At 66.9% G+C, this 56,433-nt stretch carries 55 protein-coding genes and 2 pseudogenes (1 of these 57 only partly in view); 27 read left to right on the forward strand and 30 right to left on the reverse strand.

The window, feature by feature from the left end:
• The 4 genes and pseudogenes from KME78_RS50165 to KME78_RS50180 all read left to right on the forward strand — a co-directional run.
• Window positions 1-257: transposase family protein (locus KME78_RS50165; protein WP_219537099.1), on the forward strand; the 257-nt coding region annotated here is incomplete at its 5' end.
• A gap of 42 nt (window positions 258-299) precedes the next feature.
• Entirely contained in the window at window positions 300-656 is a 357-nt protein-coding gene (locus tag KME78_RS50170) for a hypothetical protein (RefSeq protein WP_219537100.1), read from the forward strand.
• A gap of 543 nt (window positions 657-1,199) precedes the next feature.
• Entirely contained in the window at window positions 1,200-1,889 is a 690-nt protein-coding gene (locus tag KME78_RS50175) for a hypothetical protein (protein ID WP_219537101.1), read from the forward strand.
• A gap of 437 nt (window positions 1,890-2,326) precedes the next feature.
• Window positions 2,327-2,662: pseudogene (locus KME78_RS50180) on the forward strand (GNAT family N-acetyltransferase); the annotation flags it as partial.
• Here KME78_RS50180 and KME78_RS65405 read toward each other — a convergent pair.
• The 3 genes from KME78_RS65405 to KME78_RS50195 form a co-directional block, all read right to left on the reverse strand.
• Window positions 2,659-3,345, reverse strand: a complete 687-nt coding sequence (locus KME78_RS65405) for a phosphotransferase family protein (RefSeq protein WP_219537214.1) — start codon at window positions 3,343-3,345, stop codon at window positions 2,659-2,661. The pseudogene KME78_RS50180 and the gene KME78_RS65405 overlap by 4 nt on opposite strands.
• A 220-nt stretch (window positions 3,346-3,565) precedes the next feature.
• Complete coding sequence (locus KME78_RS50190) at window positions 3,566-4,255, reverse strand: GntR family transcriptional regulator (protein ID WP_246653910.1); 690 nt, start codon at window positions 4,253-4,255, stop codon at window positions 3,566-3,568.
• A 536-nt stretch (window positions 4,256-4,791) separates the two neighbouring features.
• Window positions 4,792-5,061, reverse strand: a complete 270-nt coding sequence (locus KME78_RS50195; protein WP_219537104.1) for a hypothetical protein — start codon at window positions 5,059-5,061, stop codon at window positions 4,792-4,794.
• A gap of 138 nt (window positions 5,062-5,199) precedes the next feature.
• Between KME78_RS50195 and KME78_RS50200 the strand changes: the two genes are divergently transcribed.
• Complete coding sequence (locus tag KME78_RS50200) at window positions 5,200-5,655, forward strand: winged helix-turn-helix domain-containing protein (RefSeq protein ID WP_219537105.1); 456 nt, start codon at window positions 5,200-5,202, stop codon at window positions 5,653-5,655.
• A 593-nt stretch (window positions 5,656-6,248) separates the two neighbouring features.
• Here the strand turns inward: KME78_RS50200 and KME78_RS50205 are convergent.
• The 5 genes from KME78_RS50205 to KME78_RS50225 form a co-directional block, all read right to left on the reverse strand.
• Window positions 6,249-10,184 carry a wHTH domain-containing protein gene (locus KME78_RS50205; RefSeq protein ID WP_219537106.1) on the reverse strand — a complete coding sequence of 1,312 codons (3,936 nt, stop codon included), beginning with the start codon at window positions 10,182-10,184 and terminating at the stop codon, window positions 6,249-6,251.
• Between the two features lie 1,289 nt (window positions 10,185-11,473).
• The gene (locus KME78_RS50210) at window positions 11,474-12,802 is read right to left on the reverse strand and encodes a sensor histidine kinase (RefSeq protein ID WP_219537107.1); all 1,329 of its coding nucleotides are present in this window, start codon (window positions 12,800-12,802) and stop codon (window positions 11,474-11,476) included.
• On the reverse strand, window positions 12,799-13,470 hold the full coding sequence (locus KME78_RS50215; protein WP_219537108.1) for a response regulator transcription factor: 672 nt from the start codon (window positions 13,468-13,470) through the stop codon (window positions 12,799-12,801). Before KME78_RS50215 ends, KME78_RS50210 begins: the two co-directional genes overlap by 4 nt.
• Before the next feature lie 48 nt (window positions 13,471-13,518).
• On the reverse strand, window positions 13,519-14,076 hold the full coding sequence (locus KME78_RS50220) for a hypothetical protein (protein ID WP_219537109.1): 558 nt from the start codon (window positions 14,074-14,076) through the stop codon (window positions 13,519-13,521).
• 1,535 nt (window positions 14,077-15,611) lie between these two features.
• A complete protein-coding gene (locus KME78_RS50225; protein ID WP_219537110.1) occupies window positions 15,612-16,013 on the reverse strand; it encodes a hypothetical protein in 402 nt (133 codons plus the stop codon).
• A 72-nt stretch (window positions 16,014-16,085) separates the two neighbouring features.
• Between KME78_RS50225 and KME78_RS50230 the strand changes: the two genes are divergently transcribed.
• The 6 genes from KME78_RS50230 to KME78_RS50255 all read left to right on the forward strand — a co-directional run bounded on the left by KME78_RS50230 (window position 16,086) and on the right by KME78_RS50255 (window position 21,855).
• Window positions 16,086-16,895: a GntR family transcriptional regulator gene (locus KME78_RS50230; RefSeq protein ID WP_308127431.1), complete on the forward strand. Its 810-nt coding sequence runs from the start codon at window positions 16,086-16,088 to the stop codon at window positions 16,893-16,895.
• 137 nt (window positions 16,896-17,032) lie between these two features.
• Window positions 17,033-17,224: an ATP-binding protein gene (locus KME78_RS50235; protein WP_281429105.1), complete on the forward strand. Its 192-nt coding sequence runs from the start codon at window positions 17,033-17,035 to the stop codon at window positions 17,222-17,224.
• A 284-nt stretch (window positions 17,225-17,508) separates the two neighbouring features.
• Entirely contained in the window at window positions 17,509-18,180 is a 672-nt protein-coding gene (locus tag KME78_RS50240) for a Crp/Fnr family transcriptional regulator (RefSeq protein ID WP_219537216.1), read from the forward strand.
• A gap of 57 nt (window positions 18,181-18,237) precedes the next feature.
• Complete coding sequence (locus KME78_RS50245; RefSeq protein WP_219537112.1) at window positions 18,238-18,996, forward strand: hypothetical protein; 759 nt, start codon at window positions 18,238-18,240, stop codon at window positions 18,994-18,996.
• The gene (locus KME78_RS50250; protein ID WP_219537113.1) at window positions 18,993-21,080 is read left to right on the forward strand and encodes a hypothetical protein; all 2,088 of its coding nucleotides are present in this window, start codon (window positions 18,993-18,995) and stop codon (window positions 21,078-21,080) included. Before KME78_RS50245 ends, KME78_RS50250 begins: the two co-directional genes overlap by 4 nt.
• A 4-nt stretch (window positions 21,081-21,084) precedes the next feature.
• A complete protein-coding gene (locus KME78_RS50255) occupies window positions 21,085-21,855 on the forward strand; it encodes a hypothetical protein (RefSeq protein ID WP_219537114.1) in 771 nt (256 codons plus the stop codon).
• A 38-nt stretch (window positions 21,856-21,893) separates the two neighbouring features.
• Here KME78_RS50255 and KME78_RS50260 read toward each other — a convergent pair whose 3' ends face one another.
• Window positions 21,894-22,466: a Pycsar system effector family protein gene (locus KME78_RS50260; RefSeq protein WP_219537115.1), complete on the reverse strand. Its 573-nt coding sequence runs from the start codon at window positions 22,464-22,466 to the stop codon at window positions 21,894-21,896.
• A 175-nt stretch (window positions 22,467-22,641) separates the two neighbouring features.
• Between KME78_RS50260 and KME78_RS50265 the strand changes: the two are divergent.
• Window positions 22,642-22,724 (forward strand): annotated as a pseudogene (locus KME78_RS50265).
• A gap of 152 nt (window positions 22,725-22,876) precedes the next feature.
• Here KME78_RS50265 and KME78_RS50270 read toward each other — a convergent pair.
• Window positions 22,877-23,380: a DUF6326 family protein gene (locus KME78_RS50270; protein WP_219537116.1), complete on the reverse strand. Its 504-nt coding sequence runs from the start codon at window positions 23,378-23,380 to the stop codon at window positions 22,877-22,879.
• Between the two features lie 132 nt (window positions 23,381-23,512).
• Here KME78_RS50270 and KME78_RS50275 point away from each other — a divergent pair, with 132 nt between their 5' ends.
• Together KME78_RS50275 and KME78_RS50280 are read left to right on the forward strand one after the other, a co-directional pair.
• Window positions 23,513-24,733: a sensor histidine kinase gene (locus tag KME78_RS50275; RefSeq protein ID WP_308127432.1), complete on the forward strand. Its 1,221-nt coding sequence runs from the start codon at window positions 23,513-23,515 to the stop codon at window positions 24,731-24,733.
• Window positions 24,712-25,392 carry a response regulator gene (locus KME78_RS50280; protein WP_219537118.1) on the forward strand — a complete coding sequence of 227 codons (681 nt, stop codon included), beginning with the start codon at window positions 24,712-24,714 and terminating at the stop codon, window positions 25,390-25,392. The genes KME78_RS50275 and KME78_RS50280 overlap by 22 nt, the downstream gene beginning before the upstream one ends.
• Window positions 25,393-25,410: 18 nt before the next feature.
• On the opposite strand, the gene KME78_RS50285 is transcribed toward KME78_RS50280, so the two are convergent.
• The 3 genes from KME78_RS50285 to KME78_RS50295 all read right to left on the reverse strand — a co-directional run bounded on the left by KME78_RS50285 (window position 25,411) and on the right by KME78_RS50295 (window position 27,392).
• Window positions 25,411-25,644 (reverse strand): helix-turn-helix transcriptional regulator, encoded by a 234-nt coding sequence (locus tag KME78_RS50285; protein ID WP_219537119.1) that lies wholly within the window; start codon window positions 25,642-25,644, stop codon window positions 25,411-25,413.
• A complete protein-coding gene (locus tag KME78_RS50290) occupies window positions 25,638-26,069 on the reverse strand; it encodes a hypothetical protein (protein ID WP_219537120.1) in 432 nt (143 codons plus the stop codon). Before KME78_RS50290 ends, KME78_RS50285 begins: the two co-directional genes overlap by 7 nt.
• A gap of 288 nt (window positions 26,070-26,357) precedes the next feature.
• Complete coding sequence (locus KME78_RS50295; RefSeq protein WP_219537121.1) at window positions 26,358-27,392, reverse strand: hypothetical protein; 1,035 nt, start codon at window positions 27,390-27,392, stop codon at window positions 26,358-26,360.
• A 29-nt stretch (window positions 27,393-27,421) separates the two neighbouring features.
• On the opposite strand from KME78_RS50295, the gene KME78_RS50300 reads away from it, so the two are divergent.
• The 5 genes from KME78_RS50300 (at window position 27,422) to KME78_RS50320 (ending at window position 31,299) form a co-directional block, all read left to right on the forward strand.
• Window positions 27,422-27,673, forward strand: a complete 252-nt coding sequence (locus KME78_RS50300; protein ID WP_219537122.1) for a hypothetical protein — start codon at window positions 27,422-27,424, stop codon at window positions 27,671-27,673.
• A gap of 440 nt (window positions 27,674-28,113) precedes the next feature.
• Window positions 28,114-28,515, forward strand: coding sequence for a hypothetical protein (locus tag KME78_RS50305; RefSeq protein WP_219537123.1), 402 nt, complete (start codon window positions 28,114-28,116; stop codon window positions 28,513-28,515).
• Between the two features lie 100 nt (window positions 28,516-28,615).
• Window positions 28,616-29,857, forward strand: coding sequence for a sensor histidine kinase (locus tag KME78_RS50310; protein WP_219537124.1), 1,242 nt, complete (start codon window positions 28,616-28,618; stop codon window positions 29,855-29,857).
• On the forward strand, window positions 29,854-30,528 hold the full coding sequence (locus KME78_RS50315) for a response regulator (RefSeq protein WP_219537125.1): 675 nt from the start codon (window positions 29,854-29,856) through the stop codon (window positions 30,526-30,528). The genes KME78_RS50310 and KME78_RS50315 overlap by 4 nt, the downstream gene beginning before the upstream one ends.
• A 114-nt stretch (window positions 30,529-30,642) precedes the next feature.
• The gene (locus KME78_RS50320; protein WP_219537126.1) at window positions 30,643-31,299 is read left to right on the forward strand and encodes a DUF2306 domain-containing protein; all 657 of its coding nucleotides are present in this window, start codon (window positions 30,643-30,645) and stop codon (window positions 31,297-31,299) included.
• Between the two features lie 126 nt (window positions 31,300-31,425).
• Here the strand turns inward: KME78_RS50320 and KME78_RS50325 are convergent, their stop codons facing one another.
• Together KME78_RS50325 and KME78_RS50330 are read right to left on the reverse strand one after the other, a co-directional pair.
• A complete protein-coding gene (locus KME78_RS50325; RefSeq protein ID WP_281429106.1) occupies window positions 31,426-32,916 on the reverse strand; it encodes a DUF4246 domain-containing protein in 1,491 nt (496 codons plus the stop codon).
• 25 nt (window positions 32,917-32,941) lie between these two features.
• Complete coding sequence (locus tag KME78_RS50330) at window positions 32,942-33,217, reverse strand: hypothetical protein (protein WP_219537128.1); 276 nt, start codon at window positions 33,215-33,217, stop codon at window positions 32,942-32,944.
• A 170-nt stretch (window positions 33,218-33,387) separates the two neighbouring features.
• Here KME78_RS50330 and KME78_RS50335 point away from each other — a divergent pair, with 170 nt between their 5' ends.
• Window positions 33,388-34,098, forward strand: a complete 711-nt coding sequence (locus KME78_RS50335; protein WP_219537129.1) for a helix-turn-helix domain-containing protein — start codon at window positions 33,388-33,390, stop codon at window positions 34,096-34,098.
• Here the strand turns inward: KME78_RS50335 and KME78_RS50340 are convergent.
• The gene (locus KME78_RS50340) at window positions 34,080-34,658 is read right to left on the reverse strand and encodes a dihydrofolate reductase family protein (RefSeq protein WP_219537130.1); all 579 of its coding nucleotides are present in this window, start codon (window positions 34,656-34,658) and stop codon (window positions 34,080-34,082) included. The two genes, KME78_RS50335 and KME78_RS50340, sit on opposite strands and share 19 nt — an antisense overlap.
• 156 nt (window positions 34,659-34,814) lie before the next feature.
• A complete protein-coding gene (locus KME78_RS50345) occupies window positions 34,815-38,411 on the reverse strand; it encodes an NACHT and WD repeat domain-containing protein (RefSeq protein ID WP_219537131.1) in 3,597 nt (1,198 codons plus the stop codon).
• 114 nt (window positions 38,412-38,525) lie between these two features.
• Between KME78_RS50345 and KME78_RS50350 the strand changes: the two genes are divergently transcribed.
• On the forward strand, window positions 38,526-39,314 hold the full coding sequence (locus KME78_RS50350; protein ID WP_219537132.1) for a DUF2637 domain-containing protein: 789 nt from the start codon (window positions 38,526-38,528) through the stop codon (window positions 39,312-39,314).
• 18 nt (window positions 39,315-39,332) lie between these two features.
• On the opposite strand, the gene KME78_RS50355 is transcribed toward KME78_RS50350, so the two are convergent.
• Entirely contained in the window at window positions 39,333-40,277 is a 945-nt protein-coding gene (locus KME78_RS50355; protein ID WP_219537133.1) for a hypothetical protein, read from the reverse strand.
• A complete protein-coding gene (locus KME78_RS50360; protein WP_246653922.1) occupies window positions 40,274-40,606 on the reverse strand; it encodes a PadR family transcriptional regulator in 333 nt (110 codons plus the stop codon). The genes KME78_RS50355 and KME78_RS50360 overlap by 4 nt, the downstream gene beginning before the upstream one ends.
• Before the next feature lie 137 nt (window positions 40,607-40,743).
• Here KME78_RS50360 and KME78_RS50365 point away from each other — a divergent pair, with 137 nt between their 5' ends.
• Both KME78_RS50365 and KME78_RS50370 read left to right on the forward strand, forming a co-directional pair.
• Entirely contained in the window at window positions 40,744-41,274 is a 531-nt protein-coding gene (locus tag KME78_RS50365; RefSeq protein WP_219537134.1) for an RNA polymerase sigma factor, read from the forward strand.
• Window positions 41,271-42,434, forward strand: a complete 1,164-nt coding sequence (locus KME78_RS50370) for a CU044_5270 family protein (RefSeq protein WP_219537135.1) — start codon at window positions 41,271-41,273, stop codon at window positions 42,432-42,434. Before KME78_RS50365 ends, KME78_RS50370 begins: the two co-directional genes overlap by 4 nt.
• 54 nt (window positions 42,435-42,488) lie before the next feature.
• On the opposite strand, the gene KME78_RS50375 is transcribed toward KME78_RS50370, so the two are convergent.
• Complete coding sequence (locus tag KME78_RS50375; RefSeq protein ID WP_219537136.1) at window positions 42,489-42,644, reverse strand: hypothetical protein; 156 nt, start codon at window positions 42,642-42,644, stop codon at window positions 42,489-42,491.
• Window positions 42,645-42,774: 130 nt separating this feature from the next.
• Between KME78_RS50375 and KME78_RS50380 the strand changes: the two genes are divergently transcribed.
• The 4 genes from KME78_RS50380 to KME78_RS50395 all read left to right on the forward strand — a co-directional run bounded on the left by KME78_RS50380 (window position 42,775) and on the right by KME78_RS50395 (window position 47,301).
• The gene (locus KME78_RS50380) at window positions 42,775-44,037 is read left to right on the forward strand and encodes a hypothetical protein (RefSeq protein WP_219537137.1); all 1,263 of its coding nucleotides are present in this window, start codon (window positions 42,775-42,777) and stop codon (window positions 44,035-44,037) included.
• Between the two features lie 30 nt (window positions 44,038-44,067).
• Window positions 44,068-45,276 carry an AAA family ATPase gene (locus tag KME78_RS50385; protein ID WP_219537138.1) on the forward strand — a complete coding sequence of 403 codons (1,209 nt, stop codon included), beginning with the start codon at window positions 44,068-44,070 and terminating at the stop codon, window positions 45,274-45,276.
• Window positions 45,276-46,484: a vWA domain-containing protein gene (locus KME78_RS50390; protein WP_219537139.1), complete on the forward strand. Its 1,209-nt coding sequence runs from the start codon at window positions 45,276-45,278 to the stop codon at window positions 46,482-46,484. The genes KME78_RS50385 and KME78_RS50390 overlap by 1 nt, the downstream gene beginning before the upstream one ends.
• A 256-nt stretch (window positions 46,485-46,740) precedes the next feature.
• Window positions 46,741-47,301 carry a DUF1062 domain-containing protein gene (locus KME78_RS50395; RefSeq protein WP_219537140.1) on the forward strand — a complete coding sequence of 187 codons (561 nt, stop codon included), beginning with the start codon at window positions 46,741-46,743 and terminating at the stop codon, window positions 47,299-47,301.
• A gap of 8 nt (window positions 47,302-47,309) precedes the next feature.
• On the opposite strand, the gene KME78_RS50400 is transcribed toward KME78_RS50395, so the two are convergent.
• From KME78_RS50400 to KME78_RS65415, 10 genes are all read right to left on the reverse strand, one after another.
• Window positions 47,310-49,139 carry an ABC transporter ATP-binding protein gene (locus KME78_RS50400; protein WP_246653934.1) on the reverse strand — a complete coding sequence of 610 codons (1,830 nt, stop codon included), beginning with the start codon at window positions 49,137-49,139 and terminating at the stop codon, window positions 47,310-47,312.
• Between the two features lie 137 nt (window positions 49,140-49,276).
• Complete coding sequence (locus KME78_RS50405; protein WP_219537141.1) at window positions 49,277-50,233, reverse strand: RCC1 domain-containing protein; 957 nt, start codon at window positions 50,231-50,233, stop codon at window positions 49,277-49,279.
• A gap of 220 nt (window positions 50,234-50,453) precedes the next feature.
• Window positions 50,454-51,005, reverse strand: a complete 552-nt coding sequence (locus tag KME78_RS50410; protein WP_219537142.1) for an RICIN domain-containing protein — start codon at window positions 51,003-51,005, stop codon at window positions 50,454-50,456.
• Between the two features lie 79 nt (window positions 51,006-51,084).
• Window positions 51,085-51,624 (reverse strand): hypothetical protein, encoded by a 540-nt coding sequence (locus KME78_RS50415; RefSeq protein ID WP_219537143.1) that lies wholly within the window; start codon window positions 51,622-51,624, stop codon window positions 51,085-51,087.
• Window positions 51,625-51,652: 28 nt separating this feature from the next.
• Window positions 51,653-52,030: a nuclear transport factor 2 family protein gene (locus KME78_RS50420; protein WP_219537144.1), complete on the reverse strand. Its 378-nt coding sequence runs from the start codon at window positions 52,028-52,030 to the stop codon at window positions 51,653-51,655.
• Between the two features lie 113 nt (window positions 52,031-52,143).
• A complete protein-coding gene (locus KME78_RS65410) occupies window positions 52,144-53,562 on the reverse strand; it encodes an ATP-binding protein (protein WP_219537145.1) in 1,419 nt (472 codons plus the stop codon).
• The gene (locus KME78_RS50430) at window positions 53,559-54,242 is read right to left on the reverse strand and encodes a response regulator transcription factor (RefSeq protein WP_219537146.1); all 684 of its coding nucleotides are present in this window, start codon (window positions 54,240-54,242) and stop codon (window positions 53,559-53,561) included. Before KME78_RS50430 ends, KME78_RS65410 begins: the two co-directional genes overlap by 4 nt.
• Window positions 54,239-54,769, reverse strand: coding sequence for a GerMN domain-containing protein (locus KME78_RS50435; protein ID WP_219537147.1), 531 nt, complete (start codon window positions 54,767-54,769; stop codon window positions 54,239-54,241). Before KME78_RS50435 ends, KME78_RS50430 begins: the two co-directional genes overlap by 4 nt.
• Window positions 54,770-54,804: 35 nt before the next feature.
• A complete protein-coding gene (locus tag KME78_RS50440; RefSeq protein WP_246653939.1) occupies window positions 54,805-55,995 on the reverse strand; it encodes an acyltransferase family protein in 1,191 nt (396 codons plus the stop codon).
• Window positions 55,995-56,433, reverse strand: partial view of an SGNH hydrolase domain-containing protein gene (locus KME78_RS65415; protein ID WP_308127433.1) — the 3' portion only. Its footprint extends 302 nt past the window's final position; 439 of the gene's 741 nt are visible here — the last part of the coding sequence; its start codon lies beyond the right edge, outside the window; it ends in the stop codon at window positions 55,995-55,997. The genes KME78_RS50440 and KME78_RS65415 overlap by 1 nt, the downstream gene beginning before the upstream one ends.

Raw genomic sequence — 56,433 nt, forward strand, 5'->3', positions numbered from 1 at the left:
GGATCCTCACTCTCGCCGACAAGGCCTACCAGGGCGCAGAAGGCCCGGTCATCACGCCCTACAAGGGCAAGAACAAGCCCGAGTCGCAGAAACTGGCCAACCGCTCACACGCTCGACTTCGCGGCCCAGGCGAACGCGCGAATGCCCAGCTGAAGAGCTGGCGCATCCTCCGCAAGCTACGTAGCTGCCCTCACAAGGCCGGACATCTCTGCAAGGCCATCGCCGTCCTACAGAACTACGAGGTCGCGCGAGGATGAAAAGGGGTCATTGTAGATCCCGCCAAGTGGGACTTCTACGCCATGGATGCTTATCGGCTCGCAGGCGAAGACTCTCTTGCCGTCATGCATGCGAATGAAGTACTGGCAAGCTCAGTAGCACCAGACGGAACCATCCGCGCTCCAATGCGTATGGCTGAAGCCAAACTCACTCTAGGTGTAGCGGCTGCGCGAGACGGGAACCTCGAAGAAGCCATCTCGCTGGGGCGGGAAGCAACGGAGTCCGGCAGGAAATCCATTCCTTCTCTTCTCATGGTCGCCGGGGAACTAGATGCTGTACTTGAGCAGCGCTTCCCGGACGAACCTGAGACCGAAGAGTTTTGCGAACTGCTGCGATCCCTCCGCTCCGGCTGTCGCATCCGGCGATCCAATTCCCTGTGAGAACTTTCTTCTCATACTCAAGGCGGCCCGCACGCGGGCCGCACGCGCCGACGACTCGGGCGCCCGCCCTTCGCTCCCGCTGGCGCTCCCGCTCCGGGACGGGCTGGGTAGCCCGGTCGTCTGGCGCGGACAGCGAATAGGGGCCGCCAGGCGACAGCACACGGAGGAAAGTGTCGGGCTGATCTGGGCCAGGCGCCGCGCGGCCACACGTGGTGAACGCCTCCGGCGGGGGCACTCCGGCTCCGGGATGGACGCTGGCGAAACGCGCGGGCGGTGGGGTGGCTGGGCTTGTCCATCCCGTCTGCTGTCGACCCAGGCGAGCCCAGCAGACCGCCTCCTCCGCCGCAAGCCCGGCCGTGCAGGTCTGTGCACACGCTCGGCACGCGTCAAGCCGGGCTTGCACCTCCGTCACCGGCCCGCTCTATCTCGCGACGGGTCGACGGCAGACGGGATGACGTCTGAGATTAATTATGCCTATGTGTCTTCGTTTGAGCGTGTATACAGTAGTCCAACGACTACGATGTGTGCTCAACCGGAGGAAAAATGAGCATTGACACAATTTCGGCCCTGCTCAGTGCTGTCGGCACTGTCGCGGCGGTGGTAGTAGCACTTTTCCTCCCCGGATGGCAGCGGGCAAAGCTACGTCCGATAGTGACTCTTGAATTCGATCGAACGTCTGAGGACATCGCCGTTCACGAGAGCCCCCCTTGGGGTAGCGTCTGGATAAGACTCCGAGCTACTAACAGGCCAGGGCGAGAGACGGCAAGAAAAGTTCGTGTGATTGTCTCCAAAGTGGAGCCTGAGGAGGGATCCGTATTACCTGAGAACACACTTGCCCTTCGGGAACTCTCATGGTCGGAGGTCAGGACGGGAGAACTTGATCTTCCGGCTGGGATGCAGCGTCGAATAGACGTCGCTCATGTTGAAAAGAAGCGAGCGGCAAAGAGGAATTTGGTCACTCCTTGGCCGGATCTTGGCATGGGTTTGGCTGGGTGGCCTCAGCGTTATGATGGGCGCGATTATTTGGGGGAGGGGGCGTTTCGGATCGAGCTAACTGTCGCAGGCGAAAATTTGGATGCTTCTGAATGGGAGATACGCATCTCCTTCAAAAAGGTCGGCCTGTCCAACAAGTCATCGCTGGCGAGAATCCGGGACGCCATAGACGTGTCTGATCCTGTACTTGTATCCAAAGAGACTTCGCTACGCCGCCGCCGATGGCTTGCGGACGGCTAGATGTGGTCGAGATTGACACTTAATCCTCAGACTGAAGAGCAGGGCCTCTGACGCCTAATTGTCGATGGCGGAACTATCAGGGCACATCGGGGGCACATCAGCGCGAGAGCTGCTCAGAAGCGCTGAGAACTGGCGAGATCTCAGCAGCAGGTCAAGCGGTATGTCCAGTACATCAGCCCAGTTCAAAGCGGGGCAGGCACAAGACCCGGCCTACAGGTCGACTCGTCACGTGGGCGGGTTAGTCCTGTGCCAGGGCCGTGATTAGCCGAGTCCCCAAAGGGGAGCCAAAGCGGGAGCCATGCCAGGTGAACAGGCCTGAACAGATCTGGACTCGGGTGCCTGCGTCGACATCGCATCAGAGCCGACGTGAACTGATCCAAACGGCGGGAAGCTGGTTCGACACCTATCACCAGGACTGAGAACGAGAGAAGGGTGGCCACTGGGCGATCACCCGCGACGGCGGCGAGGTGCTTGGCCGGATCGCACTCCGCGGCCTGTACTTCGACGACGGCATAGCAGGAGTCGCATACTGGGTGCTCCCAGCCGCTCGCGGCACCGGCGTGGCCTCCCGCGCCCTCACGGCGCTCACCACCTGGGCCCTGGACGAGATTGGCTTCCACCGCCTGGAGTTGGACCACTCGACGCACAACATGGCCTCCTGCAGGGTTGCCACGAAGTGCGGCTACCTCCTGGAAGGCACCAAGCGGAACGCCGCCGTGCATGACGACGGCCGACACGACATGCACCTGCACGCCTGCATCCGAAGCGTTTAGAAGGCTCGCCACCGCCGAGGCGCGTCCGGGTTCTGGAGGCAGAAGAGACGGTTACGGAACTCGCGTGCGATGGCCTTGTCTTCGCTGACGTTCTGCATCAGCCAGGTCGTCATCTTCAACTCGTTGATGTCCCTGAGCACGGGATAGCCCTCCCACGTCAGGACGTCGAATCCGTACCGCTCAGCGAACTGATTGTATTCAGCACGGGTGCCCCATCCCAGGCTGTGTTCGATGGCTATGACGGCAAGATCGGTCTCGGGAGGGCCGAACGCGAAACGCTCAAGGTCGATCAGCACCACGGTGCCGTCGGTGGCCTTGATGAGGTTGTCGGAGTGAGCGTCATCGTGGACAGCACCGGCAGCGAGGGGAAGGCTCAGGGTTTCGTACGCTGCCCGCAACTCCTGCTCCTTCCTCGACAGGAACTGGCGTTCCTCATCCGAGAGGACATCGTCGAGGAGATACGCTCTGCCACGCGCCCAAGGATGTCGAGCTGCGGGAGGGCCAGATTTGCAGGAACGGACATCTGATGGAGAACGCGCAAGACCTCGGCTAGGTCGATCAAAGCCGGGGGACCGCCACCGTTCTCGATGAAGTCCCAGAAAGTTACGGGCCTGTCTCTGATGATGAGTGGCTGGGCGTGGTGAGTCGTCCGTGCCGCTGGCAGCCCCGCCTCGTGGAGCCAGGCCGACACGGCTACCTCCTTGCGGGCATCATCAAGAACGTCCACGCTCCGGGCGATTCGCACAACGACGTGTTCGGCGGCCAGAACGAACAGGGCGTTCTCCCCAAGGCGGATCAACCGCGCGTCGTCGCTCGCGAGGGCGGCGACCCGACAGGCATCACGAAGGGTCGTATGTGCTTCCTGAGATGTGAAGGGGACTGCGGCTGACCGGAACACGGTCACTAGGAGCCCTTTGGTTGCGTCTTGACCACGCGACCTCTTCCGGCGCGCTTCTCGACTATCCCCTCTGCTTCTAGCAGCGCGAATGCTCGCCTGACAGTGATACGACCAACGCCTCGCTCTTGGGCCAGTGCATTCTCTCCGGGGAGCACGGCACCTATGGCGAACTGACCGCCCGCTATGTCCTGTCGTAGGGAAGCAGCAACATCGTCAGCCCGCGTATGCGCATGATCGGGCCCGCCAACGAACCACCCCTTCCCATGGACAGAGGCGATCAGCTGCTCAGAGGCAAGCAACTGGAACGCCTGCCGGACAGTCCCCTTCGAGACGCCATACTCGTTCGCGGTGGCTGCCTCACCCGGTAGCTGTTGGCCGGCCGCGAGTTCGCCGCTCTCGATGCGCTTGCGCATCGCCTCGGCGATTGCTTCGTACTGGGTCGAGGCCGCACGGCGGCCGCCTGACGGCACTTCTCCCACCACGCGACGTCCGCGGCCTGCCTCGCCGGCTACCAGTCCCGTACGCTCCAGCTCGGCGACGGCCTGGCGTACGGTTCCTCGTGCCACGCCGTACGTGCGGGCAAGGATCGCCTCGGAGGGCAGCATGCCGCCAGCAGGTGGATCTCCCTCGCGAATGCGGCGATGGATATCCTCGGCTATCCGAACGTAGGTGGGGCCATCCTTCGCCTTGCTCATCGCGCTCCCTCGCCGAGGCATATCGTCTCTAGGGTAGGGCGGACAGGCCAGGACCTGCGGAGTATCGCGGCTCCACGCCTCCTCTAGAGTCTTCCCCTCGTTGGACCAAGGACGCGATATGGCGCCAGGTTGGTCAACATGTCTCAGTCGAGGTCTCTGAGCGCGGAGCATGAGGGACTGCGACGCTCTACGCATCCCCTGGAGCAGCGCCTACGGTAGATGTACGCGACCGTTTAGGCCTCGGACGCCTGGCGGGTTTTGTGTGGCCGCACCACCCGGCTTCGATGGCGACATCGTCCGGGTCTCTACATTCGTGCTCCCTCTCGAACTCGGCGATGAGCATCATCCAGACCTCGCGCGCATGCTCGTAGCGTCCCCTGCCAGCCTCCTCGTGGCCCTCCGGATACGCAGCACGGAGAACGAGGAACTGGCCACCCTGGCTCGCCCACTCGAACACTCCACAGCATGATGTCTCAGTGATCCGAATGTGGTCCGTCCGAGGACGCAGATAGGGTTCCCAGCGCAGCACGGGCACGTTAGGAGCCGACACGGCCGCTCGGCACTTCTGCGGCGTACTCCTGCAGGTAGCGGAAGACGTTGCGGCGGCACCGCTGCCATGCGCAGGCGAAGGCGAGCTCTAGGAGCGTGTCGGCTTCGAGCTGCGGCTTGATGCCATAGGCGATCTCGTCGGCGGCAAGTTTGGGCAGCGGCCTCGCTCGCCAGACGCCGTGCTGGTCGCGCCACACGTAGAAGCGTCTGAATGCGCCGCGCAGGTCGTGAGGCGAGACACCGAGTATGGAAGTCATGCGGGATTGATCTCCCCGTGTTGCGTTGGACAGGGAAGTCAGCCAAAAATCCTCGCTGACTGACGTTTGCCCACGTTAACTCTAGGGCCTCATGGCCACAAGGCTCATGGCAACATAGCCACGTGACACTTGTGTGCTGTGATCGACTACAGCTCTGGGGTGCCGGTGTATCGCCAGGTCGCCAACGCGATCCGCGACGACATCACCGCCGGCCGCTACCGCCCAGGAGCGTGGCTGCCCTCAGAGGCTCAACTGGCCCAGATGTACGAAGTAGGCCGCGACACCGTTCGCGAGGCCCTGGCTTACCTGCGAGCTGAGGGAAGGATCACCACTGTTCGCAAGCGGGGGTCAATGGTGGCCATTGAGCCGACACGAGAGCCGCACTACGTTCTGTACGGAACACGCGTGATCGCGCGCATGCCAACACCCGATGAACGGCGAGATCTTGCGACGGCAGGGGAGCTGCGTGAGTTTGGCGGGATGCCTGAGGGTGTGCCGGTCTTCGAGATCGCCCCCGGGCCGCGTAAGCATCGAAAGGTGCTACGCGGCGACCGCGTAGAACTAATCGTGAACGATACATCTCTCAAGGAATGATTCCTGCCTGGCAACCCAAACTGAACTGATCCACAAAGTCGAACTGCGCGTGGAGCACGATTGCAGTCTCTGGCAACTCGGCAGAACCGACCTTGGGCTTCACAAGACCGACGTCTTAGATGATGATGTCAGGGTGTGGAAACATAAGCTGAGATGGATCGGCGTGGCGACTACGACCGTGGCCACGCTTAGCTTGGCAGCGTATTTGGCATCGATAGGTCTCGAAAAAGCTGACAAAGTAGCCAGTACGATAGGCCTTTTCGTTGGCTTGGCGGGCCTGGCTGTCGCGTTTTATGGCGTAGCGAGCAGCAGGGGCATGGAGAACTCTCAACAGCCAGAAGCGACAGGCCAACCAAGCTCAGATGAAACGCCACCAGCACGCACTGTTAACCAGGTCAATCAAAGCATCATCCAGGGACAGATATTTCAAGGCAATAGTTTCTCCGGACGTATTAGCTTAGAAAGTCCATCGGCCGCGGGCGAGGCTGGGAGATCACAAGGGCCAGACGTTCCGTAAATCGCAAGTGATATTGCGACACAAGGACTCTGATCGCGGCCCCACGCATTCCTCGCCGACATGACCCAGAACCGTATCAATCGCTTTCCGGCAGAGGAGCAAGAGGAACGCGGGCTAGTGCAGCTCGTATGGTCTCTTCAACATCAGGCACCCGTACACCGAGCTCGCGCAACCAGATAGTTACCTGGGGAATCGTCGTACGCATTTTTCGAGAGAGCTCAAGTAGCTCCTGAATTGAAAACTTATCCCTATAATAGAGGAATGCTTCTTCGCCCGCTTCATTATCAATAAGAAGCTCGACGGAATCCCTGAACGATAGGTTCTCTGGAAGCTTATTGCATGACGTGTCGATTCCAAAAGACATCAATCGAGAGGCCAATTCTTCCGGGCTTCGGTGAAGTGATCGAGCGGCTATTACCAGACGAGCAAAAGGCATAATATCTGCGGTCGAGAGCGACCACCAGTCACAAGGACCATCTACGTCCAACAGTTCCTCATCAAGCGCGGTAAGCTCACTCGGAAAATGCGGCAGTATCTCAAAACCGTACTCCCTCAACCGATCAACAAACTCACATAGAGGCAAATTGAGATCAGCCGACTTTTTTAGTAGGTGCATGTAGCTAATCGGCCCGGGAGGCTGAAGAAACTCCTCATCTCCGTCCTGGAGAAGTGGAAGGTCGTCGAACCGCAACTCGGCAGGAAGAGCCGCAGGCGCAGAGAAGCCGAACATATGAAGTTCATCCAGAATCGCACCCGGCGTTAGCCCTAACTCCTGCGCCGCAGCCAGTATGAATCCTGGAGGAACCTGGTCCTCGGGACTCAGCCATGGCCAGCAACCGTCTAGTCCTCTGCTGAGCAGCTTTAAAGTTGCGTCAGACAATGAACTAGCTAAAGCTTGCTCAGAGGAAATACGCAACCCATAACGCACTAGCCTGCTGCATACTTCATCAACGGGAAGTCCCAGCTTTAGGGCACTCTGCGCGATATGCCCAGGTGGGACAACCTCGGTGGGATCCAGCCATGTCGAATGACCTTCTCCAAGGTTCCGCATTAGCAGCACATCATCCGCATTGATAGCAACGGTAACAATGCTCTCGGGTACATCGATTCCAAGGGATCGCCATCGAGGCACAATCTCTTGTATATCGAGGCTCGTCCGGGATTCTGCCAGCAGCAAGTCCTGCACGGTAGGTGATTCGCCTTCACCTACAAACCTGCCCCCGCTGCCTTGCAGGATCTCAAGGTCAGCACGAGATATAGTGCACGAATCAGAGAATCCTGTCGGATGGAACGGATGCAGGCCAAGTGCAGCTGCTCGTTCTGCCGAGCTCTGCAATGATACTTCCAATCGTTCCGCAACCTCGGCGAGCCCATCGGTTATTGATGAGGCCAAGCCTCTGTGCCAATGCCAATACTTCGAGTCTTCGCTTCTACTGGCAAGCAGCAATTGATCAGAGGGAATCGCGGCAAGTGTGCAACCGACATTGTTGATTGTTGGGCAAATCTCGGCCAGGACAGAAAGAGTCCTATTTGGTCGATGCGCTAGAAGTCTCCAGAGAAGAATATAATCAGGTACGTTGCCAATGATGGACGCCCATGAAGGTTGCCCTTTATTAGTTCGCCCTTTATTGTTGCTCGGTGGCACAATTGACGCATCCCCTGGCAGGCATCCCGCTATCCTTATATCGATCTCCCGATCTCTGAACTTTATACAGTGACCCTTCTTTATAGCTGCGTTCGTAATAATATCGGATAGTTGCACACTGCCTTCGGCTATCCGCGAAATCCATTCAAAGTCCAAAGGCGAGTCAACAAGTAGAGCTTGTGTTGCCTCTGCCAGTAGCCCACGTACTTGGCCTGAGATATCATTTAGTATCTGAGACCGGTCGGCCGAAAGCCTTTCAGGTGCATATGCGCAAGAAAGGTTAACCACAGCTCCCGTTAACCCTGACTGGGTCGACGACAACACGCCACGGCGAATCGCAGGCTGCACCACCAATCCGTCTACTAGGATTGCCCCACCTTCTTCGCACCAGATTACTTGTGTTCCCGGTGGGGCTCCCGTCCATACGGTTTGTCTACCATAAGTATTCAAACCGAACCGTTCTTTGGACGGCTGCTTTCGTAGATACAGCTGACCAGGTTCCCAGCTCTCTTGCCGGTCCCCATGTTGCACAATGGTGGAAAATTCTGCTATGCCAAGTAGCCTCTTAAGTACGTCCACACAAGACCAGTCGGTATCGTTGTCTGGTAGGTTCTTTAGATACAATCGCACCTTTGTTCCAGATTCGGATCCCTTCTCTGTCAATGTGCCGATTCTGAAAAGGTTTCCGGGGCCAAAGATGGATACCCGCAGTAGAGGGCCGAGCGTGCCGGCCGGACTCATTCGGCACGTAGTTACGCGTATCTCATCAGCAAGCATGAAATAGCTTAGAACTCCGATTCCGAACCGGCTGTTCGGAAATAGGGCTACGGGCGGTTCCAGTCGATTCCACCTGGAGACCTCAAGTTTGAAGTCTGGTTGCTCGGCAAAACGAGCACCCGCACTAGAGAAGACGCCGCGAAGCTCCGCGTCCCCCATACCGATCCCGTTATCGCAACACTCCAAAAAATGCCTACCGTCCTCATCTAATCCTTGCCTGAATACGATCTGGCCCGTATAGGCGTAAGAAGCGTCTTCCGTCCGGTCTAGGTATTCAGTTCTTGCGCGACGGTAACGACAGGCGTCAAGAGCATTCTGATACAACTCCCGAACTGCCATATCAGAGTCTTTATAGAGCTCCACCCCCATTAGGACATCACGAATCCGCCGCTCGTCTAGACGGAAGCTTGCCCATCCATCGAACACGCCTTCAGCGGGAACAACACCGTGAGATGAAAGGCGAGTCGGCAATGCTGGCATGGGCTGATTGATTCGTTCTCGCACCGTGCGGTGGACTGCATGGAGAAGCTCGTCCACCCGCACCGTGTACTCATTGAGTGCTTCTATAACGGCCTCGTGGTGACATTCGGCACGCAGCACGGGTAGGTCACGAGATCCACCCCAATTAGCCTGCTCTACAGTGTGACGAAGCTGCGCCAAGTCTACTGAATACGGGATGCCGAGGTGCTCCACCACCACCTCAGGCAAGGAGGCCATTTCAATAGTGGTGCCATACGCCAACGCGATTATCAGGGCAAGTCGTTGCTCTCGGATTCTTTGGTTTCCTCGAAGTCGCTCATCCGACTGAAGTGTGCTCAGATACTCTGGATTGCAAACGTCGGGACCGCGTCGCAGGCCATGAAGCAGTTTACTCAGAGTATCGGGCTTGACGATTTCTTTCAGTGCATTGCCAATTTGAAGCACGTCGTATAGCTCTTGAACCGAGGTCTGATAAGAGGATTCTTCGAGCCCTATAAGCCAGCGATGAAATAGCCACCAGCCGACTGTCTCTTCGACCTTTGGGCGCCGCAGCGCTCGTTGAACTAGTAGATCGTACCCTTCGACAAAAGTTTCGAAGTCTTGTCTTTCAATGCTTGCCTCGGGCATCCGATTGAGCTTGGATGGATCGATTTTAGAGTAGCGCGCCGCAAGTCGTAGAGATTGCACTCGATACAAACAAGGCAAGATAACTAGAAGCGCCGCTTCAGCTGGGTAGAAGTCTACCGATGAGCCTCGGTCGGGCTCATCTAGCAGCCATTCTATACGTTCGAGAAACCGCGGTACAATGCCAGGGTCCTGCCATTGGTCGGAGATTAGCTGACGCTCTGCTTTGTCACGCAAATGCACTAGGCTCGACACAATTTCAACTACTTGTTGTCTGTGATGGGTTGCGTCACGTCCGCTGCTGACATGCTGCCAGACATCCGACTCCAGTACCAGAGATATCCAACTGTCCCGTGTCTCTGCTCCAGAGTCGGGATTTGATCCGCTGAAATAGACCGAAAGTTGTGCTGCTGTTCCAACCTGAACGACCGATCCTTCTACGGTACAATTCTCAACCACATTGCGGTTGTCTTTCTCTTGCGCCACGCTTCCCCCCCTCGGCTAAGAGGTTGAATTGCTAGATAACCGCTCTTCTTAGCTGTCTATTTCCAATGAAAGGCTGCACTTATTGGATGGGGCTATCGTAAGTTGACTCTCACTATGAGCCTAGTCGATCCGTATGTGATACACAGGTTGAATCCGGAAGGTCAGTCATGTGTATGGCGGGGTGCCGAGGGCGAGTCTGGTCTGAGTCAGGAAGCCGGTGAGTAGGCGGGGCCGGTTTGGATCTTCTTCGCTTGCGCTTTGGATCCGGACGAGTCGGATCAGGTCGGTGACGGCGATGTTCGGCGCGATTCAGGTCGGGAGCATGGGCGGAAAGCTGGACGGTGCATATCCAGTCGGCGTGTTCGGCGGGCGAAGTTGGACAGCTGGCTGGCCAGACGCCCAATGGGTTTGTCCTACAACCACGCCAAGGGTGCGCCCATGTGGTGCGGGTAGCCGTGTTCAGGGCTCGGGTAGTCGTACCAGGACATGGCCTTGGGCTCGCCCCTGGGAGCCGCAGTCGATGACAGGCTGGCGGAACAGGTGCGAGCACTCTCCGACCCCGTAGCGGACAAAGGCCATGTTGACGTGCGCGGCACCTTTGTCACGCACCGCAGGCCGAGTTCCGTGCGGTGCCCAGGTATGTCCTTCAGTGGCCTCAGCCCCTTCGGCCCACCTTGTCTTCAAGGCCGAAGCAGGCGCCCGGCTTCACTGCTGTGGTTTATCACCGACCTCGGCTACCCTTCCAGGCGGCGGTCGTTTCCTCGTACCACTCGATGGCCGGCCGATCCGGGGATCGAGCGGGCGAGAAGTCCCTCATCTTCACCGTGGACCTGTTGTGGACCAGCAACGTCATCAGGAAGGTGTCCAGCAGCGTTTCTACAGGTCAGACGAGGCTTGGAAATGGGATGTGCAACCCTCTCCGGAGCCGGGTGCGTAAGTTCGAATCCTACAGGGGGCACACGATCTTGACCGGCGGTTTTGGCCGCTGAGCAGGGCAAACATCGCAGGTACGGGCGGGCCTCCACTCTCACGGAGTCCCGCCCGTTCTCGTTGACGGTCTCTGGTTGTGGACCATCTGTGGGACCTTGATCCAACTGGCGTACCGCCGCTCAGTTGTTCATGGCTCCGACCGTTGAGACTCCGCACCGACGATCAGCACACCAGGATCCGCCACGGCCCGTCAGCCCTCAGGTGCTGTGGCACACCATCGAGGCGACAGATTACGCGCCTCTGCGATCCTGACCGAGTCCGCTCCGGGCCTCCTGGAGAGTCGAAGTAGGCGGCAGGGCTCAGGTCGCGATAGGCAGTGACAAGACCAGTCGGACCCCTCGCTGGAGCGGCTCGGCCCGCACCGTGCCATCGTGCGCCTCGGCGATCTGCCGCACGATGGCCAGGCCGAGCCCCGAGCCGGGCAGCGACCGGGCCGCATCGGCACGGTAGAAACGGTCGAAGACGAAGGGCAGGTCCTCCGGCGCGATGCCGGGCCCCTGGTCGGCGACCGACAGCGTGCCGGCCGGATCCACCCGCACCAGCACCTCGCCACCCGGCGGGCTCCACTTGATCGCGTTGTCGACCAGGTTGGCGGCGGCGCGTTCGACGGCGTCCGGGTCCGCGGACACCAGGCACTCGTCGAGTTCGCCCAGCAGCCGCACGTTCCGCACCCGCGCTCGCGCCCTCTCCAGCACGCGCTCGGCCACCAGGTCCAGGCGGACGTCCTCGATGTGGATCTGGACGTCGCCGTACCTCGCCAGTTCAACCAGATCGTTAACCAATACCCGCAGCTCCCCGGTCTGCGCGCGGGCCTCCCGTACCAGGGCCGGCGCCTGCGGGTCGGCGGTGCCGCGCCCTTCGCCCAGCAATTCCAGATTGGTGATGAGGCTGGTCAGCGGGGTACGTAGCTCGTGCGACGCGTCGGCGACCAGGCGCCGCTGGGCCAGCAGCGACTCGTTCAGCGCGCCCGTCATCGTGGTGAAGGAGCGGGCCAGCCGGGCGACCTCGTCGCGCCCGCTGCCGTCCAGGCCGCCGGCGGTGAGCGTACGGGTGGCGGTGACGCGCTCGACCACGTCGGTCAGGCGGCCGATGGGGCGCAGTACCCGCCCCGCCAGCAGCCGCGCGCCTATCCCTGCGATCAGCGCGCCGCCCAGCGTCAGCGCCGCCAGCAGCAGCTTCAACCGGTTCAGGGTCGCGTCGTCCCGATCCAGCGGAAACGCGGTGCGTACCAGCGCCTGGTCGATCTCGTCCAGCGGAGCCGTGTAGAGGCGGTAGCGCACCCCAAGGTAGCTCGTGTCCTGGAAGTACGGGGAACTCCTGCCCGCCGCGACCTCGGCGTCCCTGACGGTGAGCGGGACGAAGCCACCCAACGCCCCCGGCTCCACCGGAGGCGGGACGAACTGCAGCAGCGTGTTGCCTGCGGTGACCGGGCTCGTGGGCAGCGGCGCGGACGTGACCTTCAACGTCTTCAGCAGTCGGGGCACCTGGACCGCGGCCAGTATCAGCTCTCCGTCGTGCTGGCCGGCCAGGCCGGCCGCCGTCGACGGATACAGCACCAGCGAGGCCGCCAGCAGCGCGGCCGCCACCACGGCCGCCCCCGCCAGTGCGACCCTGGTACGCAGCTTCACGGCTCCTCCCGCAGGACGTAACCGAGCCCGCGCACCGTCTGGATCAACCGCGGCTCGTCCCCGGCCTCCAGCTTGGCCCGCAGATAGCTGATGTAGACCCACAGCGCGTTGGAGGACTGGCCGAAGTCGTACCCCCAGACCGCGTCGAAGATCACCTCGCGGCTCAGCACCCGGTTCGGGTTGCGCAGGAACATCTTGAGCAGGGTGTACTCGGTCCTGGTCAGGTCGAGCACCCGCGCACCGCGGGAGGCCCGGCAGGCCTGGGTGTCCAGTTTCAGGTCGGCGAAGTGCAACACCTCGTCCACCGCGCCGCTGCGCCGCAGCAAGGCGCGCAACCGGGCCCGCAGTTCCTCCAGCGCGAATGGCTTGACCAGGTAGTCGTCGGCCCCGGCGTCCAGCCCGGCCACCCGGTCGGTGACCAGGTCGCGAGCTGTGAGCATCAGGATCGGCGTACGGTCGCCGCCCGCCCGGAGCCGGCGGCACACCTCCAGGCCGTCCAGTACGGGCATCATGATGTCCAGCACCACCGCGTCCTGCCGCCCGCCGCCGGCGACCTCCAGAGCGCGGAGGCCGTCGGCGGCGGTGGTCACGTGATATCCCTCGCGGGCGAGTGCCCGCGTGAGCGAGCGGCGCACCGCCTCGTCGTCATCGGCCACAAGGACGTGCATGATGACACTCTCCTAGATGAACCTCGCCGCCGCCCACCCGCCGGAGGATCAGGAGCCCGGCTTCGTGGCGGGGCTCGGCGTGAGGTCCTTCGGTGCGTGCCCCAGCTTGAACGCGGTCAGCGCCTCTTTCAGCCGATTCGTCGACACGCCGAGGCGCTCGGCCACCGCGGCGAACTCCGGCGAGTCCGGCCTTATCCCGCCCTGTTCGCCGAGCCGAATCAGCCCGTCCGCAGCGGTGGCCGCCCGATCGAGGCCGACTCCCAGCGCGTCAGCCAGCGCCTGGGTCAGCTTTTTCGAGTCGATGGGCGAGGGCTGCTTGTCGTCGGCCCGCTTCTGCGGATCGACGGACCCGGGCTCTCTCATGCCGGTCGTGCAATCGACCGCGTCCTTGCCGGGGTCGTCCGCCTTGGCCCGGTCCGACTTGATCGCGTCATCCTTGGCCGCCTGCTCCTTCAGCTTCGCCAGGTCGGCGGGTGAGCACGTCACGGTCTGGGCGCACGGTTCACCGGTGGGGCTCGGCTGGGGTGAGGCGGCCAGCGCCCCCGATCCGCCGAGCACCAGCACCGCGACCATCCCGGCGGCCAGCCCTGCCTTTCGTCGGTCCATGTCGCTCCTCCTCCCGAGCGGCCGGCGCCTCCGGCTGCTGCTGCCAGCCAACTCGGGCCACCTTCACCGATCCGTCGGCGAACCTTAGAAAAGCCCTATAGGCGAATAAGTCACGACCGGCGAGCCCAGGTGGCAGCCCTGCTCGCTCAGGATTCGAAAGTGACCGGGACCGCGCTCGCCCGAGCGCTCGGGCGAGCGCGGTCCACCAGGGCTCAGCTTGGGCGGGCCTTGAGCACCCATTGGCGAGCCGGACGCTGCCCCTCCTCCGCACCGATCCTGCCGAGCGGCGACGACAGGCCATTGCCGCCCGTCGGTCCCGCTCGCCGTCCCTCACCCGGTACCCTCGGCCGGGCGCAGCTCGCGGGCGGAGGCTACATCTTCACGAACCTCTGCGAAATCAGCTGCTCGACGAGGAATGCCTTAGTCGTTGCGGCATCTGCAGAGGGCACCTCGATTGTGATGGTGGCGTGGTCGTCGTGGTTTTCGCGCGAAGACGGTGTCGTCTTGATCTTTGTACCGGGGGCAGGTCGCCAAGATGGCGCGCACCACCTCCGTGGGACGGTATCCGGTACCGGTTCGGGTTGGGCGCGTCGTGCACCGTGCCGGACGCCTGACGCCTGCCCGCGGCACGCCGGGTGTCATGGATGCTCGTCTGGTCCTTCCAGCCGCGAAGCGCTTGACGCTCGCTGGCCTTGGGCCAGTTGTGGGCCACAGCCAGCTTCTCCATCCGGGCCTTTACGTTGAGATGCCAGTTGCACACCGCGTCTGGGTTGACGTTGACTGCGGCCAAACACGAGGCGTGGGTTGTTCCGCCACCCGCCGCGCCTTCAGGAGACGCGTAGCCGCGATAACGCTGTGGGCTCTTTGCGTGCTCTTCGGTTGCGGCGCCTGAATTTAGCGGCGGCACGGGTTTGGTCTATAAGGTGTTCCTTCTCGTGCTCGGCGAGGAGAGCTACCCAGATGGAACGCGCCTGCTGATAGAGCCCTCTTCCCATCTCCCCGTAGCCCTCCGGCCGCTTGGCCCGGAGGATCAGGAACTCGCCTCCCTGGCAGGCCCACTCGTACGCCCCACAGCATGAGGTCTCCGTGATCCGAATGCGGTCCCTTGGCCGAAGCAGGGACTCCCACCGTGGTGCAGGCAGATCAGGAAGCTGGACCACGACACGTCGCTTCGACGGCGTACGCCTGCAGGTAGCGGTAGACGCTCCGGCGACTCCGCTGCCACGTGCAGGCAAAGGCGAGTTCCAGGGACGTGTGGGCCACCAACTTCTGCTGAAGGCCACAGGCGATCTCCTCGGTGGCCAGTTTGGGCAGCGGCCTTGCACGCCAATCGCCGAGAGGGTCACGCCAGACGTAGAAGCGTCTGAACGCGTCCAGCAGGTCCGGGTCAGGCACAGCTGAGTGGGCCATCGTGGACATGTCGTCAGCGAGGTGTGTAGCCCTGTCGTGGGCGTTTCGTGGTTCTGCCAGGCCACGAATGGCGGTCGTCGCCTGTTCGTTCGCCCGCGAGCGCCTGTTCAAGCCGGCGTCTGTTCTTAGCTCCCGGCTTGCCTTGCCCCCGTGGTCATTGCCGGGGGGTCATGGCGCGCCTCACTACGCTTGCGCAGGATGACCCATGTCCGATGCCCGCTGTGGTCGCCGGACGCGCCGAAGGATATGGCGGCGCTGGATAGTTCGGCTGTCTCGAAGCCCCCGGTGTCGTCGAAACCGCCCGGATCGTGGACCTCGATGCGCAGGCTGTCGGGAGTCACGTCGATCTGTGTGTGGATGAGTTCGTTTCGCTTGGTGCGCCGGATGGCAGCAGACACCAGAGCGCGGGTGGCTTGCTCGGCGTCGCTTGCGAGATCCGGGTGTTCAGTCTGGGCGACAGCGCGTGCCCAGTGGCCGACACTCTCGATGCACGTGTCGGCGGGGGATAGAGACAGCCGGTACACCACGCAACCTTCTGTGTAGGTTCGGTATCTGTCCGTAAGCTTGAAGCTTGCTGGTAAGGCTGTCACGCTACCGGCGTGGATCGAGATGCTGATCGCCCCATGTATCTCCGCGTAGCAGACACGTTGCGCAGGAGGATCGCGTCAGGGGAATTTCAGGAAGGCGATCGCCTTCCGTCTGTGCCGAGCCTGGCGACCGATTTGGGCATCTCGCGCTCGACGGCTGCTGAGGCGCTGAAGGTGCTCATCTCCGAAGGCCTCGCCGTTGCTCGATCCGGCTCGGGCACTTATGTCCGTCTGCCCCGGGAGCCGCAACGGATGATCCGCGCGTGGCATCGTGCGACCCCGTACGGCTCGCCGTTCAGGCAGGACATGGAGCGGCAGGGCCGTGAGGCCGGCTGGACCTACAAGTCACAGACGATCCAGGCCCCACCAGAGATTCGCGACCGTCTGGGCCTTGATGAGCACGGGGGAGACGTGGAAGACGTGGTGCGAACTGACTATGTCTTCTTGGCCGATGGGGAGCCGGTCATGCTCTCGACCAGTTGGGAACCGCTCGGAGTTACCCGTGGGACGCCGATCGTGTTGCCGGAGGACGGGATGTTGGCCGGTCGCGGAGTGGCCGAGCGCATGCTGAGCATCGGCATGCCCATTGACGACTGGGTGGAAGAGGTCGCGGCACGGCTCGGGACGGCCGAGGAGTGCGAGCGTCTGCAGCACCCGCCCGGCTCGATCATGGTGACGATTCAACGTACGTACTACGCCGGGGAGACGCAGGTAGAGACGGCAGACATCGTGGTACCGGCCGACCGGTTCGCACTGGTCTACAGCGGCAAGATGGGTCGTGCCTCAGTCTCCGACAAGCTATCCGCCGGGGAGGGCGCCTGATCTCGGCTCGCGACCCGGTTCTCCGGAACCGGGCGGAGGGCTTCAACATCTCCGACCTGTTCCAGGCGGCGACGGAATGCTTCTGGTTGCGGGCTTTACGCGCATGAACTGACGCTCGCACCCGAGTCGTGTCGCACTTGCCCACAAGAATCGGGATCGGCTCACACTGGCCCTTCGACCAATGGGGACGCTTCCTGCCCGAGCACACCACCGCCGTCAGTCTGCTGGACCGACTCCTGCACCACAGCATCGTCGTGGTCACCGAGGGCGAGTCCTTCCGCATGAAACAGGGACGAACCAGGACACCAGCACGCCTCACCAAGAAGTAGTCAACTACGAAAGAGCGGGGACCTTAATCCGGCCACCAGCCGCGACACGCACCTGACCATTGACAGCGGTTCTAGTCGCCGACCAAGACGAACACCGTACAAAGGGGCGGGCCTTTCCCGGAGTCCCGCCTGTCGCTGACGCTCGCAGGTGGATTCCCGTGCAAAGGCTCCACCGATCCGCGAACGTATTACTCCCTTGCCGAGCCAACCCGGCTGGCATATGGGTGAGACATCGCCTGCTGGAGGAAACTTTGGCACCCAACCGATGGCCGACCGGCACCTTCATGCACCGTTTGACGGACGAGCTGCGCTCGGAGCTCCTGGGGCTCGGGACTTTGCGCTCGTTCCCACCCGGGCACGTGCTGATCAGCCAGGGAGATCGCAGCACCTCGGTTTGGATCCTGTTGGACGCGCTGGTCAAGGTGACCGGAGGCGTTGAGAACGGCGTGGAGGCGACCCTGGCGATTCGGGTGTCGGGTGACATCGTGGGTGATATGGCCGCTATGGATGGGTCGCCGCGGTCGGCGACTGTGACCACCTGCGGGCGCGCTGTTTGCCAACAGGTCAAAGGCCCGGTGTTCCGCTCTTTCGTGGCCCGGCGCCCGGCCGCGGCGCTGGCGCTGACGCAGGTCGTGGCCGAGCGGCTACGTTGGGCCAATCAACGGCGCCTCGACTTCGCCGGATATGAGACGAAGATCTGCCTGGCACGCGTGCTGATCGCGCTGATCTCGCGGCACGGCCGCACCACGGATGACGGCGTGAGCATCGGCATCCCGCTCACTAGAGCCGAATTGGGCATGCTGGTGGGCGCCAAGGAGATCACGACGCAGAAGGCGCTGCGCGAACTGGCCGCGGAGGGGGTCATCCGGCGAGGGCACCGCGACGTGGTAGTGAAGGACCTGGCAGGACTGACTGCGCTTGCCGACCTCCCGTTCCTCGCTAAGCCATATTTCTAAGGCTTCTCCCGCCGGATGGTGCCTCACGGTAGAGCCCACCCGTTCATTGGAGATGCCATGGTCATGCACGATTACCGCGTTCTGCTCACAGCCGACATCGAGAACTACGGCGACCGCACCGACGCCCAGCACCGCACCCTCCAGTCCGGTCTGATCGGCGCCATCGAGACGGCGGCGGACCGCGTTCATCTAAACCGGGAGTCATGGTCGCGCCAGGTGGGAGGTGATTCGCTGACCGCCGTACTTCCCGCCGAACCGGGCCCTCTCGTCACGATTCCCCTTCTCCTCGACCAGTTCCTGACCGAGCTAGACATGGCCATCGCAGCGCGCAACAGCCGGCGCGACGACCCCACCTGGGCGCGGATGCGCATTCGGCTGGCCATCCACGTTGGACCGCTGCAGCTGGACGGCGCGGCCGGGTGGCCCGGGCAACATGCCGTGCAGCCCGCGAGAATGCGTGATTCGGCACCGATACGGGCCGCGCTCGACACCTTCCGCGACGCCGACCTGGCGCTGATCATCTCGCGGGAGGTGTTCCGCGACTACGTGTCACAGGGACCGGGACGGCCGAGACCATCGGAGTTCCTGGAGGTCGCGGTAGCGGAGAAGAAACAGGAATATCCGGCCTACCTGTACGTGCCGCACTTCGATGTCCACGACATGGAAATTCCGGAGCCCCCGCCGTCCAGAAAGAACGATCTGTCACCATCTTCGCCGAGGAGCGGGTCGATCACGAACAAGGCCAAGAGAGGCGACATTCTCTTCGCGCAAGGGGACATCAACGTCACTCGTGACTCGAAGCGGAGGAAGAAATGAGCGACTCCCCGCCTGAGGAATCGGGCCCTGAAGTCCCGCAGCCGGAAGAACCGCTGGTCGAGGACGCCTCACCCGAGGAGGAGGACGAGACATTTCAGGAACCCGATAACCAACCAATCCGTTATGAAATGGCCACCTCCCGGCAGGAGTGGCAGGAACGCCGACAGAGCTTGGACGACCTGTACGCCGACGAACTGTCCAGCCCCGGCACCCGGGACCTGAGCGGCCGCGTGAGCAACCGCGTCAAGAAGGGAAATCTCTGGTTCGCCCAGGGCGACATCCACGTAGGCCAAGGGCGGCCACAACCGACAGCGACGATCAACGAACTGACGGAAACCGAGATCGCGGACCTACGGCGAACGCTGGTACCGACCCAGTCACAAACCGAAATACGCAGGCTGCTCGACAGCCGGCGCCTGATCCTGCTCGGTGGAGCGGCCGAGACGGGAAAGGCGACCACGGCCCTGGCGGCGCTGCTCGACTGGGGTGGCAGGGTGAGCTGGATCATGCCGCACGGAGCGAGCATGCCGAACCCCCGCGACTGGAAACTTGAATCGGGGCACGGCTATTTGCTGGACCTGGTCGATACGCCCAATGCCGTCGACAGGGTGACCACGAGTCTCAAGCGTGCCGGTGTCAACGCGGACTACAGGATGATCGTCCTGGTGCCGGAGCACATTCAGTCCTCCATCGCGCCCGTGATCGAACACGACCCACCGCCGAACCGCCGGATCTTCACCCAGCATCTGTCCGTTCAAGCATCGGGCGCACGGCTTGCCGCAGACGATCAGCAGATTCTGGACGAGGAGCTCCGCGCCCTCTCCGCGCCCTGGCAGGTGGTCGAACTGGTCAGGCAGGTGGCCGCCACGATGGAGTCCGGCAGCCCCATCGAGACCATGCTGAACCGGCGATTCCATCGAATGCGCGCGAAGGTGGGCGAGAACCTCGAAAAGCGCAGGCCAACTCTGGGCCGGTGCTTCATGACCAGCATCGCCGTACTTCACGGGCTGCCCGAGGCGGAAATCTCCGGCGCGGCCCTGGCCCTGGCCGAACGGCTCGACGAGAAGTGGCGTCGTGATCATTCGCCGAAATCGGTCCAGCTTTGGGAGAACCTGCCGGCCTGGCTGAAGTACGTGGATGCCGAGGCCACACCCACCGGGCCCGGCGGCGGGCGAAGCATCAGGCTGAGACGCCCCGAACTGGCGGCCGTCATGCTGCGCGTGATCTGGGAGGACCAGCCGACCATCCGCGACTCGCTGGTCGACTGGCTGATCTGGCTCGGCGGCGAGGGATCCTGGCATACGAGGATCAAGGTCGGGCACGCGGTCGGAAAGCTCGCGACCTTCGACTTCTCCCTCGTCAACGAACGGTTCCTGGAGGTGTGGAGCCGCTCCCGCCGATCCCGGGACCATCAACTCGCCGCCCTGGCACTGGAAGCCGCCGCCGAGAACCCATCGATGACCCGCCGCGTCCACCTCCATCTCGATTCGATGATCCATGGCAACGACGCGAAGAAGGCGATCGCGATCCGCGCCTACGCTTCGTCCGTCGGCCTCTCCGCACCTGACCAAGCCCTCGCCGCGTTCAGGACTCTGGTCCTGAGCAGGGGCGTCAAGTTTCACCACGACGTGGCCCAGTCCATCGCCTACCTCTATCGCAGGAACACCGCGCCCACCATCATGAACCATCTCGCTGACTGGGTCCGTGACGGAGGAGCGGTCGGTCGTCGCGGCGCCGCCCTCGCCTTCGGACGACTGGCCGCACTGCCCGTCTCAAGCCCCGAGCGGCCGCATCCCAGTGACCTCGATCCCCATCCCTCCCTGGTGATGCTCTGGCGCAACGCGCTCAGCTACGAGGAAGAGGGGCGCCTGGTCGTGCCCGAGTCCTGGGACCTGCTGCTGAACGAATGGCTGCGCCATTACGGCGAGCGGCCGACCGTACGGGAGATCACGGACCAGATCTTCAGCCTGACCGATGTGCGGAACGCCGAGCGAGCACTGCTCTACCTCCGGCTCTGGCGGCACCACGGCGAGATCTCCGCCGAACTTCACCATCACCTGCGTCAACTCATTCACAGGAGCTGATCTCATGCGCAAATGGCTGGCACCCATGCTCTACCGCATCCAGCAGAACCAGCCCGAGGCCGAACCGCCCATCGACATCGAGCCGTTCGTGCTGTCCTCGCCCGCCAAGGGCGACGCTTACGACTTCTCCGTCACCCTGTTCCGTACCGCGACCTCGGGCGGGAAACGGACCTCAGCTCTGTTCAGTGATGAAGTGCCCGAGGCGGAGGCGGTCCTCCAGCGCGCGTGTCAGGAGGTACGTTCGACCACCCGGCGATTCGAGATCACCGTGCCGGGTGCGGCGGAGCAGGCCACGAACGAGAGACTCCAGGCGATCTCAGGCTCAATGACAGGTGTCTACCGGTGGGCGGTCAGAGGCGAGGTCAACGTTCCCGAGGAGATACGCCAGCTCAACCGGGCTGCCCACAAAAGACAGCATGACATCAGAGCCGACGCCGACGCCGCGCTGCTCCGGATCAAGAGCACCGACGAGGTCCGGCGGGAGTGGCAGGACTTTCTCACCACCGTGGTGGGAAGCGCCCAGGTGGAGCACGCGATCAAATTGGCTGTCTCCCCGGAGCAACTACCGCAGATCATCGCGGAGCTCGTCGAGCAGCGGCAGCAGGGAGCGCAACAACTGCTCGGCACCGTCGACTCGATCATGCAACGCTACGAGACGGTGGACATGCTCAACTTCGTCGTCAGCAACGAAACTGTACTCCGCAGAACCCTGGAACTCCTCGGCCTGCCCATTCCGCCGCTGGAGGACGACACGCTGCTGGTAGGCCAAGCGTGAGGTGCTCGCCGGAGCAGCGCCATCCAGCGACCGCGCGGTCACGGCGAAGATCCGGTGAGCACGACGTTGATGAGCGCCGCGCTCACCGTGGCCGCCATTCCACCCAGGAGCAGCCAGAACCCCCAGCGGATAAGGCGATATTTCTGCCCGACGATGTGGCTGACCCGGTACAGCTGATCAGCGACCCGCTCCAGGTTCAGTGTCGAGGACCGCATGAGAGCGCCGGCGACGGTCGCCGGGGAGTCGAGGTGAAGGATGTCGGCGTAGTACATGGCGGCACCGTGAATTTTTCGCCGATCCAACCGCGGATAGACCGCGCTGGCGAGCACCACCGCAGACGCCAGAGCTGCCGCCGCCCCAACCCACCACAACCACTCGACGGCGTTCGATAACGCGAAAGGTGACCAGCTTCCCGCGAGGAGGCCGCCAGTGACGGCGCCAAGGCCGATGCCAACGATGCCGAGAAGGACCTGGGCCTTGGTGTCCGCCTTGTTGAGCTCCTCGCGGGCTTCTCTGAGCAACTGTGTTCCGTAGGCGCACGCATCGTCCTCGGCTGCCTGCCGTTGGTCTGGAGCGGCTTGGGTGAGGGCTCGCGCGATCTTGTGGAACACGAGGAACCTCCTGGCCGGGGGGCGATCACAACGCAGAGCATTCCACGACCGCCCTGGGTTGAAGCCCGTGATGCGCTTCGCGCCCGCTGTACACCACGTCAACAGGAGGCTCTCGGCATGATCGTGGGCCACGTGTGGGCCATCCATGACCTTGATCGCGTGACATTCGTGCTTCGCCCCTGGCCAAGGGCATGCCCACAAGCAAACCTGCAATGCTCTCCGGAGTCGGGTGCGTAGGTTCGAATCCTACAAGGGGCACACGATCTTGACCGGCGGGTTTGGCCGCTGAGCAGGGCGAATAGCGTACGAACGGGCGGGCCTCCAGTCTCACGGAGTCCCGCCCGTTCTCGCTGAAGCTCGCTGGTTGTGGACCAGTTGTGGACCATGATCGAGCTTTTATCGGCGACGCCTCATCCCGCAGGACGGCTCACGGCGGGTGAGGTGTTCATGCGCCAGGCCTGCCGCAGGATGACGGCCAGGCACACCACTTCCACGGCGGCCAGGACCAGGTAGTGGGGTTTCGCCGATCCGCCGCCGATGATGAACGCCGCGGTCAGCGGGACCGCCACCAAGGTGACCCGCCGGGTCACCGCCGGTTTCAACACACGCGACAACACCACCATCACGATCGGGATCTCGACCATGACCGCGGATCCCACCAGAAGCAGCGGGGTGACGGGAACGCCCTCGGCATGCCCCGCCATGAGCCCCCGCAGAAATTCGGCGTTCATGAAACTGAGGACATCCGCGTAGAGCATGGTGAACATCACGACGATCCACAGGGTGGAGAGTGTTGCTCGCACGTCACTCATTTCGGCCTCGGCGCCTTTCTGGGTCGTTGGACGGGGGCCAGGGGATTCCCGGCCGGTTCCGCGCGGTTGCCGGCGATGACGGAAGCTGCCCGTACCGGTCATGGGGACAGGCTGGCGCGACGGGCGGGCGCATCGCTACGGCCGCAGGTCGGCGCCCGGATGGCCGAAGGTTGGCGGTACGGGATCTACTTTGGTCGGATTCCGCTGGATCGGGGGCGGCCGTACGCTTTGGTCGTGACGACCCCGGCAGGCCTGGACCATCGGATCCTGCTCCCCGCCAACGCGCTCAGCGGCCCCGAGTCCGCCCCGGCGCGCCCGCCCGGACGCACCAGGCGCGACTGGGCGGCCGATGTGGCGTTGTTCCTGCTGGCCATCGGCCTTACGGCGCTCGGCGTGGTGGACGGCCTCGGCCAGCATCCCGCACCGGTGCCGTTCGCGGTGGACGCCGCCCTCGGCGGGCTGAGCTGCCTGGGGGTGTGGCTGCGTCGGCGCTGGCCGGTCGGCTTCGCGGCGGTCGCGGTGGCGTTCAGCGTCTATTCGATGTCGGCCGCGGGGGTGGCGCTGATCGCCCTGTGCACCGTCGCGGCGCACCGGCGCGTGGCGGTGGTCGGCCCGATCGTGGCCGGGTGCGTGCTGGTGCCGTTCCTGACGCCGCTGGTCCGGCCGGACGTCCCGGTGCCGCCCTGGTGGCAGGCCCTGCTGGGCTTCGCCTGCATCGCCGCGGTGCTCGCCTGGGGGATGTTCGTACGAGCCCGGCGGCAGTCCCTGCGTGAACGGGCCCGGCGGGTCGAATCCGAGCGGGAACTGCGCCTCGCCCGGGTCCGCCAGTCCGAACGCGACCGGATCGCCCGGGAGATGCACGATGTGCTCGCCCACCGCCTGTCCCTGCTCAGCCTGCACGCCGGGGCGCTGGAGCTTCGTCCCGACGCCGCGCCCGAGGAGGTCGCCCGGGCCGCCGGGGTGATCCGCGACAGCGCGCACCGGGCGCTGGAGGATCTGCGCGAGGTCATCGGCATGCTCCGCGCCGGCCTCGACCGTTCCGGGGAGGGGCCGGAGCGGCCCCAGCCCACCCTGGCCGATCTTCCCGACCTGGTCGATCAGTCACAGCGCGCGGGCATGCGGGTGCTGCTCGACTGCCGGGTGGGGGAACCGGCGGCCGCGCCCGCGGTGATCGGGCGCGGCGTGTACCGGATCGTGCAAGAAGGGCTGACCAATGCCCGCAAGCACGGCCGCGACGGCCAGGTGTCGGTGGCCGTCGGTGGGGCGGCGGGGGAGGGGCTGACGGTCGAGGTGCGCAACCCGGCCGGCGCCACCGCCGCCGCCGGGATCCCGGGCGGCGGCAGCGGCCTGATCGGCCTGGCCGAGCGGGCCGGCCTGGCCGGTGGACGGCTGGAGTACGGCCCGACCGCCGCGGGTGAGTTCCGGCTGTGGGCATGGCTGCCGTGGCCGAGGTGAACGCCGCGATCCGGGTTCTCATCGTGGATGACGACCCGCTGGTACGGGCTGGCCTGGCGATGATCATCGGCGGTTCGCCCGAGCTGAGCGTGGTGGGCGAGGCGGCCTGCGGAGCCGAGGTGCCCGCCGCGGTGGAGGCCTACGCCCCGGACGTGGTGCTGATGGACATCCGCATGCCCGTGCTGGACGGCCTGGCCGCCACCGAGCTGCTGCGTGCCCGGCCCGACCCGCCCGAGGTCGTCGTGCTGACGACCTTCGACGCCGACGAGTACGTGCTGCGCGCCCTGCGCGCCGGGGCCAGCGGCTTCCTGCTCAAGCACACGCCGCCTGCCGAGATCCTGCGCGCGATCGTACGGGTTTCGGCCGGGGAGCCCATCTTGTCGCCGACGGTGACCCGCCAGTTGATCGCCCACGTCGCCGACACCGGCGCCGCCGCCCGGCGGCAGCACGCCGTACGCGTGCTGAGCCTGCTCAGCGAACGGGAACGGGAGGTGGCCGTCGCCGTGGGCCGGGGCAGGTCCAACGCCGAGATCAGCGGCGAGTTGTTCATGAGCATCGCGACCGTGAAGGCCCACATCTCGCGCATTCTCGACAAGCTCGACCTCAACAACCGCACCCAGATCGCCCTGCTCGCCCACGACGCCGGCCTGACCGGCTGAACCTCACCCCGGCGGCCCTCATGAGGGGTCTCCTTCGGTGTCGGGGTACTGGAAGACGTCGTCGAGTCCGGACCGGAACACCCGGGCGATGCGGAATGCCATCTCCAGCGAGGGGGAGTAGCGACCCTGTTCGATCGCGATGATGGTCTGGCGGGTGACGCCGACTCGGTCGGCCAGCTCGGCCTGGGTCATCTCGTCGTGCGCGAACCGCAGGGCCCGGATCGTGTTGGTGACCTGCGTCGGCTTCACCACGTCTGGAAGCCGCCCTTGCGGTACGCCATGATCTTGGCAAACGAGCTGAGCACCGAGGACAGCACGAACGCCAGGTAGACGGCGTTGGCGATCCAGAAGTGGCGCAGCTCGGCGATGGCCATGACCAGTGCGGCGAGCGCGCCGATGATGACGATCGACTGCCCGATGCGCTCACTGACCTGGTTGATCTCACGGTCGCGCTCGTCAGTGCGGTCGCTGCCGTGGCCGCCCGCGATGGCCATCGCGATGTTGGCCACGATCGCGGCGACGATGGCGCCACCGATGGTCCACAGCAGAGTTCCCGCGTAGGCGACGTCGGTGAGCGGGCCGTCGCCGGCCCGGCTCAGGACGGTCGCCACGTAGATCGTGTACGCGGCGACGGAGACTAAGATCATCAACCAGGCGCGCTTTTCCTCGAAGGCCATGCCCGCTCCTCACGTAAACAAAGCTGACATCAACCAATGTAAAGCGCTCTGGACATCGTGTCAAAGTTTATTTACACGCATGGTCGGCGACGCCGTGGCGCCCGGCGCGGCGTTGCTACGAAACGTCCACAGTGTGCTGGACGCGCAGGTCGCACCGGCCCGCCCTCATCGGAAGAGCCCGCGGAATTTGGGCTGCTCCGGTTCGCGCCGCTGGGCGGCACCCTCGCCGCCGCCCGGTGGCAGACGCTACGAGCGCGGCTTGCAGGATGCGCACGCCGCGCGTATTGGTTACAAGAACGAGCCGGTGTACCGGCGGTCTTTCACACGATCGTAGATCTCACGTAACCACGGCTGACCAACCAGCGGCAGCCGCTCCAACGTCCTGAGGAACACCTTCCAATCAGGCCGGAAAAGACTGTTCGGCAGCAGCGGCGGCGAATCATCGCGGCGCACATCTGCGGGCATCCGGGCTGCCGCCTGCGCGAGCTGCCGATCGTCGTTGAAGGCCAGGTAGGTCCATACGTCGGCGGCCAGCGGGACTACCGCTTCTCCGCTGCACGGCCATACTTCGCCGGTCTGCGGATGTCGCGGCACCATGGCGATGTTGGTGATCTCGGCGGACAGGCCGGGCCCGGTCAAGGCAAGGCGCTGTTCGGGCGGTCCTGGAGGGAGCAAGGTATCGAGCGCCCGGCGAAGCACCTCGGCGACAAGCCCGTCAGGGACGATCACGCGCTTGCCGCCCGACACCGCCAGCAAGTGAGCCAGCGCCACCGCGATCGCGGCCATCCACTCCAGGCTCCACCATCCTGGCTGTTCAATGGGCGGTATGCCCGGATGGACCTCCCGCAGCTCCTCCCAGCCGACCACCCGACAAGCGGGGCCATCGACGGCGACCGGACGCACGGCGCCCGGGTCAAGCCACACCACCTGCCAGAACCCGCAGTCGTCAACGCGGGTCGCCACCGGACACTCGCACGCGGCGCACGCCAGGTTGGGGCCGTACCGGCCGTCCCAGCCACAGCAGCAGCCGCCGTACCGCTCCGGAATGAACATTGTCCTCCGGACATCGCCCGGCGCGACCCCGATCCTTCCCGGGGCCCCCGACAGGGTGTACATCTGCCGGAACACGCCACGGCCTTCCGCCTCAACCTCCCAAGGCTGCCACGGATGTCCGTCTCCGGGGTCCACCGCGTAGGTCCCGGGCTCCAGAAGCGCAGGCAGCAGGTCATGTCCGTACTTCTGGCCAGCATGGTCGGGAAGCGCGACCTGCGATACCCGGGCAGTCAATACAGCGCCGCACCCCGTACAGGCGAAAACGACCAAGCACCCTCCCCTGCCTTAACGATGCGATCATGCTGGCGCAAATCCTGGCTTTCGTGAACCGATCACCACCGAAACGCCGTCTCAAGCGAGATCTTGCCACCACTTTCGGCGTCGGCAAGGCGGTCGGCCAGTACGGAAGGACGGGGGCCAACAGCACCGTGACGACCGCCGAGCCGGCTGCACGGCGAGTGAGAGGCGTCGAGCGCCACAACAGAGGTCGGGTTGCCCGGGAAGCCGGCGTCGGCGACGGCGGGATCGGCGGCCCGTCCGGGGAGCCGTGAAGCTGGGCTGACCTTCCGCGAGCGCTGGGCGCATGTGCCCGCCCCTCGCGGTGGGCGACTTCAGACGGCTGCGAGCGACCAGAAGTGGTTGTCGTTGTTGCCTGCGGACAGACGCCGAGGGCCAGGTGCTGTTCAGGACAAGCGCGCGGTGTTTTCTCGATGTCCAAGTGGATGCGCTCTGACCTGCGGTTTCATTTGTCCAACGGGGCGAGCGCCACTTTGGACGACCTCTGGACAAAGATCCCTTGGCCGAGCGGAAAGCCGCGTGCCAGCATGACGACCGGGACGCCGTGGTGGACCTGGACGGTGGCGGCGACGAGTGACAGGCCGAGTCCCAGGCCGTCGCCGGTGGCCCTGCGCCGGCCGGACGACCCAGATGAGATGTATCCACAATGCATATGCCGCATCCCGGCGAAACTCATTACTCCGGAAGGAACCCGATGCGAGTCCTTGCTCTCCTGGTTGCGGGCACCGCTTTCTTCGCCGCCCCACTGACCGCGCAGGCCGCCACCGGCTCGGCCGCAGGCCTGACCCCGGTCGCGAGTTCGAGTGCCCAGCGCGTGACCGCCGCCTGGCCCTCCTGTGTGAAAGCCACCCGCACCAAGCTGAACAACAGCGGTTGGTCCGATCCCAAGTGGCAGGTCCGGGTGGCCAACAACTGCGCCAGCAGGACCAAGTACTCGATTGTGCGCGACCGGCAGTCCGACTTCGACTATGTGGCGGTCGCCCCCGGTAAGACCAGCTCTCGTAACATTGGCAAGTACTCCTTCGGGCACAGTGCCTCCGAGCCCGACGGCGTGAAGATCTACTACCGGGGCACCCGCTACACGAAGCGCTTCTGACGCAAGGGCGGGCGGCAGTGGACTTCTCTGCCGCCGCCCCCATTTCGATGTGTGCAAGGCGGCCCGAGGGGGCCCTCGCGGTGCGGTAGCGTCCGGCGGCATGGTCGCGGATGTCTGGAACCGATTACGCACGGCCGCCCCGCGCGGCGCCACGGCACTGATCGCCGACAGCGCTCTGGGCGCGCTCTTCCTGGCCCTGTACCTGGCCGAACGGCTCGTGGTGGCCCCCCTGCCGAGCGCGAGCCTCCCGGCCGCCCTGGCCTGCGGGCTCGGCATCGCGGCCGGCCTGGCTCTGCGGCGCCGTACACCCCTCCCGGCCTTCGTCCTCGGCGCGACGGCCCTCGTCGCCGGCGTAATCGTCGCCGCCCCCAGCGTGCTCGCGCCGTACGCGAACCAGATCGGCGTGTACTCCGTCGGGCTGCACGCGACGCGGCGATGGGCTCGCTGGGGGCTGGTCCTCACGATCATCTACATAGCCGCCTACTTCGTGGCCGTCCGGCCCACGCCCCGGCCCGCGTCCATCGGCGGTGTGGTGTTCGTGTGGCTGCTGACCTGGCTGGTCGGGTACGGCACGGCGCGGCGGCGCGAGGAGCAACTCGTCGCCCGGCGGCTGATGCGGCGCCAGGCCGTCACCGAGGAGCGGGCGCGCATCGCCCGCGAACTGCACGACCTGGTCGGACACACGGTCAGCCTCATGCTGGTGCAGGCCGGGGCAGGGCGGAGGGTGCTCGACCGCGACCCCGCCAAGGCCCGCGAACTCCTCCTCGGCCTCGAGCAGACCGGCCGCGCCGCACTCGCCGAACTCGACCGCGTCCTCGGTGTGCTGCGCCGCGACAGCCCGGGAGACGACGGCGAGACCGGCCAGCCCGGGCTCGCCGGCCTGCCCGAGTTGGCCGGGCGCATGACGGAGGCCGGGATCGAGGTCCGGGTCCAGATCGACCCAAAACCGCCGGAACTGCCCCATAGCCTGGACCTCTCGGCGTACCGGATCGTCCAGGAGGCCCTCACGAACGCGCTCAAGCACGGCGACGCGACCTCCGCGACCGTCACCGTCCGCCACGACGGCGGTTCGCTCGACATCGACGTGCGTGATGACGGACGCGGGTCGCCTCCCGGCTACCAGCCGGGACGCGGCCTGCTCGGCATCGGCGAGCGGGTCGCCCTGTTCGGCGGCACCCTGTGGCACGGCCCGGCCGGCGCGGGCGGCTTCCGGCTGCGCGCCGTGCTCCCGTTGCCCACGAGCTCCGCTCTTTCACCCGGGGGCGTCGCCGCCTCATCCGAGGGAGGCGGCCCGTCGTCCGGTGACGGCCCCTCCGCCGAGCGGGAAGGACCGGTGACATGACCGTCCGTGTGCTGCTCGCCGACGACGACGCGCTGCTCCGGGCGGGGGTGGCGGTCGTGCTCGCCACCGCCGACGGGATCGAGGTGGTCGGCGAGGCCGCCGACGGCCTGCGGGCCGTGGCCCTGTGCCGGTCCCTCGCGCCGGACGTCGTCGTGATGGACGTGCGGATGCCCGGCCTGGACGGCATCGAGGCGACCCGGCGCATCGTCGCGGCGGGGCTGCCGGCCCGCGTGCTCGTGCTCACCACGTTCCAGTACGACGAGTACGTATGGGGCGCGCTGCGCGCGGGTGCCAGCGGCTTCCTGCTCAAACGCGCCTCACCCGAGCGGCTGATCGACGCCGTGCGCACCCTGGCCGCGGGCGACGCGCTGCTGGACCCCGCGGTCACCCGTGACCTCATCGGCCGGTTCGTGGCGATATCGCCGGACGCGCCCGCCGCGCCGGCGCCCCACTGGTCACGGCTCGCCCAGCTCACCGAGCGCGAACGGCAGGTGCTGCGCCTCATCGCGGAGGGCTACTCCAACGAGGAGATCGCAGACCTGCTCGCGATCGCCGAGTCGACGGCCAAGACCCACGTGAAGCGCATTCTCGCCAAGATCGGCGCCCGTGATCGCGCGCAGGCGGTCGTCATCGCCTACCAGAGCGGTCACATGGGCGAGGGCCGTTCCTGAGCGCGGGCACGTGCCCCCGACGCGCGTCCGGGGTCGCGTACCCCCTCGGGGGTACGGGTGCTCACCCCGGCGGGGGGACGCTGCGCGGGCGGCCCGTCCGTAGCGTCAGCGGCCATGAAGGAATCCCTCAACGCTCCCGCCGGGTCGCCGGCCCGCCGCGCCGGTTGGGCGGCGATGACCGTCCTGGCCGCCGCCGTCGTCGTCCTGACGTCCCCGTATCTCACGCTCGATCCGGACGTCTTCCTGGAGCCGCAGAAGGCGGTGTACCTCGCCCGCCAAGGCTCCCTCTTCCTCCACGTGGCCGGCGGGGTGGTGGCGCTGGCGCTGGGGCCGGCGCAGTTCGTGAGCCGGCTGAGACGGCGTTTCCCCGCCGTGCACCGCTTCACCGGCCGCGTCTATCTCACGGGCGCGCTGGCGGCCGGGGTCGGCGGGCTGCTGCTGGCGCCGACCAGCTACACCGGGCCGGTGGCCGCCCTGGGGTTCGGCACGCTGGCGGTGCTCATGCTGCTGACAGCCGTGGCCGCCTTCGTCTCCATCCGGCGTCGCCAGGTGGACCGGCACCGGATCTGGATCACCAGGTCGTACGCGCTCATCTTCGCCGCGGTCACCTTCCGGCTCTGGCTCATCGTGCTGCGCATGTCCGGGGTCCCGTTCGACGACGCGTACGTGTGGGGCGCATGGCTGTCATGGATGATCAACCTGCTGGTGGCCGAGCTGGTGATCAGGACGACCTGGCCCGCTGGTGGACGGCCCGAACGAACGGCGGGATGACCCTAGGGAGCCTGCGTGCGATACGTGAGCGGTTCTGGGCCCGGCTCTTTGTCATGGGCGGAGCATCCGTGCTCGGCGCGATCGTGGCGGCCGGAGCTGGCGACAGGGAGGAGCGATGGCGATGGTTCAGTGCTCGCACAGGGAGAACTCTCGCTCGTAGAGCTGCTCGTTGTGTTCGTCGACGAAGAATTTGCGTTCCTGCATGAGTTGTTCGCGGTAGCTCTTGGCCTGCTCCAGCGTCATGGTCGATGTGGCGGACCATGGCTGTTGCGGCGGGACATCAGCTGTCGACACGATCGTTATCGAAGGGTCGACCAGGAAGAACGCCAGGATTTTGCGGTATCCCGGCCGGGTGGGGTCCGTGAGGCGAAACGAGCCGACGCGGTGTTGCAGGATGTTCGGGAACGCCAGGCAGCGGCCCGCTGGGGTCGATGCCGATCCCAGCACCTGATTCAGTGGGTCTTCGTTGTTCAGGCCATAGACCTCACTCACGCCGATGTCATCATTCTGTTCGTAGTCCGGGTCGTCGACCGCCGCGCGGAAACTCAGCCGACTTTCTGTGATGTTCTCGCTGTCCCAGTAGTAAATGCCGGTCGAGACGATCCGCTCGTTCATCATCCCCTCGACATGCCAGGAACCGCCGGGGTACTCGGGCTTGTCCGGGGTGAGGTGAATAGTGGCGAGCTTGACGATGACCTGGAGACGACGGCCGCGCAGGTCGACTCGAGCGGAGTCATCGGGCAACGCGGGCGAGATGAAGACCGGGGCGTCCGGGACGATCGGTCCGCCTGCATCGTAGGCGTCGTCGTCGGAGGGTTCGGCCGGCTCGTCCGGGGCCTGGTCGTACCACGTGTAAGGATCGGCCTCGATCCGCAGGGGCCGCGGATGGCGCAGATCGGTGAGCACGTTCTCCAGCAGCGGGCGCAGGCGCGCGAACAGGACCGGCAGGACGGAGGCGAGTTCGCGATGAGCCACGGGGTGGACATTGTTGACGTACGACCGGAAGACGACATCGCCGTCGTCGCCGACCTCGACATCCGTGGGCAGCCACTGGAATTTCTCCGAGAATTCGTACCGCGAACTGCCGGCTGCCGGGATCTGCCATACCCGCTCGGGTGCGCCGCTCACCTGACGTACCAGGCAGAACAGTGAGGGATGAACCAGATCCAGTACCTGTCCATCGGATCCCGGATGCCAATCCTGTTCCGCTTCGGGGACCTGTTCCAAGACCCGAACCGCCTCGCGCAGCCGGGACCTGAGCTCGTCGTCGACCAGTGTGTCCGACTGCCACACCCCATCGACGGCGGACACCTCGATGCCGGTTCGCTCGTCCCGCAGCTCGGCGTAGTACGCGAGTTCGGCAAGCACATAACGAATCTGCGCTTCGGTCAGGCCCTCTGCAGCCGCTTCTCGCGTCCACTTGGCGATGATTCCGGCGTCGTTCATCTTGACGAACCACGCTGGCTTCGCCCGAATGTGGGCGCTGCACTGCATCATCTGGAGTTCCCGCAATGTTCGGGGCTTCGCGAACGATATTGTGCGGGCGGCAAGAAAGGGCAGTGGGAAAGCAGACAGGTCAGTCAATTCTCTCGGTCCTCCCAGTTGATGCGTAAGCATTCATCAGCTCAGTGATGCTGGCTGGTCAGTCGGGCAGGGCGATCGGGGGCGTCCAGAGGTGGCCGGTGAAGGCTCGGCGGATCGCGTCCAGGGCGTTCAGGCCGCGCTCCAGCAGGTTGCGGCCCGGGGCACGTGGAATCACCTCGCGGGCCAGGTGCGCCTCGCACAACTGATGGCGGGCATCGGGGTAGCCGTCATACGGGGGCAGCGAGTCGGCCCGTAACGCAGCGATGACCCGCGTCTGCTCCACGACCAGGGCGGCAGGCTCGTCATACGACGGACACCCATCCCCAGCCTGCACCGAAAGATCATCCCACGAGCAGCGCGACGCTCAGGCCGGGCCCGATCTTGAGCCCTGATGAATGCTTACGCCTGAGCCATAGGCAAGGTGCGCGGGTGCCGTCTCGCCGTAGCGCAAAGCCGCATAGCCGGGCAAGCCACCGAGAACGCGAAGCGACGTATCCTTCGCCTGTGGGACTGCGGTTCAAGACGCGCGAGTCGGACTCGACGTGGGTCGACACCGTGTGGACATGCACGAGTGAGCAGGTCACTGCGATGACGTCCGTCGCAGGGGTGCGTTGGGGCCTGGTGTTCTGGGAACACGCCGGCCGGGCGTACACGGGCATCACCGGTCCCGAGACCCGGACCGGCACGGCGCCGGTGCCGGAGGGCGCGACCTTTACCGGCATCGAGTTCGCTGTGGGCACCTCGTTGCGGGCCGTGCCCACGCCGGCGCTGGTCGACGGCGGCATCGGGCTGCCCGGCACCACGCGCCGGACGTTCCGGCTGGACGGCACGCGCTGGGAGACGCCCGGCCCCGACGACGCCGAGGCTCTGGTCGAACGTCTCGTCCGGGCCGGGATCGTGGTCCGTGACCTGCTCTGCGTCGAGGTACTGCGGGGTCACCGCCCATCCGTCTCGGGGCGTACGGTCGAACGCCGGTTCCGCGCCGCGACCGGACTGACGCAGGGCACCGTCCGGCAGATCGAGCGCGCCCGCAGGGCGGCGCAGCTGCTGGCTGCCGGCGACCCGGCCACCGACGTCGTCGCCAAGCTCGGCTACTGCGACGAGCCGCACCTGGCCCGCGCCTTGCGCTCCTACGTCGGACGCACCGTTGGGCAGCTGCGCGAGGGCGCCGGCGGCGCGATCGCCCTCGACCTGGATCAGCGCCTGACGTCGTAGACCAGCTTCAGGATCCCGTTCGAGTAGCTCTCCGATTCCCGCAGGGTCAGCATGTGCTTGTCCCGGTCGGCCCGGCCGAACAGGCTCTTCCCGGCACCGAGCAGCACGGGAAAGACAAGCAGGTTGTACTGGTCGATCAGCCCCGCGTCCGACAGCCGCCGGGCCAGCTCCGCGCTCCCGTGGATGAAGATCGCACCGCCCTCACCCTCCTTGAGCGCCGCGACGTCCTCGGTCGAGCGCAGGATCGTGGTCGGCCCCCATCCGTCGACGATGGCGTCGTCGGACAGCGTGGTCGACACCACATACTTGGGCAGTTCCTTGTAGTCGGCGTGGTCCTCCGAGCCGGGCCAGCTCGCCGCGAACGCCTCGTAACTGCGACGGCCGAACATCAGCGCCGTCGTGTCGGTGAGCTCCTCACCCTTGAGCGACCAGGCTTCGGGGACGAACTCGAGGTCCTTGACCACCCACCCGCCGCTGCGGTGTTCTTCCCCCGGCCCGCCGCCAGGCGAGTCCACGATGCCGTCGAGCGACATGAAACCGGTGTAGACCAAGTTACGCACTGTGCCGTCTCCTCATGCTCGGACGAGCTGCCGGGTCCAAGTTAGATCACGGCCGCGGCAGCTGTCTTGAACGGAAACGACAGCGGGTCCAAAACGCGTATCTGAACACCGCCGCGACCAGTTCGGCTCATGGACCAGCCTGAGGGATCAGCAGGGTCACGGGCATATCTCGCGGTACTCCTCCTGCGGCACCACATTCTCCCACTCGACACGGGTGAGGGAGCGGCCGGCGTTGGCGCACGCTGCGGCCACCGGGTCGGGCGGCGTGCGGACGTTCCACAGCCGCGCGGTCTTGTCGCCCGCCACCGAGGCGACGAGCGTCCCGTCGCGGCTGTAGGCGAGCGCGCCGATGTACTCGGTGTGACCGGTCATCGGGGAGCCGAGCGGGCGGTAGGTCCGCAGGTCCCACAGTTGCACTTCGCCGTAGCTGTGGCCGGTGACGAGGGTCTGGCCGTCCGGGCCGAACGCGAGCGCATCCGTCCCACTGCCCGGGATCAGGGCGACGCCGACCGCGCGGCGGCCCGGTACGTCCCACAACTTGATGTTGTCGTTGGCGGCTGTGAAGGCCAGCCGCTGCCCGTTGGGGCTGAACGCCAGGACGGTGACCAACCCGAGCGGGGACGTGTCGGACGGGCCCGGGATCTCGCGGCGGGTGGCCACGTCGAAGAGGCGTACCCGGTTGTCGGAACCCGAGGTCGCCACGGTCCTGCCGTCGGGGCTGAGCGCCAACGCCGTGATGACGTCGGTGTGGCCAGGGACGGTGATGCGTGGCCCGATCTCCTGACGGCGCGCCATGTCCCAGAACACGATGGACTTGTCCTGCGCGGCGGCGAGGAGCCTGCCGTCAGCGCTGATGGCGGCGTTCCGCAGCTTCATTTCATGGGCGATCTCGCGGCGGCTCGCGACGTCCCAGAACCGCAGGCCGTCAAGGCCTTCCGACAGGAGCGTCCGCCCGTCCGGGGCGAAGGCGAGCCGATCCACCCCACGGCGAGCGGTCTTGGATCTCAGCGGGGGTCCGAGGGGGCGCTGGGTGGCCACGTCCCATAGCCGGATCGAGGGGTCCTCGTAGTCGGGCGCACCGGCGGCCAGGATCCGTCCGTCAGAGCTCAGCGCGACGGCCCCCAGCGCGGGCATGGAGGTCCCGACCTGCAGGTGGGTCTGTGGGTCGGCCAGCCGTGCCACGCCGTCCTGGCAGGCGGCGGCGATCAGTTTGCCGTCCGGGCTGAACGCCACGCTCGCGACGCTGCCGACACTGTCGGCGAGCAAGGTGAGCTGTCGCCGGCTGATCGTGTCCCACAGGACGGTGCGACCGCTGTCTCCGCCGGTGAGGATGCGGGTGCCGTCGGGGCTGAAGGCGATCGACTCGTAGCCGGCACGGCGGTCGATGAGCCTGCCCTTCTGCTTGTGCGTGGCCACGTCCCAGAGGCGGCCGGTACGGTCCCCGCTCACTGTCGCGAGGGTGGTGCCGTCCGGGCTGATGGCGACATCGCCGACGGGTTCGGTGTGTCCGGTGAAGGGGGCGCCGATCTGGCGGGACGTGGCGGCGTCCCAGAGCCGCGCGGTCTTGTCCTTGCCGGCGGTGGCCAGGGTCTTCCCGTCCCGGGTGTACGTCACCGCGTAGATACTGCTCTGCGGATCCGGTCCATCGTCCGGGCGGCCCATGGGAGCGCCGCGCGGAAGGTGCGTGGTCGCGTCCCACTGCCGCACGACGCCTTTGAGGTCTCCCGTCGCGATGGTCTTCCCGTCCGGGCTGTACGCGAACGCCGACACGACCGCCGTGTGCTTCAGGGGCGCACTCACCTCGCGATGGGTGGTCACGTCGTAGAACCGGACGGTGTCGGAGCACGCCGTGGCCAGCGTACGGCCGTCGGGGCTGAAAGCCAGGTTCACGGTGGAGCACTCGTACTGCGGACGGGTGATCGGGGCGCCGAGCTGGTGCCGCGACGCCGTGTCCCACAGCCGCGCCGTGCCGTCGTCGCTTCCCGTCGCGATGATCGAGCCATCAGGGCTGAACACCACCGCGTCGAGGCTTTTCTTGTCCCCGCTGACGTTCCCCCGGCCGGTGCGGGTCGCCGCGGACAGCACGCGGTTGCGGGCCTCGTCGGTGGGCGCGATCCGCCAGGCCGCCACGGCCAGCATCGAGGCCAGGGAGCTGTTGCCGGAGACCTGGCTCTGCGCCGACAGCTGCCGGGAGCTCGCCAGTCTGCGTTTCTCATCGGCTTCGTTCGCCGCGTTGACGGCGGCGCCGGCCCCGATGAGGGCGAGCACCGACAGCACCGCGAGGCCGGCCGTGACCAGGCGGCGACGGCGGCTCGCCCGCCGCGCCTCCCGCGTGGACACCGCGAGGAAGCCCGCCACGGTGGGACCCGGCGGCGGGAAGCTGTCGGCATCGCGGTCCCAGCGCGGCCTGCTGTCCTCGACCGCCAGCAGCCGGGCGCCCCGGTACAGGAAGGCTTGGTCGCGGTGGTGCTCGACCCACTGCGCGGCATCCTCGACGAGCTGGTCGTATACCGCTTGTGCGGCCATGTCGGGTTCGAGCCATTGGCGCAGCGTCGGCCACGCGGTCAGCAGCGCGTCGTGGGCGATCTCAACGCTGTCCTCGTACAGGGTGAGCAGCCGCCGATCGGCGAACGCCGACACCAACGCCTCCACCTGACCCCGCCGCTGCGCCGATTGCGCCGACGCCGCCGCGTGAACCTCGGCCAGGCTCACTCGCCGCCGCGCCAGCAGCCCACCCGCGGTGATCAACGTCATCCGCCGAAACACCCTCAGCGCTGCCTTACGATCCTCCGCTGACAACCGTCCGAGAGCCTCATCGGCTGTGCGCTGTACGGAGTCGCGGACCCGGCCGGACTGCTCGTAACCCCGGACGGTTAATCGGCCCCTCTCACGTCGCTCCCAGGTGTTGAGCAGAGCCTGCGACAGAAGGGGCAGGGCCGCGACCTCGTAGCGATCGGCCCGGTCGGTGAGCAGCTCGCCCAGGATGGTCTCCACCAGACCGGGCTCGATCTCCAGGCCGACCGCGGCGGCGGGGCCGGTGATGGCCAGCCGCAGATCCGACTCCGTCATCGGCTCGACGATCACCTGACCATCCTGGATGGCCCCGGCGAACTGCGGATAGGCCGCACACCGATCCCAGTAATCCGCACGTACACCGAGAATCACACCGGCGCCCCGTGGCCCGGCGGTCAAGGCGTGCAGCACGTTCACGAACGCCTGACGCTCCTGCTCCTCGGACACCAGCGTGAACAGATCCTCGAACTGATCGACGACCAGGACAAGACGCCCGTCCGACGGCAGCTCCCGCGACATCGCCGCCCGCGGATCGTCCCGCAGCCGCTCGTACACCGTCTCGACAGAGCCGCCGAACGTCTGCGTCCATGCTTCGGCAAGTGCTCGAAGGGGCGTCGCGGTCGGTGTGATGAGCAGACACGGCCAGTGCTTCGATCCGGCGACCGGCAGCCTCCCCTCCGCCAGCGCCGGCAGCAGCCCCGCCCGCAGCAGCGACGACTTGCCCACCCCCGAGGCGCCCGATACCAGCAGAACGTCCCCCTGCTCGGCCAGACGCCGCCCCAGGCGATCAAGAAGGTTGCGCGTCGCCCGCGCCCGCCCGAAGAAGAGCTCGGTTCTGTCCGTGTCGAACGGTGCGAGGCCTTGGTACGGGCACGCGTCGGACGGAGATGGCGGGACACTGAGCGGGAGGCCCATCGGCGCCTGTGCGTGCGGCCGTCGGCGGCCGTCTCCCTGACCCATGGCTGTCATTCTGGTCAATTGCCGCGAAGCTGATCAAACGCAATCGACTCCCGCCTACGACAGAAGTGACTGATGGGAACAAAGTGAGACATTGGGCATGGCACCATTTCTGGAGTGAATGAGGTCAAGCAGGTGCCTCGGGGTGGGGATCGGCTGATCCGTGCGTCGATGACGATTGTGGTGCTGGCGGTCGCGGCGGTGGCCGCGTGGGTGTCGTACTGGCATGCGGTGGCGGTGATCGAGAGGTACGGCGCCGAGGACGACTTGTCGGCGCATCTGGTCCCGGCGACGGTCGACGGAATGATCTACGCCTCCTCGATGGTGCTGCTGTGGTGTGCCCGCTACCGCCTGGCTGTGCCGGCACTGGCCCGCTGGGCGCTGGCGCTGGGAGTCGCCGCGACGCTGGCGGCGAACATCTTGCATGGGGTCGAGCGGGGACCCGTGGCCGCGGCGCTGGCCGCGTGGCCGGCGATCGCGTTGGTGATCTCCTACGAGTTGATCATGTGGGTGGTCCGGTCGGGTCGCGAGATCGCCGATCGCGCGCACGACTCAGGGCAGCCGGAGCGAGCGCTCGCCGAGCCCGCGGACCCGAGCCTCGCCTCAGACCAAGTGCAGCAGGAGCCGGCGGTGCACGCCACGCCGCCGGTCGTCCAAGGTGAGCTGACGCGGGAAACCGGTGAGCGCCGGTCGGCGTCCGCCGAGCCCGAACCGGCGGTTACAGAGGCAGGCCAAGAGACGGGCGAGGCTCGGGAGGACAGCGACCGGCGAGCCCAGGTGGCGGCCCTGCTCGCTCAGGATCCGAAGATGACCGGGACCGCGCTCGCCCGAGCGCTCGGGGTGCACGAGTCCACCGGGCGCAAATACCGCCGCGAAGCACTCAATGGCCACAACCGTTCTGCATAGCGCTGGTCGGCTCGAGCGCTACTTCAGGTCGAAGGCAGGCGGGATGGAGGGGTTGATGACGAAGGTGGCGCCCCAGCCGAGCGCGAAGGCCAGGGCCGCGCAGCCGATCTGGGCGAGGGCTGTGGGGGTGGGCACGAAAGGCAGGTCTCCGAGGTCGCCGAGGGCCGCCGCGGGCAGGAACAGCAGCAGCGCGGCTCGTCGCCCCACGGCGGATCGGCACGCGTACCCGGCCGCCAGCGCCACCACGACGAGCCATGGCACTGGCTTCCAGATCACGATGTCGTGGTAGGCGATCACATCCACCCAGCGCACTATGGCCTTGCTGGCGGTCAGTCCTATCAGCGCGAGCGGACCCCACAGCAGGAAGGCACGCCAGGGGATGAGCGTGATCGCACGGTGCGCCGAGGGGGCGAAAGCGATGATGATCGCGGTCACCTCGGCCAGCAGGACGGGGCCGTGATTCGGGAACAGCAGCGTGTCCAGATCCAGCAGGCGCGGGTGGCCGGCCTGGAACAGCACGAACGCGACCGTGCCGAGCACGGCGATCCACCGGCGGCGGAGCAGCAGGGCCAGCACAGGCAAGGCCGCGACGACGACAGGCTCGGTCGGGAGCAGCGTCCAGGTCAGTCGCTCCCAAGCGGTGCCGTAGCCGTTGTTCAAGGTCTCGGCGGCCTGCAGCAGACGGAGCGCCAGCGCGCCGGTCAGCATCAGGAACGGCCACAGCGCGACGGCGAGGGCCAGCCCGTCACGCCAAGCGGGTGCGGAGACCGGGCCGAAGGTCCGCCGGCCGTGTACGCGTAGCGCGCCCCACAGCAGGTCGGCCGCGTCTGCCGGGTATGGACGGGTCTGGCCGGGCTGTGCCCCGGCCAGTAACACGCTGATCATCTCTTCCTCGTGCCGTGCCCGGTGGTCGCGCGGGTAGCAGGCCAGGAGGCGGCGGTAGCGGGCTTCGAGCGGGCTCATGCCATGCCTCCCGAGCCGGCGGCACGCAGGCGCGCGGTGGCCGCTCGCGCGTGCCGGCTCATCCGCTCGGCCTCCGCCGCCAGCCTGGCCGTGCCGTCGCCGGTCAGCCGGTAGTAGCGCCGGATCCTGCCGTCCACGATCTCCTCCCGGTCCTCGGCGATGAGCCCTTCCGCCTGGAGGCGGTCGAAAGCGGCGTACAGGGTGCCGGCGCGTAGGCGGACCTGGCCGTCGGAGATACGTGCTACGTCGGTGATGACGCCGTACCCATGCTGTGGACCGGCAGCTAGCGCGGTCAGGATCAGGAAGCTGGGTTCCTGCATCTGCCTCATGTGATCAATATATACTGATCGTCTACCTATGCCAGAAGAACCGGCTATCTTCTCGGCCAGCGTGATCGTCTCGATCGACTGTAAGACTGACCCGCCTTTGGCCATTACCTGATGTAAGGGCCAAAGAAGGAGCCTGTGTGCTGAATGACGAGGAGTTCGCCGCTCTGTTCGATGCGTACCGCCCCCGGGTGTACGCGTACGCGGTGAGCAGATGTGGTCGCCGGCTGGCCGAGGAGGTGGTCAGCGAGACGTTCGTGGTCGTGTGGCGACGGCGGGACGTCATCCCGGCCAAGGCGCCTTTGCCCTGGCTGCTGGGTGTGGCGCACAACGTGATCCGCGAGCTCTATCGCGACGAGCTCCGGCGGGCGGCGCTGGACGAGGCGCTGCGCGTCTGGACCGAGGAACTGGAGGGAGACGTGGCCGACCAGGTGGCCGAGCGGGCCACCGCGATGAAAGCCCTGTCCACGTTGAGCGACGCGGACAAAGAGGTGCTGACCTTGGTCGCCTGGCACGGGCTGACCTCGGCGCAGGCGGCCGAGGTGGTGGGAAGTTCGCGATCGGCGTTCTTCGTCCGGTTGCATCGGGCCCGTCGGCGGCTGGAGGCCGCCATGAACAACGTGACGGCGGCCGGCCCCCGGCCCGCATTCATCCCGGAGGAGGAGAAGTGAAGCGGAAGAACGCGCTCGATCTGCTGGCGGCGGCCCGGCCCGCCGACCTCGACCTGCCGGGGTCGCCCCAGACGATGGAGGAGCTGCCCACGCCGGTGCGACGGGGCCGCGCTCGGTGGGTCGGGGCGGTCGCCGCGTCGCTGGCCACGGCCTCCGTGATCGGGGCGCTGGCCCTCCCCCGCCTGCTCGATCCCGGTGTATCCACGGGGCACATGGCTACCCATTCCGCCGGGAACGCGCTGGACACGGCGGCCCGGAACGCGGCCGCGCAGCGGCAGACGCCCGGGCGGTTCTGGCACACCGAGGGCCTGATCCTGGGTGAGGAGGTCATCGGTGCACCGGACAACCGGTACCGGATCAAGACCCGGGTCCAGACCGGCCGCTGGGTCCCGCGCGACCCGGCGACGCGGACCGTGTTCACCGAACGCGGCCTGCCCACCGTGCCGGCGTCCGGACAAGAGGAGCAGGCGTGGCGGCGAGCAGGGAAGCCCAAGCTGTGCGGCAACGACACCGACTGCAAGAACGACACGGCTCCGCTCGGACGCACGAGGTTCATGTTCATGCCCGGCACCTGGCCCTACGGAGATCAAGGGCTCACACTTCCCGCCGCTGAGCTGCTCGATCTGCCTCAGGAACCGGACGCGCTGCGCGAACGCCTGCTGGCGTTCTGGCCCGCCTACAGCGAGTCCATGAAGGACTGGCCGTCACCGCCCCCGGGGAGCTCGCTGCCCACGAAGGACTCCTGGCTCCGCGGCATCTCCCTGGACCTGCTCCAGCACGCCCCGATCTCAGCGGGCACCCGCGGGGCCCTCTACCGGATGGTGGCGAACCTGCCGGGCACCCGCGCCCTCGGCCAGATCGCCGACGCCGAGGGACGCCTTGGGATCGGCATCGGATGGACCCAGGCTGTGGGGGACGGACAGAGCGAGCAGCAACTCATCGTGGAGGAATCCAGCGGCCGGCTGCTCGCGTTGCAGAGCGTCGTCGTGAAGCCCTGGTCGCGGGACCCGGCGGGCAGCGAAGGGGCCGCGGGCCTGCCCGCGGGAACCGTCTACGACGCACTCGTCTACCAGCGAGCCGCCTGGACCAACACCCCCGCCCGGCTTCCCGAGGGGTGCTCTGGCGCCGTTCAGACCGACCGGATGGAGTGCGTCGGCTGAGAGCCGCGGCCTGCCACGGCGTTGCCGGCCTTCGTCGCCGAACTGCTCGGCCGGTCAGTCGGCAGTTGGGTAGGGCAGCAGGCTCGTGTCGGTCTTCTCCCAGGCCGCTTTCAGCTCCGCGAGCAGTCCCGGCCGGTCGGCGGCGAGGTCGGCCTGCTCGCGGGAGTCCCGCGTGAGGTTGAACAGATAGTCCGTGCCGTCGGCGGCCACGCGCCGCCGCCCTGACCGCTTCCGTCGGGGCGGCGCCGCTCTTTTCGCGCGGACCGGAAGCCGCTACGCTGATCACGATGAATACCTCCTGCATCAGATTGGGGGCCCCGTTCACGCAAGGTGAGTGCTGATGACGCACTCGACCTCGAACGAGGATTCCCGCCTAACTCTCTGGCTGCGCGTACGTGAATTCGCCGTGCCGCCCTCCATGATCGAGTCAGCGACCGCCCGCCGTACCTCCGGAGACTGGGCAGCGGCGTGCGCGGCGGCACACGTGGACGTCGATCTCAACCTGCGCCACATAGCGCGCCTCCACGGCCGGGAACTGGCCACCCACCTCCGGACCGACCTCCGCCACCTGGCACCTGACCTGCTGCGCTGGCACATGCCGAGGATCGCCCCCAATGGCCTGATACGTCCGGGCCTGACCTTCTCGCTGGCTCGGTACCACGAGGTTCACCTCGTGGTCAGGACCCCGCCGGCCTGGGCGGATGCCGGTCAGCGGATCAGCTTGGCGCTCTGGGACGGTTCCCGGTCCGGACCGAATCCGTATCCGCACCCTCATCCGAATCGACGCTTCCGCCTGGACCTGCATCGCCACTTGTGGGATGCGCGCAAGGCCGGTGAGCTGCGTGCACGTGCCGAAACGGCGCCGCACGCACGGGGCTGGGCCGTCGATCGATGGCCGGCCGAGGCCCGGTTGCTGCTCGATGCCGAGGGGCAGGACGGGGGTACGGTCGCCGTCCGGGTCGGCGGGCGGCGTCAGGTGATCCTGGATGTGGACGCGTCCCGGGTCAGCGACACCGTCCCGGAGCGCGTCTTGCCTGATGCGGCGACCTGGGTGCTGCCCGACCTGGCGTTGCTGCGTGCCGGGCTGATCGAGGCCGACCGGCTGCACCCGCTCGTCGCCGCGGCGCTCGTACCCGGCCGTTCGCCGGACGCCAGGCCACCTGGCCATCAGAGCGAGAACGGGCCGCGAACGGTCGAGTGCCGCGGCGCCCAGCACCGGATCGGGCTCGTGAACGGCGTGCTGGTCGCCCTGGATCACGACGCGACCGAGATCCGGCGCGAGAAACTGCTGGCCGAGTTGACCGGCACCCTGCTGCCCTGTTTGCGGCTGATCGAGGAGACCCACCGCTCCCCGGAGTGCCTCCTCGACGTCCGCGCGCGGCTGGAGCACGGCGACGCCGCCGGTGCTCAGGCCACCGTCGACGGTCTCCTCGGACCTGGTACGCGGCTGCCCGACGGCCCGCTGTCCGACGTGCTGGAGAAGGCGGCGCGGCGGCGGATCGACCACGGGCTGTTCCGTGCCGGGCTCGGGTCAGGGCCGGGACCGGCCGAGCGACCTTCCCGCAAGGGCCGGGCACGCCCGCGCCACGCCACATCCAGCTGACGCTTTCCCAACCCTCAAAGGTGATTCATCATGCTTTCGTCTGTTCATGCCGCGCGCCTCGAAGTCGCCGGCGACCTGCTGTCCCTGCTCCGCGACACCACCACGGAGCCACGTACCGACACACAGCTGGAGGCCCTGACCCTGGCCGTGGCGGCCGATCTGCCCGTCCTGCTGTGGGGGGAGCCGGGGATCGGCAAGACCGCGGCGCTGCACCAACTCGCCGAGGCGCTCGACCTGCCGCTCACGACGGTGATCGCCAGCGTGCACGAGCCGTCCGACTTCTCCGGCCTGCCGGTGGTCGGTGACGATCCCGCCGTGCAGGGCGTCCCGATGGCGCCGCCGGATTGGGCGGTAAGTCTGGCTCGTGCGGGCCGGGGACTGCTCTTCCTGGACGAGCTGTCCACGGCACCGCCCGCCGTACAGGCCGCCCTGCTCCGTCTGGTTCTGGAACGGCGGGTCGGGGCCCTGCGGCTCCCGGCTGGTGTCCGGATCGTGGCGGCCGCCAACCCGCGTTCCTCCGCCGCTGACGGCTGGGAGCTGAGCCCGCCGCTCGCGAACCGGTTCGTCCACCTGCAATGGCGTCACGATCACGACGTCGTCGTACGCGGTCTCGGCGGGACCTGGCCGCGTGCGAGCCTGCCGTGGCTCCACCCGGAGCGGTTGTCCGAGGCGGTGGTGTTCGCCCGGCGAGCGGTGTGCGGGCTGCTCACCGCCCGCCCCGATCTCGTGCACCGGTTGCCGAACAACGAGGCGCACCGAGGTGGCCCGTGGCCATCACCTCGCAGCTGGGAGATGGCGTTGTGCCTGACCGCTTTCGCCACCGCGGCGGACGCGTCCAAGGACGTGCTGTCCATGCTGGTCAGGGGCACGGTGGGAGACGGGCCTGGGCTGGAACTGCTCGCCGCCATGGATCGGATGGACCTCCCCGACCCCGAGGCGCTGCTGGCCGATCCGGCGACGGCCGAGCTGCCCCAGCGGGGTGACCTGCGCCAGGCCGTACTCGACGGTGTGGTCGCGGCCGTGCGGAAGCGGCCGGAGAAGGACCGGTGGAAAGCGGCATGGGCGCTGCTGGTGCGCGCGCTGGAGACCGGCGCCCCGGACCTGGTGGTCGTGCCCGCCTCCACGCTCGCCGCGCTGCGCCGCGCGGACTGGCAGGTCCCGGCCTCGATAGAGCGGCTCGCCGGGGTGGTCTCCCTGAGCAGGAAGGCGGATGAGGTCGCGGCGCGGGTGACGGGCTGATGGACCTGGAGAAGCTCTTCACCGCCCGGTTGTACGCCGCGCGGGCCCGGCCCTATCTGGCGACGGCGCTGTTCGCGCTGCACCCGGTGGAGTCGCGGTCCGTGCCCACGATGGCCGTGGATCGGCACTGGCGGTGTTACGTCTCACCGGCCTTCGTCGCGCGGACCCCCGTCGAGGAACTGGCCAGCGTGTGGGTGCACGAGCTCTCCCACCTGCTGCGCGACCATCACGGCCGCGGCGACCGGGTGGCCCAGGAGCGGGAGCTGACGGGACGGGGAGAGCGGCTGCGGATGAACATCGCCGCCGACCTAGAGATCAACGACGACGTGTACGGTGACGGGCTGGCCTGGCCCGAGGACGCCGTCCAACCGAAGCTGCTGGGGTTGCCCGAAGGCGAGCTCATGGAGGACTATCTGCGCCAGTTCCGGCTCGGGCCGCACACGCAGGGTCTGGTCTGGCTGGACTGCGGCAGCGGCGCCGACGGACTCGACCGGGAGTGGGACCTCGGGCCGGAGGGCGCGAACGGGCTCAGCGACCACGAGCGGGAGGCGGTCCGGTTCCGGGTGGCGCAGGGCATCAACGCCCATCCGGGGAGCGTGCCGAAGGGATGGCGGCGGTGGGCGGAGGAGGCCTTCCACCCGCCACAGCCGTGGCGGGAACTGCTCGGCACGGCCATCCGCTCGGCGGTGTCAGGACCCGGCGTTGGCGAGGACTACACCTACGGCAGGCCGCCGCGGCGCTCCGCCGGCCTGCCCGGTGTCGTCCTGCCGAGCCTGCGGCGCAGGCCGCCGCGGATCAGCGTGGTCATCGACACCTCCGCGTCGGTCAGCGACGCCGAACTGGGCAGCGCGTTGCTGGAGGTCGCCGCGATCGTCCGCGCCGTGGGCGGCCGGCGCGACCTGGTCAGCGTTCTGTCCTGCGACGCGGCGGCCCGGGTCGCGGAACCGCTGTGCCGGGCCGAGGGGTTGACGCTGGTGGGCGGCGGCGGCACGGACCTGCGTGCGGGCATCGCCAAGGCGTCGCGGGCGAGTTCGCGGCCGGACGTCATCGTGGTGCTGACCGACGGGCAGACGCCGTGGCCGCGGGAACGGCCGGCGTCCCGCATGGTGGTGGGGCTGTTCTCCCGGCTCAAGCGGTCGTACGAGGACGATCCCGAGTACGTGCCGGACACGCCGCCTTCATGGGCACGGGTGGTCGACATCGGCTGACCGCGGCCGAAAAACCGTTTGAGTCCTCCTGCCGCGCTCCTGTAGGTTGCCCGCGGCCCGTCGTAGTGAGGACAGAGGACAAGACCGCGTGACCCCGCCTGCTCTTTAGACCTGACACCTTCCGCTCACTTTCAAGCCGACTCTGACGTCGGCTCTGCCGGGCTGCCCGCGTGCGCCCGGTCATTCAGCGTTTGAGGCCGCGCGTAATCGGCCTTGTGTCAGGTCTAGAGAGATCATGTCTTCACAACCTCATACTGTGCTGCCCTGGGTCGTCCGTCGGACCAGGCTGCCGCTGCTGTCGCTGCGGTGCGTGGACTGCCGGTCGGAGTCGGCCACCGCCGGCGAGGGCAGGTTCCGCGTCAACGCCAACGGCAAGCTGCTGGACGTGTGGCTGCTGGTCCGCTGCGTGTCCTGCGATCGGACGAGCAAGCTCACCGTGCACGAGCGAGCGCCGGTCAGGTGCTTCGATCCGGCCGAGCTCGATGGTTACCACGCCAACGATCCGGAGCTGGTGGCGTCCAGGCTGCTGGACCCGCTGCTCGCCCGGCGCAACCGCTTCACCCTGGACTGGAAGGGGGCCTGGCGGCTGGACACCCCGTCGGCGTGGCTCGACGAGGGGTGGCCGGTCCAGCTGGAGGTCGTCTTCGAGGATCCGGTGCCGGTACGCCCGGAGCGGCTCGTCGCGCAGGGGCTCGGCCTCAGCAGGAACGAGGTGCTGCGCCGGATCAAGTGCGACATTCCGCTGCGCCGTCCGACGAGCGCCGGGTTCACCTTCACCGTGATGGCCGGGGAACCTGCCCGCCCAGCCGGCTGCTAGAGGTCACTTCATCGGTGGAGGGCGTCCGGAGTGTCGTCCTCCACCAGGAAGCCGCCGGACTGGTGATGCCAGAGCCGGGCGTAGGAGCCCTCGGATTCGAGCAGCTCACCGTGAGTGCCCTGTTCCACGACCTCGCCCCGGTTCAGGACGACGAGCCGGTCCATGCGGACGACGGTGCTCAGGCGGTGCGCGACCACGAGTGCGGTGCGGTCCTGCATCAGCTCCCACAGCGCTTCCTGGACGAGGATCTCGCTCTCCGAGTCCAGGGCGCTGGTCGCCTCGTCCAGCAGCAGGATCGGGGCGTCGCGCAGGATGGCGCGGGCGAGGGCGACCCGTTGCCGCTGGCCGCCGGAGAGCTTGACGCCACGCTCGCCGACCAGGGTGTCGAATCCCTTCGGCAGCGACTCGACGAACTCCGTGACGTGCGCCGCCCGCGCGGCCCGCATGATCTCCGCCTCGGTGGCGCCCGGCCGGGCGAAGGCGATGTTGTCCCGCACCGTCCGGTGGAACATGGCCGGCTCCTGGGGCACGTACGCGATGAGGCTGCGCAGGTCGGCCTGCCGCAGGCGGGCGATGTCCTGGCCGCCGATCAGGATCCGGCCACCGTCGACGTCCATGAGGCGCAGCAACAGCCGGGTGAGCGTGGTCTTGCCGCCGCCGGACTGGCCGACCAGTCCGATCTTGGCGCCGCTGGAGATGTCCAGGTCCAGGCGGTCGAACAGGGGCGGACCGCCGGCGTGCGCGAACTTCACCCGGTCGAAGCGGATGCTCCCGTCCGCCGGGCGCAGCGGCTGCGGGTCGGCCGGATCGACCACACCCGACGGCACGAGCAGCAGCTCGGTGAACTGGGCGGCTTCGGTGAGCACGCTCTCGAGCCGCCGGTATATCTGGTTGAACTCGAACATGACGCTGATCGTGTTGGAGTAGTAAGTGAACGTCACCACGACGGCCTCCACGCCCAGACCGCCCCGGAGCGCGACGGCGAGCAGCAGGCCGAGGGCGCTGGTGAGGATCGAAATGGGGGCGACCACGGTGTCCACGCGCAGGTTGCCGTAGTCCCAGGAGTGCAGCGACAGTTTCCGCTGCTCGGCGACCCTGACGCGATGCTCGGCGGCCTCGCGGTCCTCGGCGGCGAACGCGCGTACGGTGTCCATGTTCGCCAGGACGTCGGCGACGTGGCCGGAGACCCGCACCTTGGCGGCCTCACGCTGGTCGACCAGCGCCTGGCGGCGGCGGATGAGCGGCGCGACGACGCAGCCCGTGACGATGATGAGGCCCACCAGAACGAAGACCAGCAGCGGGTGATAAGCCCACAGCACCACCGAGGCGAAGGCGATCGGCACCACCTTGGCCATGATGGAGAAGGTCAGCGTGTCGACGAAGTCCTCGAACCGCGAGGCGAACCCCAGCACCCGTTTGGTCAGCGACCCGGCGAAGTTGTTGTGGAAGAACGCGGTGTCCTTGGTCAGCAACTCGTCCATGCCCACCACGCCGAGGTGCTCGATGCCGCGGGCGTCCGTACGGTTCAGGAAATGCAGTCCGATCCGCCACAACACCTCACCGGCCAGCAGCAACCCGGCGAAGCCGAGCACGTACGGCAGGAGCGCGCCGACGGAGCCGTCGCCGCCGGCGGACAGCTGCCCCACGATGCCGGCCACCGCCAGCGGCGCCAGGTAGAACAGGCAGATGTTGCCGAGCGCGGGCATCGTCAGCGCGAGCGCCGAGACGCGCCACTGACGCACCAGCTCACCGGAGTAGTGACGCAGCGCGAGCAGGACCGCCGACTTTCGTACGGATGAAGCGCCTTCGGTGCCCTGAAGTGATCCGAGCACAGCCATTCGCCCCTCCCGAACCCCGGCAACCGCCCGTGACCATGCTGCCGCAGGGGGTACGTGGAGGCGACTGGTTTTCCGGCCACCTGGATCGGTCTCACCGGCCTCAGTCGCGGCTGGGACGGCTCAGTCCCAGAGCTCCGTCACAGCACCACCATGCAGACGTATCCGCATGAGATGGCGCTCGCCCCGCACTGCGCCTCAGCGGGGATGTCGAGTTGCCCGTAGTAGTTGGAGGCCCACGTGATGATTTTTCCGGTGGCGGTCAACGCCATGCTGGCCAAGTTTCCCGCGGAGATCGCGACGACATCGGCCTGTGCCTCGTACGGGACTTCCAGTTGTCCGTAGTCGTTGTTGCCCCATGCGAGCACGGCACCATTTTTGAGGGCGAGGGTGAAACCGCCGCCCGCGGAGATGGCGGTGACACCGGACTGTGCTTCGGCGGGCACCGTCAGGTTCGCGGGAAGGTTTTCTCCCCAGGTGATGACGCGGCCGTCCTCCCGCAGCGCAAGAGCATGTTGCCTGGCGGAAATCGCGACGATGCCCTCCTTCGCTTCATCAGGAACGGGGACGTATCCATTCCATTGGATGACGCCGCCGTTCTTGAGAAAGAGGCCGTACGAGCTTCCGCCATTCGCGCCGGTGATAGCGGTGACACCGGATTTCGCCGCTTCAGGGAGGGTTAACTGGCCGTCGTAGGTCCCGCCCCAGACGATTACGCCACCGTCTCTGAGCGCGAAGGCATACCTGCCGGCCGTCGCGATCGCCGTGACGTCTCTGGTCGCCGCGACAGGTACTCGGGACAGCCTTTGCTGGTTGACGTCATTGAGGTTGAAGTTTCCCCAGGTGGTCACCCGTCCGTTCTTGAGCATCAGGTTGTACATGTTCGCGCATGCCCCGGTGGAGATGGCGGTCACTCCCGACCACCCGGCCTCCGGCACTGCCGGGGCGCTGTTCGGACCCCATTGGAGGATCTGGCCCTTGCCTGGATCGCACTCCTGTGTGATGGATCTCGTCCTTGATCGCGCTTGCGCGGCGGGCGCTTGCGCAAGCGCCCCGCCCAGCGCGGCGGCCGGCAGGCCGACCGCGACCGTACGCATGAGTTGACGTCTACTGAGCACGGAGCCTCCATGAGCTGGTCTGACCCTTGCCGTCGGCCCCCCTCACCAGGCACGGGCGCTTGGTCAACGCTTCCCCTACCTGGTCATGGCCGACGCCTGAGGATGTTAGGAGACCGATCTTCCGTTCTTCTTCCGTTCCGGTTCCCGCTGTTCTCGGAAGCCCCCGGGTGGGGAGCTTCCGAGAACAGCGGAGCCTCGGTCAGGAAGCGAATCCGAAGGCCGCAGGAGCGTCAGGCAGGCCCCATTGCTGGTCGGGGTGGAGGTGGCAGTCCCAGATCACGAGGGGGGTGCCGTTGGCGGTGCTGCCGTTGTTGGCCAGACCGACACACTTGGCGGTGCCGGCGGCGAAGCTGCGGATCGAATAGAGGTTGGCGCCCAAGGCCGCGAACCGCCATTGCTGATCGGGGTGGAGATGGCAGTCCCAGATCACGAGCGGGGTCCCGTTGGCGGTGCTGCCGTTGTTGGCCAGGCCGACACATTTGCCACTGCCGGCGAGAGTACGGATGGAACGGTCGTTGTTGCCCTGCCAGATCTGGTCGGCATGGAAATGACAGTCCCAGATCACGAGTGGGGTGCCGTTGGCGGTGCTGCCGTTGTTGGCCAGACCGATGCACTTGGAGACACCGGCGTTGCTGCGTAGAGCGGTGGAGGAAAGCGACTTCGCTTGGGCGACGGCAGGGAAACCGAGGGCCATGGCGAACATGACCAGGACCGTTAACACGCGGCGCTGGAAGCCGATCTGGTGGCGCACGTGTTCTCCTTTTGGACGGTGATGGTTCTCCTCTGAAGGCGTTCCATCGCCGTTCCACGACGAGTTCACATGCGTCGCTTCATCCGATTGTCAGGAGGATGATCGCCGCGGCTACAGCCGTGTCGAGTATCAAGCAGAATTCGGCGAGCGAACGGGTCACGACCTTGTTCGTCCTGTAGTGGTAAACGTCCCATGCGGCGTGGCCGAGGAGGCCCAGCGCCACCAGGAAACTGCCGACCGTCGCATTGACGAACAGCGCGAGCGTGGCCGCGGCGCCGAAAACGAGCATGGCGAGCGACTGTGACGGCAGCCCCGCCGGGTCGGATCGCGTGCCGGCGCGCAGTCGTCGTACGAGGCCGTAGCCGCCCAGCAGCACACCCAGGCCCAGCACCGCCCAGGTCGCCTCGAAGTCCTCGTCGATGATGTCCGCGGCCAAGATGACGGCGAGGGTCGCGAAGAACACGGGCCAGGTCGCGGACTGTTTTCCCACGGCGGCCGCCCCCAGGTACACCACCGCAGAGGCGGCCAGCAGCTTCGCCAGCTCGACTCCTTCGGCCATGTCGAGGATCACGAGCGCGGCCACCCCCACCCCGACCAGGACCGGCCAGTGCCGCAACACCGCTCTCGGGATATCCGGGGCACCCGGGTCAGGCGTCATCGGCCATCGGGCTGAACTGGATGCCGGCCAGTCTCCACGCCCCCTCCTGCTTCACCCAGACCTGCGACACCCGCACCCGCAGCGCCACCGCCCGGCCGTGTGAGGTCGCCTTGTTGCTCTGCACGTTGCGGACGATCGCCGTGTCGCCGTACAGCCGGACGTCGATCTGGCTGGTGTCCAGGGCGTGGTACTGGAATTGGGCGTGGCGGCCGATCCATTGGTCCTTGTCGAGTACGTAACCCTTGGGGCCGATCGACTGGAAGTCGTCGGTCAGTAGTTCGCGCAGGCGTTCGGCGTCCGCGGCCAGCTCAGCTGCGTCGAATTGCTGCTGAAGGCTTAAGACCGTCTCTTTCTCCGTGCCCTTCATAAGAGCTGAGCATAGGTGTGATGTTGCGGAATAGGAAAGGCGTCCAAAATATTCGATGAAATGTCCGGTGAATGTCCGGTCAATTGCCTGTTCGGTAACTGTCCGGTCTGGTTCTATGACGGGGTTACTTGAGGCAGGGTAAGGGTCAGAACGGCTCCCCCGTGGGGGGCGTTGGCCGCGGTGAGGGTGCCGCCGTGCAGGTGCGCGTTCTCGGTGGCGATGGCCAGGCCAAGTCCGCTGCCGTCGGTTCGGGGGCGGGCGGCGTCGGCCTTGGTGAAGCGGTCGAAGACGTGGGGCAGCAGGTCGGCGGGGATGCCGGGCCCGTCGTCGGAGACGGTGAGGGTGATCTGGTCGGTACCGGTGCTGACTCGGATGAGCACCGTCGTGCCGCCGTGCCGCAGCGCGTTGCCGACGAGGTTGGCGAGGATGACATCGACGCGGCGCGGGTCGAGGCGGGCCCGCAGTCCTGGGGGAACGTCGGTGCGGACCTGGTCGCGCCAGTGCCGCAGGGCGAGCGTCTTGGCGATGAGCTCGCCCAGGTCGACCTCGTCGAGGTTCAGTACGGCGGCACCGGCGTCGAAGCGGGACACCTCGATCAGATCCTCCACCAGGCGGGTGAGCTTGCGGGTCTCGTCGGAGACCAGGTGCAGCGCCTCGGCGGTGAGTGGTGCGAGGTGGCCGGCGGCGGCGTCGGCGTCGAGGACTTCGGTCACGGCGGACATGGCCGCCAGCGGCGTGCGCAACTCGTGGGAGACGTCGGCGGCGAACCGGCGCGCCCGCGCCTCCATGTCCCGCAGCGTGGCCGCGTCGGCCTGGAGCGTGGCCGCCATGGTGTTGAAGGTACGGCCGAGGTCGGCGAGTTCGTCATCGCCGGTGACGCGCACCCGGGTGTCCAGACCGCCTCCCGCCATCTGCTCGGCGGCCGTACGCAGCCGCCGGACCGGGCGCAGCAGTCTGCGCGCGGCCAGCAGCGCGGGGACGATGGAGGCCAGGGCGACGGGCAGGGCTCCGGCGCGGGCGGCGGCCGCCAGGGTGTCCACGTCCTGCTCCTGGGAGGCCAGGGAGAAGGAGGCGTAGACGATGAGCGGTGGGGGGCTGTGCGGGCGGGCGGTGGCGGTGACGGGAAGGGCCACGGCCAGCCAGGGCGTCTGGGCGTGGTGGAAGCGCTGGGCCAGCGCGGTGGTCGCCGAGGCCGCTTGGGCCCGCAACTGCGCGGGCAGCGGTGGCGTCCGCGCGTCGGCGGTGATGAGCGGGCCGCCGCGATACGACAGGGCGGTGCGCCAGCCGCGCGTGCCTGACGCGCGGTCCAGTTGCAGCGCCAGCGTACGCAGGTCCGCCTCGGCGGGGTCCGCGGGCAGGTCGGCCGCCCGGGAGGTGATGTGGGAGCGCAGTTCCTGCACGGCGTCGGCCTGGGCGCGGTCCACGATCGCGGTACGGCCCTGGCGGAAGGTGAACGCGGTGGCGGTCAGCGCGCTGAGCGCCGAGACCAGGAGGAACACCAGGACGAGCTGTGCCCGCAGGCCGCGGATCACAGGGGCCCGAAGCGGTAGCCGAAGCCGCGCACGGTCTGGATGTAGCGCGGGTCGCGCGGGGTGTCCTCGATCTTGGCCCGCAGCCGCATCACGCACGCGTCGACCAGCCGGTAGTCGCCGTGGTAGGCGTGTTCCCACACCTGTTCCAGGAGTTGCTGGCGGCTGAAGGTCTGTTCGGGCGCGGCTGACAGGAACAGCAGCAGCTTCAGCTCTGTCGGCGCCATCGCCACTTGCGCGCCGTGTTTGAGCACGCGCAGGGCGACCCGGTCGATGAGCAGGTCGCCGTGGGTGGTGCGGGCCTGGTCGGCGGTGGTGGGCTGGGTGGTACGGCGCAGCACCGCGCGCATGCGGGCTTCGATGACCTCGCTGCTGGCCGGCTTGATCACGTAGTCGTCGGCGCCGGCCTCCAGCCCCACGACGACGTCCACGTCATCGTCGCGCGCGGACAGGATCACGATGGGCACCTGGCTGAAGGCACGGATGCGGCGGCATGTCTCCAGACCGCTCATGCCAGGAAGCATCAGGTCCAGCAGCACGAGGTCCGGCGCGCTCGCGATGAGTTCGGCAAGCCCGTCCTCGCCGGTCGCGACGAGCAGGGTTTCGTGGCCCCTGTGGCGCAGGCCGATGCTCACGCCCCTGCGTACGGCCGGGTCGTCTTCTATCAGCAGCACACGAGTCACGAGAAGCCTTTCTGTCCGGTCGGGACGGCCGACCCGCTGTCATCGCACCTGACCGGCCAGGGATCGCCCGCCATGCCGGGCTCGAACACGTCGATGACGGGGTTGCCGCCGAGGGCCTGGGCCGTGGCGGCCGTACACACGAGCTGGCTCACCGCCAGGTGCGGCAGGTCGCGGATCAGCCATGGCAGACGCAGCTCGACCCGGCCCTCGGTCACCTTGGCCCGGACCGGTCGGGTCGTGGAGGGCAGTTGCGTGATGAGCCCCCGGGCCCGCTCGGCCGCTGTGGGGCCGTCCAGCAGCGCGTTCATCGCCTGTTGCAACCGGTCTCCGGCGGGTGCCGGCCGGGACACCGGCCAGGTGCCCTGGGGCGTGACGAAGTACAGCCGCAGCAGACGGCTGCTGCTCTCGGTCAGGCCGCCCTGGGCCGGCGGCCCGGCGGGGCGCGCGTCGGTGTCGGTGATCCCGCAGCCCGTCAGCGTCGCCGCCGCGAACAGGACGGTCGCCACGCGGCCCAGCACCCCAGGCATGTTCGCTCCCTCGTACTTCGGCGTGCTCTCTCCGGCTACAGCTGGTCGAGCCTGCTCACGTCGACCGTCCCGGCGCCGGGCTCCGGCCGTGGTATCGCCGACCACAGCCCCGCCGTCATCATCCCCGCGACGGTCAGCGCCGCCCAGCCGCGCCGTCCGGTGGTCCATCGGGCGCGCAGCCGTACGGGATCCTCGACGGCGACCTTCGAGATTATGGCAGCCAGCAGCGACAGCCCGGCGGCGATGATCGTCCAGCCCCAGCCGTCGAGCCCGGCCACCGGCCGGGGCAGCAGCAGATAGACCGGCCAGTGCCACAGGTACAGGCTGTAGGACAGCTCACCCAGCCGACGCGGTACGACACTGCCGATCACCCGGCCCACCAGACCGTCCGGCTTGTTGGCCAGGAGCGCGATCAGTGCGGCGCTGCCCAGGGAGTGCGCGAACATCCCGCCCTGGAACAAGCCGGGGGCCTTTTCGCCGCTGGTCAGCAGCCATGAGGCGGCCAGCCCGCACAGCAGCGGAACGCAGATCACATCCACTGCCGTACGCGACAGGCCGGCCACGGCGTCTCGGACGGGCGCCGTGGTGGCGGCCGCGCCGAGGAGCAGGGAGAAGGCCCGGGTGTCGGTGCCCTCGTAGGCGCGGGTGGTGTCCACGGCCGCCCCGAGCTTGATCATGAGCAGGAGCGAGACGAGCGCGCCGGCTACCGCGACGAGCGCGACCCGCCGTTGCCCGCCGGGCCCCCTTCCGGCCAACGTCACCAGCAGGGGCCAGGCCAGGTAGAACTGCCATTCGACGCCGATGCTCCACAGGTGGGCGAACAGGCGGGTGCCGGCGGCGTTCCAGTATCCGATCCGCTCGCCGATGAAGTGCCAGTTCACGCTCTGGGCAGCCACCCATGGCGCGTCCTGGAGGGCGGACCTCAGCATGTCCGGCCTGGCGTACGCCCAGGCCAGCAGCAGCGTCGAGGTGACCATGACGGTCAGCGCGGGCAACAGACGGCGGGCCCTGCGCCCCCAGAACGCCACCAGATCGAGTCGTCCGCGGCTGCCGAGTTCCTCCAGCAGCAGACCGGTGATCAGGAAACCGGACAGGACGAAGAACAGGTCGACGCCCAGGAAGCCGCCGCTCATGTACCCGGCGTGAAACAGCAGGACCGCGGTGACGGCGAGCCCGCGCAGCCCGTCAAGCGCGCCGATGTGCGCACGGCGAGAGGCTGGAGCCATCAGCCGCAGCCGAGTTTGGCGAAGCGCTCGTCGCCGGTCCACGGCCCGGTGGCCCAGACACTGGGTGCGGCCGGGGTGAAGCCGCCCAGCTCGCCGAGCCGCTTGACGAACCAGGTGGCGAAGGCCGCCGACCCCTGCTGGCAGGAGTGGATGCCGTCCTTGGCACGCTGGGCCTTGGCGGCGGCGTGGTCGTTCCCCCACAGTTCGGCGGCATCCAGGTAGACCGCGTGAGCGGCCTTGGCCGCCATCGCGGGCGCGCTCTTGATCGCGTTCTCGTGCGGCTTGAAGAATTCGTCGATCTTGAACGGCGGGGCGGACACCAGCACGAGCCGGGCGCCGGCGTCCTTGGCCGCTTGGGAGAGCTTCTGGTAGGCCGCCAGTTGTTGGCGGGCGGTGCCCCAGTCGTAGGTGGTGATCTGGTAGGCGATCACCGTTGGC

This window comes from Nonomuraea guangzhouensis (assembly GCF_019396345.1).
Lineage (GTDB): Bacteria > Actinomycetota > Actinomycetes > Streptosporangiales > Streptosporangiaceae > Nonomuraea > Nonomuraea guangzhouensis.

Excerpts from the sequence above, each read along its gene's own strand:
- KME78_RS50170 (WP_219537100.1), top strand. The coding sequence starts at position 300 with ATGGATGCTTATCGGCTCGCAGGCGAAGACTCTCTTGCCGTCATGCAT.
- KME78_RS50175 (WP_219537101.1), top strand. The coding sequence starts at position 1,200 with ATGAGCATTGACACAATTTCGGCCCTGCTCAGTGCTGTCGGCACTGTC.
- KME78_RS50190 (WP_246653910.1), bottom strand. The coding sequence starts at position 4,255 with ATGAGCAAGGCGAAGGATGGCCCCACCTACGTTCGGATAGCCGAGGAT.
- KME78_RS50195 (WP_219537104.1), bottom strand. The coding sequence starts at position 5,061 with ATGACTTCCATACTCGGTGTCTCGCCTCACGACCTGCGCGGCGCATTC.
- KME78_RS50215 (WP_219537108.1), bottom strand. The coding sequence starts at position 13,470 with ATGCACGTCCTTGTGGCCGATGACGACGAGGCGGTGCGCCGCTCGCTC.
- KME78_RS50220 (WP_219537109.1), bottom strand. The coding sequence starts at position 14,076 with ATGGACCGACGAAAGGCAGGGCTGGCCGCCGGGATGGTCGCGGTGCTG.
- KME78_RS50240 (WP_219537216.1), top strand. The coding sequence starts at position 17,509 with ATGCACCGTTTGACGGACGAGCTGCGCTCGGAGCTCCTGGGGCTCGGG.
- KME78_RS50245 (WP_219537112.1), top strand. The coding sequence starts at position 18,238 with ATGGTCATGCACGATTACCGCGTTCTGCTCACAGCCGACATCGAGAAC.
- KME78_RS50250 (WP_219537113.1), top strand. The coding sequence starts at position 18,993 with ATGAGCGACTCCCCGCCTGAGGAATCGGGCCCTGAAGTCCCGCAGCCG.
- KME78_RS50255 (WP_219537114.1), top strand. The coding sequence starts at position 21,085 with ATGCGCAAATGGCTGGCACCCATGCTCTACCGCATCCAGCAGAACCAG.
- KME78_RS50270 (WP_219537116.1), bottom strand. The coding sequence starts at position 23,380 with ATGACCGGTACGGGCAGCTTCCGTCATCGCCGGCAACCGCGCGGAACC.
- KME78_RS50280 (WP_219537118.1), top strand. The coding sequence starts at position 24,712 with ATGGCTGCCGTGGCCGAGGTGAACGCCGCGATCCGGGTTCTCATCGTG.
- KME78_RS50290 (WP_219537120.1), bottom strand. The coding sequence starts at position 26,069 with ATGGCCTTCGAGGAAAAGCGCGCCTGGTTGATGATCTTAGTCTCCGTC.
- KME78_RS50300 (WP_219537122.1), top strand. The coding sequence starts at position 27,422 with ATGCTGGCGCAAATCCTGGCTTTCGTGAACCGATCACCACCGAAACGC.
- KME78_RS50305 (WP_219537123.1), top strand. The coding sequence starts at position 28,114 with ATGCGAGTCCTTGCTCTCCTGGTTGCGGGCACCGCTTTCTTCGCCGCC.
- KME78_RS50310 (WP_219537124.1), top strand. The coding sequence starts at position 28,616 with ATGGTCGCGGATGTCTGGAACCGATTACGCACGGCCGCCCCGCGCGGC.
- KME78_RS50315 (WP_219537125.1), top strand. The coding sequence starts at position 29,854 with ATGACCGTCCGTGTGCTGCTCGCCGACGACGACGCGCTGCTCCGGGCG.
- KME78_RS50320 (WP_219537126.1), top strand. The coding sequence starts at position 30,643 with ATGAAGGAATCCCTCAACGCTCCCGCCGGGTCGCCGGCCCGCCGCGCC.
- KME78_RS50325 (WP_281429106.1), bottom strand. The coding sequence starts at position 32,916 with ATGCTTACGCATCAACTGGGAGGACCGAGAGAATTGACTGACCTGTCT.
- KME78_RS50345 (WP_219537131.1), bottom strand. The coding sequence starts at position 38,411 with ATGGGTCAGGGAGACGGCCGCCGACGGCCGCACGCACAGGCGCCGATG.
- KME78_RS50355 (WP_219537133.1), bottom strand. The coding sequence starts at position 40,277 with ATGAGCCCGCTCGAAGCCCGCTACCGCCGCCTCCTGGCCTGCTACCCG.
- KME78_RS50360 (WP_246653922.1), bottom strand. The coding sequence starts at position 40,606 with ATGAGGCAGATGCAGGAACCCAGCTTCCTGATCCTGACCGCGCTAGCT.
- KME78_RS50380 (WP_219537137.1), top strand. The coding sequence starts at position 42,775 with ATGACGCACTCGACCTCGAACGAGGATTCCCGCCTAACTCTCTGGCTG.
- KME78_RS50385 (WP_219537138.1), top strand. The coding sequence starts at position 44,068 with ATGCTTTCGTCTGTTCATGCCGCGCGCCTCGAAGTCGCCGGCGACCTG.
- KME78_RS50390 (WP_219537139.1), top strand. The coding sequence starts at position 45,276 with ATGGACCTGGAGAAGCTCTTCACCGCCCGGTTGTACGCCGCGCGGGCC.
- KME78_RS50400 (WP_246653934.1), bottom strand. The coding sequence starts at position 49,139 with ATGGCTGTGCTCGGATCACTTCAGGGCACCGAAGGCGCTTCATCCGTA.
- KME78_RS50405 (WP_219537141.1), bottom strand. The coding sequence starts at position 50,233 with ATGCGTACGGTCGCGGTCGGCCTGCCGGCCGCCGCGCTGGGCGGGGCG.
- KME78_RS50420 (WP_219537144.1), bottom strand. The coding sequence starts at position 52,030 with ATGAAGGGCACGGAGAAAGAGACGGTCTTAAGCCTTCAGCAGCAATTC.
- KME78_RS50435 (WP_219537147.1), bottom strand. The coding sequence starts at position 54,769 with ATGCCTGGGGTGCTGGGCCGCGTGGCGACCGTCCTGTTCGCGGCGGCG.
- KME78_RS50440 (WP_246653939.1), bottom strand. The coding sequence starts at position 55,995 with ATGGCTCCAGCCTCTCGCCGTGCGCACATCGGCGCGCTTGACGGGCTG.